Source organism: Vibrio sp. SCSIO 43009, from assembly GCF_023716525.1.
Classification (GTDB): domain Bacteria; phylum Pseudomonadota; class Gammaproteobacteria; order Enterobacterales; family Vibrionaceae; genus Vibrio; species Vibrio alginolyticus.
In genome coordinates, this window is record NZ_CP071842.1 from 922,747 (window position 1) to 980,417 (window position 57,671).

A 57,671-nucleotide genomic window follows, 5' to 3' on the forward strand; every position below is an offset into this window, starting at 1 on the left:
TTTACTTTCCGTATACCTCTTACCGTTTTAACTCTCTATAGTTAACCATTAGTAATCGCATAAGAATCAAAGAAGTAGAGTAATTGAACTACTTGCTTCACGTTTATTTAAACGCACGTTTGATAAATTTAACAAATTCATTACAATGCATCAGGTCAGACCTCTTGTATTTAAGGAGAAACAATGGGCAAGCAGGAAGTAAAAACACGCAATGGTGAGCGTGTCGCTATTGTCGCGGGGCTTCGAACTCCCTTTGCTCGTCAAAGCACGGAATTTAGCCAAGTGCCAGCGGTCGATTTAGGGAAAATGGTAGTAAGCGAAATGCTTGCTCGAACAGATATTGATCCGAAGCTAATCGAACAAGTGGTATTTGGACAAGTAGTACAAATGCCTGAAGCGCCAAACATCGCACGAGAAATCGTGTTAGGCACCGGTATGAACATCCATACTGATGCTTACAGTGTGACTCGAGCGTGTGCAACGAGTTTTCAAGCGGCGGTTAATGTCGCAGAAAGCATCATGGCGGGAACCATCGATATTGGTATTGCTGGCGGTGCAGACTCTTCTTCCGTCCTGCCTATTGGCGTATCAAAGAAATTGGCCGCTAATCTGCTTGCTCTTAGTAAGACAAAAACAATGGGTCAGAAGCTTAGTATCCTCAAAAACTTGAGCTTTAAAGACCTGATGCCAGTGCCACCAGCAGTAGCAGAGTACTCTACGGGTTTATCCATGGGACAAACTGCAGAGCAAATGGCTAAAACACATGGTATTTCTCGCGCAGAACAGGATGCGCTTGCACATCGTTCTCATACGCTGGCTTCTCAAGCTTGGAAAGAAGGAAAAATCCAAGATGAAGTGATGACGGCTTTCCCTGAACCATACAAAAAGTGGATTTCGGAAGACAACAATATCCGTCATGACTCAACGGTTGAGGGATACGCGAAATTGCGACCTGCGTTTGATCGTCAGTATGGCAGTGTTACGGCTGCGAACAGTACGCCATTGACTGATGGTGGTGCGGCAGTGATGTTGATGCGAGAAGGTAAAGCGAAAGAGCTCGGAATGGAGATCCTTGGTTACATCCGAGGTTATGCATTCTCTGCTATCGGTGTGGAAAAGGACATGCTGATGGGGCCGACTTATGCCACAGCGAAAGTGCTTGAAAATACAGGCTTGGAACTGTCAGACCTGACGTTGATCGACATGCACGAAGCCTTTGCTGCTCAAGCATTGGCGAATGTGAAGATGTTTGCTTCCGATAAGTTTGCTCAAGAAAACCTTGGTCGCTCAAAAGCGATTGGTGAAATTGACATGGATAAGTTCAACGTGCTTGGCGGATCAATTGCTTATGGTCACCCATTTGCTGCGACTGGTGCGCGTATGATGACGCAAACCCTACGAGAGCTAAAACGCCGTGGCGGTGGTATTGCATTGAATACCGCATGTGCTGCTGGTGGTCTTGGTGCGGCAATGATTCTGGAGGTTGAGTAATGAGCGAGCAAAAAGCATTTAGTCTAAAGGTTGATGAGCAAAATATTGCTTGGTTAGCCATCGATGTTCCTAATGAAAAAATGAATACGCTGCAGGCGGCTTTTGCTGACGAAATGAAAGAAATTTTTGCTCAGCTAAAAGACTCCAGTGGTATTAAAGGGATGATCATCCACTCCCTAAAACCGGACAATTTTGTTGCGGGCGCAGATGTTAGAATGCTAGAAGCATGCACCACAGCAAGTGAAGCGGAAGCCTTAGCAAGGCAGGGTCAGGAGTTGTTCCAGCAGCTATCGGACTTACCGTATCCTGTCGTTGCGGCTATTCATGGCCCATGTTTGGGCGGTGGTTTAGAACTGGCTCTTGCATGTGATTATCGTGTTTGTACGGATTCTGACAAAACGCGTTTAGGTCTGCCAGAAGTACAACTTGGTTTATTGCCAGGTTCTGGTGGTACTCAGCGTCTGCCACGTTTGATTGGCCTGTTACCATCGTTGGACTTGATCCTGACGGGTAAACAACTTCGTGCGAAGAAAGCTAAAAAACTGGGCGTTGTGGACGCCTGTGTGCCTGACACCATTTTGCTCGACGTAGCAAAACAGTTTATCGACAAAGGTAAAAACAAGGGTACGAAAAAGCTATCGACGAAAGAAAAGGTGATGTCTGGTAGCGGGCTAGGGCGCAAGTTTGTATTTGAGCAAGCTGCGAAGAAAACGAATCAAAAAACCCGTGGTAACTATCCAGCAACGGTTGCAATTCTAGAAGTTATTCAACATGGCTTAGAGAAAGGCTTCGCTAAAGGCCAAGAACTTGAAGCGAAGCGCTTCGGTGAGCTTGTAATGAGCTCAGAGTCAAAAGCGCTCCGTTCGATCTTCTTTGCCACAACAGAAATGAAGAAAGAGAATGGCACGGATGCGAAACCAGCACCAGTTCATAAAGTTGGTGTGCTTGGTGGTGGTCTGATGGGCGCCGGAATCAGCCATGTGTCTGTTGCAAAAGCAAAAGTACCTGTTCGCATCAAAGACGTTAGCAACGATGGCGTTTTAAATGCGCTCAACTACAACTACAAGTTATTTGAGAAACAGCGCAAACGTCGCATTCTATCCAAGGCCGATCTGCAAGCGAAAATGCTGCAACTGTCTGGTGGTGTCGATTTTACCAGTTTTAATCATATTGATGTCGTAATTGAAGCCGTTTTTGAAGACTTAGATCTTAAGCAAAAAATGGTGGCGGACATTGAAGCAAACGCTAAGACAGAAACTATCTTTGCGACCAATACTTCTTCGTTGCCTATCCACAAAATTGCAGAAAAAGCGGAGCGTCCAGAAAACGTAGTGGGTTTGCATTACTTCAGCCCGGTAGAAAAAATGCCGTTGGTGGAAGTGATTCCGCATGAAACGACGTCAGATGAAACCATTTCAACAGTCGTTGCACTTGCTAAAAAGCAAGGTAAAACCCCGATCGTAGTGAAAGACAAAGCGGGCTTTTACGTGAACCGCATTCTTGCGCCATACATGAACGAAGCGGCGCATATTCTGCTGGCTAACGAACCGATCGAAAAGATTGATACGGCGTTGCTTGATTTTGGTTTCCCTGTTGGCCCGATTACCTTGTTGGATGAAGTTGGTGTCGACATTGGCGCGAAAATTATGCCGATTCTGGTTAACGAGTTAGGTGACCGATTCAAAGGGCCGGATGTGTTTGATATCTTGTTAAATGATGGACGTAAAGGACGCAAGAGTGGTAAGGGGTTTTACACTTACAAGGGCAAGAAGAAAGATGTCGACAAATCGGTTTACAAACTGCTTAAGCTCGACCCTGAATCTAAGCTAAGCGATAACGATATTGCGTTGCGCTGTGTGCTGCCAATGTTGAATGAAGCGGTACGTTGTTTGGATGATGGCATCATTCGCTCGCCACGTGACGGTGATATTGGCGCGATATTTGGTATTGGTTTCCCACCGTTCTTGGGTGGTCCGTTCCGTTACATGGACCAATTTGGCATTAAAGAGCTCGTAGAGAAAATGAATGAGTTTGCATCGAAGTATGGCGATCGTTACGCGCCATGTGATGGTTTGCTTACTCGAGCTGGTGAAGGGACAACGTTCTATTAAACGTTGCTTCGGTAGAGAAAAAGGCTTGCCAGTGGCAAGCCTTTTTCATAAAGAAGAAATGGTTACTTCTTCTTGTCTTTCTTATCTTTATTGTGGCCTTTACCTGGGTTGTCGTCCCCGTGAACGCTGCTGTTACCTTTTTTGTCTTTATCATTCCACTGCTTTGAAGAGCAATCATCTGATTTGATGGATACATTGTCTCCGCTAAGGCGCACACAGTCGTCACTTAATTCGAAGCCATCGCCTTTGACTGAGATTTCAGCGTGAGCAGATGCCAATGGCAGTATAAGAGCCACAAGTAAAAGTGCTTTTTTCATGACTACCTCATTAAGTTATTTTTAGTGCGGGGAATTAGAGCATAAGCCGTAATGGCGTAATTTCAATTTTCTGCTAATTATGGTGCCGATTCAATCTATGAGACCGACAATCTCACTGGGCTCTAGGTACATACTTAGTATTCGACAATTTTATTTCTGCGCAACTAGATCACCCCAAGCCGCAATCTTTTGGCCGAAGTTGGAACTCTTCAATTGATCCAATTTCTTGTCCTAGATGGATGCGCGGAGCCTCCGAATGCGCTTGACCTTGAGAGTGCATGATCAAACGATTTGCAGTACGAGGTTTCAATTCGTTCACAACGAAGCGAATCATGTCTGCGCGCGTCAGCTTCTTCAACTCCGCCAGTACCTTGTCACGTTGGTTAAACTCAGTGTCCTTATTTCCTATCGCAACCCAAAGACGTTGAGCCCGTCCTCGAAGTGTGGTGTCCGGCGTTGCTATTTGGTTCCACAAGCCGCGCTTACTGCTGTGCCATTGGTAATCGTTTAACTCTAACAGCACCATATAAAAGGCATTTAAAAACTCATCGATTGAGGTAACCAGCTCGGCCGGTGCTGCATTAGGTGACTGCACATACAGTACAATACCAGGGTGACGATTTAGCGGCATATTGCCAGTGCCTACCATGTAACCTAATTGCTGCTTGGTACGGATTTCATGGAAAAACGTTGCCGACATAAGGTGATTGGCCAATGAGTATAGCGCGATACTACGAGGCTCAATATCCTCGCACTGGTGGTAAATAACGACCGCGGAATCTTGCTGGTTACAATGCACCTCACGTTGAAAACTGCCATTTTTACCTAGCATAATGAGCGGACGAAGTGCCTCTTCATAACGTTGCTCGTTAACTCTTAGAGCATCCTTCAAGGTCGTAGCCATGTCATGGGCTTGCTGGCGTTGCCAGTCTCCGTAAACAAACATTTCAACGTGCAGTTCTGCAAGAATGGATTCTACGAATACCGAGAGTTCATCGACTTCGATTTCTTCTAGCGCTTCGACTAAGGTTGCGAAAGGCGGGTTATTGGGTTGAAGTAACCCAGTAAGTGCGTTAAACAGCTGCGAAATAGGGCGATCTTGTGAAGCATTTCTCCAGTTTCGTAACAGTTGTTGTTTGATGGTTTCAAAGCGAGCAGGGCTGAAATCTCGAGAAGCAAAACGGTGCAGAATCATTTCCAGCAACTGAGGCAGCTTTTGACTGAACCCAGAGAGGGTTAAGGTCACGCCACCTTGGTGAGCGTACATGTTGTAACCCATCCCTGCGATTTCTGCTTGATAGGTTTCTTTTGCTAGCGAATCGAGGAACATCTCTACACATAAGCGCGTTTTGACGATGTTCTTTGGTGATGCAACGGCATGAGAGCTGTCGATAGCGACATAAACGACACCTTTAGGCACGCGAAATTCGTCATCTTGCAAATGCCACAGCCGAAACCCTTCGAGATCCTCAATCAACTCTGGCAGCGAGTCACCATTTTCGAGTGGCATGGGGTCGAGGTCGTAGCAAATATAAGGGTTCTTTTCCGGTAAGACGAATTGCCAGCTTGGGTCGATTTGTTGATAGAAACGACGTTGGTCTTCACTAAAAGGTGTGACGGAGTACGGGGTAAAGTACCATTCGGCAGTACGGTTGTATTCCAGGCCTTTAGCAATCAAAGTGACGCGTACATTATCGATGGTTAAGTATCGCAGCAATGAACGCTGTAACTCCTCATCGTAGCCCGTCATTTTGTAGTCACCATAAACCGTGTCTTCCGGTTGATAGTGCTGCATGTTGATCACCAGATGGCTGACGAGATCCATTGGGCGCGATGGCTCTTGGAAGCGAAAAGCCGATTCTAATACCGCTTGTTTTTCGAGATAGCGCCATTCATCTAACCCGTCTTGTTTGATCATCGAGAGGTATTGAAAAACTGCTTGAACGATATCATCAACATGATCTAAGCCGTTTGGCGTCAGGGTGCAGCTTACGGTAAAGTCTCGGTAGTTACTGCCACTCGCGCCGCCGCCCGCTGAGAGAGAAGTAATCCAGCCTTTTTCTTTGAGTTGAAGCATCAAACTGCCTTCTCCTTCATAACCCAACAGGTGAGCAAAGTAGGAGAGTGGCTTCACGCTATAATGCGCATCCATTCCCGGCATGGGGAATGTGAGAATCAGTTTACGGAACTCTTTGAGCGGCTCGACTTGAACCAAAATGCCCGTGCTTTCCTCAGTGCCTATCGGTACATCAATCGATTTTCCACGAAGGTGGTGATTTGGGATGTCGGCAAACATGGTTTCTACCCAAGCTTGCTGTTCATCGAGCGACTGTGGCCCAAATAGAGTCAGTGTCATCAAATCGGCGGAATACTGAGAGTGGTGAAACTCCACAATTTCGTCGCGGATGGATTTACCATCTCGGTCGCCAAGAGTATCTAAGTTTCCGACAGAGAATTTTGAAAACGGGTGCTCTGGATTGATGACTTCTTTGTTAACTTGATACAGGCGACGAGAATCATCATTAAGTTTGAGCTTGTATTCGGAGTCGACAGCCTGTCGCTCTTTGTCTAATGCTTCTTCGTTAAACAAAGGTGCGGTAAAGAATTGGCTAAACCGATCTAAGGCACTTTCAAAGGCATTTGGAGCAATATTGAAAAAGAAACAAGTGTGCTCTGTACCAGTCCAAGCGTTGTTTGTTCCACCGTGTTGGCTAATATAGCTTTGAAACTCGCCCACTTTAGGGTATTTTTCCGTACCCAAAAAAAGCATGTGTTCTAAATAGTGTGCCAGACCTTGGCGATCGTTTGGGTCGTCGAAGTGTCCAACGTTCACTGCCAGAGCAGCTGCCGACTGTTGAGCTGTATCGGAATGAATCAGCAGTACACGCAGTTCATTGCTCAAGGTAATGTAGCGGTATTGATTTGAATCGTTAGGACTTAGATGCACGATGCGTCTCCAGATTTCGCATTACAGTAATTTAGGCTCCCCTCGCGGGGGGCGCAAAGTTTGCGTTTCGACAAATACTGCTTGCCGTATTTTTGTTATTCGTAGACTTCTGCACAGGCCCATCGCGTTTGCGTATGGGGAAGAACTGTTTGAGTGAATGCTCTGAACTCATTGCACAGTTAAATAGTGTGATGAACTGAGTACATTCTTTTAATAGATTGTTAAGAAAGTCGCTATCTTTAACAAGCGAATTGGTATAATGAACAGATAATTATATCAGTATTTTTGTTTCGTCATTGTTAAAGTTAGCCCCGTCTATCTAATAAAGATAGCAGTCAACCTTTTGGTAGCGTTAGCTATCCCTAGGAAATAACATGAAAATATTCATCATGCGTCACGGTGAAGCCGAGCATTTTGCAGATTCAGACGCAGCACGACAATTGACCCCAAGAGGCAGAGTCGAATCAGAAGCGGTTGCTAGAGCCTGTAAAGAACAGGGTTTTGCGCAATTCGATAAAGTGTTGGTGAGTCCGTACATTAGAGCTCAACAAACTTGGCAAGAGATCAGTGCGTATTTCTCTGCAAAAAGCATTGAAACTTGTGAAGATATTACACCTTATGGCCAGTCCGAGCATGTCTTCGATTTCGCAAGTGCGTTAATCGAAGTCGAACAATTGGACTCGCTTTTGTTCGTATCGCATTTGCCTTTGGTCGGTTATCTGACTTCAGAGTTTGTAAAAGACATGACACCTCCGATGTTTCCTACATCAGGCCTAGTGTGTATTGAATATGATTTACAAACACAAAATGGTGAAGTGCTATGGCATATTACGCCATAAGTGTCTAAACCAAAATAAGCGTTTGCAAATTAGAGACCGAATAAGAAAGGCAGGAGATCCCTGCCTTTTCGTTTCGTCGTGTCTACAGCAAGCTTGTTACTTTTCAGGAATTGAAAGCAACACTAACAACGCACCATCACCACCAAATTCTAGTGGCGCTTGGTGAAAAGCCATAACGTCAGGATGCTGTGCTAACCAAAGTGGGGCTTTCTGTTTCAGGATGTGTTTCCCAATACCATGTTGCACACACGCACAATGAATCTCGTTTTTGATGCAATAGGCTATCATCGCACCAAGCTCGCGTTTTGCTTCTTGCTGTGTCATGCCGTGCATATCGAGGAACACGTCCGGTACATACACGCCACGACGTAGACGTTTGACTTCATAAGTGGAGACGTCGTCACGTGCATAACGAGTTGGACCTTCATCGTTTAATAGAGGGACAAACTCGTCTGAAAAGTAAAATTCAGAGTCACTCGCTTCACGGTTGGAGCGCTTGATTTCTTTTTGCTTAGTATTTTTTTTTGGTTGCTGGATTATGGTATCCTGTCGCAACTTTTTTACGCCCTGTACTGCTTCCTGAAACAAGGCGAAATCGTCATCGTTCTCGGTGTCTTTTTTGCTCATTAGGTAAACAATTTCATTAATAAACTTTATTGGCAGTATTGTAGCGCTTTTCGGAGGCAATTTTGGATAAGATTTTTGTAGAAGAAGCGGTATCGGAGCTGCATACCCTTCAAGATATGATTCGTTGGACGGTAAGCCGCTTTAATGCAGCGAACCTGTTTTACGGTCATGGTACTGATAATGCGTGGGATGAAGCAGTTCAGCTTATCCTGCCAACCTTATACTTGCCGATTGATGTGCCTCCGCATGTATTGAACTCTCGCCTAACGACAAGCGAGCGTCTGCGTATTGTTGAGCGCGTAGTAAAACGCATCAACGAGCGTACGCCAACAGCATACCTAACCAACAAAGCATGGTTCTGCGGTCTTGAGTTCTTCGTTGATGAGCGTGTACTTGTACCACGCTCTCCAATCGGTGAGTTGATTCAAGCGGAATTCCAACCTTGGTTGGTGGAAGAGCCTACGCGCATCATGGACCTATGTACGGGTTCTGGTTGTATCGCGATTGCTTGTGCGCACGCTTTCCCTGAAGCAGAAGTGGATGCGATCGACATCTCTACAGATGCTCTACAAGTGGCTGAGCAAAACGTACAAGATCATGGCATGGAGCAGCAAGTGTTCCCAATTCGCTCTGATTTGTTCCGTGATCTTCCAAAAGAGAAATACAATCTAATCGTGTCCAACCCACCATATGTGGATGAAGAAGACATGAACAGCCTGCCAGATGAGTTCACGCATGAGCCTGAGCTTGGGCTAGCTGCGGGTACGGATGGTCTAAAACTAGTGCGTCGTATTCTTGCTAACGCGCCAGATTATCTAACAGATAACGGCATTCTTATTTGCGAAGTCGGCAACTCAATGATTCATATGATGGAACAGTACCCAGAGATTCCATTTACTTGGATTGAGTTCGAGAACGGCGGTCATGGCGTGTTTATGCTAACGCGTGACCAGCTGGTTGAGTGTGCAGAAGAGTTTAAACTGTACAAAGACTAATAGAGTCTTGCACTAAACATCAAAACACCGAGCTTTATGCTCGGTGTTTTTTTATGCATACCTCGCCGATATTAACTCTTTACATCAAAACGTAATAAAGCCACTATGAATCCACGAAGAATTGGAAAGCAGCTATGCTCTGTTTTGAGAGAGCGTGGCGATAAAAACTTGAGGAAGTAATGGCAGGAAACAGTATCGGACAACATTTCCGAGTGACGACATTCGGGGAAAGTCACGGTATCGCACTGGGATGTATCGTAGACGGATGTCCTCCGGGGTTGGAAATTACAGAAGCAGATCTACAAATCGATCTCGACCGCCGTCGTCCAGGCACATCACGTTACACCACACAACGTCGTGAACCGGATGAAGTTAAAATTCTTTCTGGCGTTTTTGAAGGCAAAACCACGGGCACATCGATCGGTTTGCTAATTGAAAACACCGATCAGCGCTCAAAAGACTACTCTGACATCAAAGATAAGTTCAGACCGGGTCATGCTGATTACACTTACCACCAAAAATATGGCATCCGCGACTATCGCGGTGGCGGCCGTTCTTCAGCTCGTGAAACCGCAATGCGTGTGGCTGCTGGTGCAATCGCGAAGAAATACTTAAAAGATGAGTTTGGTGTTGAGATTCGTGCTTACTTGTCACAAATGGGTGATGTATCTATCGACAAGGTAGATTGGAACGAAATCGAGAACAATGCATTCTTCTGCCCTGATGCTGACAAAGTAGAAGCATTTGACCAACTTATCCGTGACCTGAAAAAAGAAGGCGACTCTATTGGCGCAAAAATCCAGGTTGTGGCAACTAACGTGCCTGTTGGTCTTGGGGAACCCGTATTTGACCGTTTGGATGCAGACATCGCGCACGCACTAATGAGCATCAACGCGGTGAAAGGCGTGGAAATCGGAGACGGTTTCGAGGTGGTAACCCAAAAAGGCAGTCAGCACCGTGATACGCTCGCTCCTGAAGGTTTTGGTAGTAATCATGCGGGTGGCATTCTTGGTGGTATCTCGACTGGTCAAGACATTGTCGCAAACATTGCGCTTAAGCCAACATCAAGTATCACTGTGCCGGGTGAGACCATCACAAAAGAAGGTGAACCAACTCAGTTGATCACCAAAGGTCGTCATGACCCATGTGTGGGTATTCGTGCTGTGCCTATCGCAGAAGCGATGCTGGCTATTGTGGTGATGGATCATTTACTACGCCACCGTGGTCAAAACCATGGCGTAACAACTGAAACACCGAAGATTTAAGAGCTTTGTGTCATTCCAGCGAGCTATAGCGAGACTAGGAATCTAATTTCAGCACGATGAAAAGAGAAAGAAACATCCCTGACAACAGAGTGCTCGGATAATAGATCCTGAATCATGCTCCTTCGTCGCTGTTCAGGATGACTGAATATAAAATTATGCCACTCACTGAATCGCGGGTGGCACAATTTTATCAGGCAACCTTTTTTGTTTAAGTAGTTTTTGCTTAATGAATCGAGCCTTCGGTTTCCAAATGGAAAGAAGGCAGACGCCACTTAAAGCGTACCGCAGCCATACGCAACATGTAACCAGTAACCAGTGTAATAATAGTGGCAGTGACATCGGGAACATTGAATTCTAATAGCGCTAAGTACATTCCTGATGCGATAAGAGCGACAGAAGCGTAAAGCTCTTCATGCAGTACCAATGGTGTTTGGCGACAGATTAAGTCGCGAAGTAGCCCACCGAATACACCAGTTACTAACGCTGAAACCATACAAATACCAGGGTGCAAGCCCATGCCCATCGCAATTTTTGTTCCGATGATACTAAACACGATTAAACCTAATGCATCGAGGCGAATGAACAGACCTTTCAGCTTAATCACCCATTTCGCTAAACCTGTTGTTAGCACACCTGCAACACACGTAATTGCAAGGAACTCTGGGTTTTTTACCCAACCAAGAGGGTAGTGGCCTAATAGAATGTCACGTACGGTGCCACCACCAATGGCCGTTGCGCTGGCCACCAACATAACACCAAACCAGTCCATCTTTCTTCTACCAGCACTTAACGCACCTGTCATGGCTTCAGCCGTGATACCAATGATATACAACACACTTAGCAACATAGGGAAACACTCAACGTAAAAAGTCACTACGTTCTACGAGAATCAGCGTAGGCGAAGTAACAACACTTACAAACGGTTCTATCTCTCTTAAAAAGTGATTAAAACCAGCAACATGCTTGTAATCAAACGGCTTAAAAATAGCGGTTTGAACGGCATCAAAATAAGGCGAGAGTGTAGTGGTAAATAAGTACGCTGACGAATGAGAAATTGTATGGAGAAAGCGATGTTCAGATAAATTCAACTAATAACCAAAAATGTGGGGTTGCCTTTACCTCATAGCTAAAAACAGCGACAATATGCAGCGCATGTCAAACTGAAGTACAAACTCGACGATGACCCACGAATACCAAGACTTAATCACCATTTTTAATGACACCTTTTTAGAACAATTTAATACGAAATTAGAGTTAGGTGGTGATGAGCCTATTTATCTTCCTGCTGATGATGAACACCCTCATCATCGGATTATTTTTGCTCGGGGTTTTTACGCCTCTGCTTTACACGAGATTTCGCATTGGTGTGTGGCTGGTCCAGAGCGTCGTTTGCTGGAAGATTTTGGCTATTGGTATGAACCCGATGGGCGAACAGCAGAAGTTCAAGCGGAGTTTGAGAAAGTTGAAGTGCGACCTCAAGCTTATGAATGGATTCTGGCACAAAGCGCTGGCTTCCCTTTTACGGTGAGTTGTGACAATCTACACGGCGATTTTGAACCAGATAGGCTCGGCTTTATGCAAAAAGTACATAAAGAAGTGCTGGGTATTTTGGACGTAGGCTTGCCTTTGCGAGTGAAAATGCTTTCTGATGCCCTGCGCGCATTTTATCAAACTAAGCCACTGGAAGCGTCGGACTTTTGCGTTAAATAACCATTAATAACCTCAGAGATACACCATGATTATTGAATTTGAAGAAAAACTACTGGAACTGATTGATGCTCGAATTGAAACAGCATCTGACGATGAATTGTTTGCTGGTGGTTATTTACGTGGTCACATCTCTTTATCCGCGGCGTCTTGTGAAGAAGAAGGGATTAGCGATATTACTGAGCTGAAGTCACGCATTGAGAGCAGCTTAGAAAATGCGCGTACCGAGTTAAGCCCGGCCGATCGCGTGATTGTCAGTGATTTGTGGCAAGAGCTCCAGGCTCAGGCTTAGTCCCTAAGCAGCGTTCTCCCTTTATTTAATCCCAGTCATTTACTACTTCGAAAAATTCGAACCTCTTCATAAAATTTTTGTGGTTGTAGCGAAACTGTTCAACTTTTATTCTGATCAGCACAAAACGTGAACAAAGGATTACAACCATGAAAATTGTCGCATTTGGTGCATCTACCAGCTCTACCTCAATCAACAAACTACTTGCTACATACGCAGCAAATCAAGTCGAAGGCGCTCAAGTGAATGTTCTAGACTTAAACGATTATCAAGCGCCAATGTTTAGCGAGGACAAAGAGAAAGAAATAGGTCAAGCTGAAGGGGCTGTCGCGTTTTTACGTGACTTGGCGGAGGCTGACGCTATCGTTGTTTCCTTCGCAGAGCATAACGGTTCGTACCCAGCGGCCTATAAAAACTTGTTCGATTGGGCGACGCGCATTGAGCGTAATGTATTTCAAAACAAACCTGTCGTTTATTTAGCAACTTCCCCAGGTCCCGGTGGTGCACAAAGTGTTCTTGCGGCGGCGACAGGTTCTGCACAATTTTTTGGCGCGGATGTAAAGGCATCGTTATCTGTGCCGAGCTTCTACGAAAATTTTGACGTGGAATCGGGTAAGGTTGTAAACCCAGAAGTGGCAGAGCAAGTGAAACAGGCAGTTGCACTGCTGAAGTAATCTCAGTACGAGCAACTTAGTGAGTTAGCGATTCCCGACACGTATCTGTGTCGGGAATTAAAACGAGAGAATACTCTTACAGCTCGGTAATGGCTTTGCCTTTTCTTAGTTTACGAACCCATATTCGACTTGGGTGAAGTTCGGTCAATACATCAACCGGTAATGGCAGCGGGTCCCCACAGATCTGGGAGGCCAACACTTCAGCTAATAATGGTGCAGAGCTCAGTCCACGAGATCCTAAACCTAAGAAGCAGAATAGGTTAGGGTACTGATGAATGGTTTCTACCTCTTCTGCTTTTTGATTTTGTAAGTTGGCGTATTGCGTTTTGATCGTCTCAAAGTCACCCACATTCCCGACAAATGGTAAGTGATCTCGGCTAACACAACGAATACCTTGGCGAGATTGATTACCAGTGATATCTACCTCTTTTGCCCATGTTTGATTCGGTACACATTTCACTAGCTTTTCCGCATTATCTTTTTGGGCGTTTTCATCAAATTCGTAGTCAAGGTGACTGCGGTCGTAGCTTGCACCGATACACAAGTGTTGATTACTTGGGTTAACAGGTGTCATGTAACCGTCGTAACACAACACCGTTTTCAGCTGACTCAGCATTTCGGTTGCTGGCGCATGACTGACTTGTCCTTTCACCTGCCCCATTGGTAGGGAAGCGGTTTGACTCAATGTCTGGAACTCATGGCCGTTCGCAATCACAACCGTTGAGTGCTCAAATGTTTGACCACTCGCCGTTAGTAGCCAGAGCTGGCGCTTTTCATCCCAATCTAATGCCTCAACAAGATGTTCAAACTTCGTTGAGAGTAACGACGTCTGCTCCAATTGTTTAATTAACCCACGCGTTAACTCGACAGGGCACAGCCACCCTCCCATTGGGTAGTGCACAGATGCCATATCAATAGGTAACCCGATAGTGTTCGCAGTTTCCTCAGCGGACAGCTTTTGAATGAGCTCTGGAGTGAAGTTACCCGCAAGCATTTTCTCCAGTTTGTCTGTGGATTTGTCATCCCACATCAACTGAGTTACGCCACACCAGTCATGATCAAAATCGATCTCTTGTGCTGCTTGTTCAACAAACTGACGTGCGAACAAAAATGCAGGAGCAAACACACGCGAAACGCCAGTATGGGGACCGTTCAACAATGGATACACGGCCCCTTGACGATTACCCGACGCTCCTTCGGCTGGTTGAGTGTCTTTGCAGTAAAGCGTGACGTTTTGGCCACGACGAACCAACGTTTTCGCTAACGCCGCGCTGGCTATACCACCACCAATGATGGCAATCGAATCAAGATTGCTAGATGCTGTGCGATTGAACCAAGGGAGATGGTTCGACTGCTTTTCACGTTGCTCCATAGAGCCGGCGATCATTTCTCGCTTAGTGCCGAAACCTTTCACCTTTTTCATTGTAAAGCCAGCTTCGTTCAAACCACGACGTACAAAGCCTGCTGCGGTAAACGTGGCAACTGTACAATCTTGCTTGGCTAGCTTTGCCATGTTGTTGAACAGGCCTTGGTTCCACATCTCTGGGTTTTTGCTTGGCGCGAATCCATCTAAGAACCAAGCATCAATCAAACCTTGTTCGTTGTATGGGACTTGCGGCATGCAGTCTTTAATGTCACCAAACCAAAGGTCGAGTGTGATTGCGCCGTCTTCTAAAACAATGCGATGACACTCCGGCACAGCGGCAGGGTAGTGCTTTTGTAACTTTTCCGCGTATTCAGCTAGCTCAGGCCAAGCTTCATGCGCCTTCTTTAAATCGGCTTTGCTTAATGGGTATTTTTCAAAGCTAATAAAATGCAGCTCTTTCAATGTTGCGTCTGGATGCTGACGACGAAACTCACGAAACCACTGGCATACTGCTAAGAAGTTTAATCCCGTGCCAAATCCTGTTTCACCAATGACAAAACGTCTTTGGTCAAATTCCTGCCATCTTTCTGGGAGATGATTTTGTTTTAAGAAAACGTAGCGTGTCTCTTCAAGACCGTTTACGTTAGAGAAGTAAACATCATCAAATTGGTCTGAAACCGGAGTACCAGCTTCGTTCCAACCAAGTTCTGCGTTTTTTATTGAAGTCATAATGGTGCAAATTTGTGATTTGGCGCGGTAAGAATGGGGCGATTGTACGAATTTATGGGAAAGCTGACCACTTTTGTTGACTATCTTAGTTATCATCTAGCGGATTTTTGAATTATAGGAATGTCATAATGAAACGAGTCGTAATCACCGGTATGGGTATTGTTTCAAGTATCGGTAACAACGTCGAAGAAGTTCTAGCGTCTCTTAAAGCGGGCAAATCTGGCATCACTGCATCTGAGCAGTTCAAAGAACACGGTCTTCGTTCGCAAGTATGGGGTGACCTAAAAATCAACCCGGCGGAACACATCGACCGTAAGCAGATGCGCTTTATGGGTGATGCGGCTGCTTATGCATACCTATCAATGGAGCAGGCAATCGCAGACGCTGGTCTTACAGAAGAGCAGGTTTCAAACGATCGTACCGGTATCGTTGCAGGTTCTGGCGGTGCTTCTGCATACAATCAAACGGTAGCGACAGACACGATGCGCGCCAAAGGCGTAAAGCGAGTTGGTCCTTACATGGTTCCTCGTACTATGTCTTCTACTGTTTCTGCTTGTCTTGCTACGCCATTTAAGATTCGTGGCGTGAACTACTCAATGAGCTCTGCATGTGCAACATCTGCACACTGTATCGGCCATGCTATGGAGCTTATTCAACTAGGCAAACAAGATATTGTTTTTGCTGGTGGCGGCGAAGAGCTAGATTGGTCTCAAACTATGATGTTTGATGCGATGGGCGCACTGTCAACCAAATACAATGACACGCCAGACAAAGCATCTCGTACATACGATGCAGACCGTGACGGTTTTGTTATCTCGGGCGGCGGCGGCATGCTGGTTATTGAAGAACTAGAGCACGCACTGGCACGTGGTGCGAAAATCTACGGTGAAATCGTAGGTTACGGTGCGACATCAGATGGCTACGACATGGTAGCGCCATCAGGTGAAGGCGCAATTCGTTGTATGAAGATGGCGATGCAAGACGTTGATGGTGTGGATTACATCAACACGCACGGCACATCGACACCAGTTGGTGACGTGAAAGAGCTTGGTGCTATCCAACAATTGTTTGGTGAGAACAGCCCTGCAATCTCTGCAACAAAAGCAATGACTGGCCACGCACTCGGCGCAGCGGGCGTGCACGAAGCAATTTACTCAACACTTATGCTAGACAAAAACTTCATTGCTCCAAGCATCAATATTTCAAACTTGGACGAAGCAGCACAAGGTCTGGACATCGTGACAGAAGCACGTGATGCAGAGCTAACGACCGTAATGTCAAACAGCTTTGGCTTTGGCGGCACAAACGCAACTTTGGTTATTAAAAAGTACCAAGGTTAACTGAATTTGTTGGCGCCTTGCGAGAGTACTGTAAACGCCAACAATCCAGTTTCCAGAGCTTGATCAGTCACACTGATCGAACAGACGCAGACTCTATCCCATGGAGAGCGGGATAGGATCCTTTTGTTCTGGAACTTTGCCCGGCTATTTAGCCGGGCTTTTTCTTTTCTCTGTTTCTGCTTTTCTCTAGGCTTCCCGTCAATTGATTCTATAGGAGTTACCTCCTTGAGGTTTATTGGTGTTATATCTTGAGATTTTTCGGGAAAAGGGCACAATCGCTTTAGTTTCGCATCTTGCGAATAAACGAACTCTTACAAATGGATGTTAGAACGCTGGCGCTATGAAAATTATTGTTGATGAAAATATGCCGTATGCTGAAGAACTATTCAGCCAACTCGGTAACGTAATTCTAAAACCAGGTCGTACACTGACCGCCGAAGATTTAGTGGATGTTGATGCCCTAATGATTCGCTCAGTCACCAAAGTGAATGCTGACCTGATCAGCAAAGCAAACAAGCTGAAGTTTGTTGGTACGGCCACGGCAGGCATGGATCATGTTGACCAAGCACTCTTAAAAGAGAAAGGCATTTTCTTCACTGCGGCGCCAGGGTGTAACAAAGTGGGTGTGGCGGAATACGCGTTCAGCGTGATGATGGTGCTCGCTCAGCAACAAGGTTTCTCGGTATTTGACAAGACGGTAGGTATTATTGGTGCAGGCCAAGTAGGTAGCTACCTAGAGAAATGTTTGAAAGGCATGGGTATTAAAGTTCTCATCAATGACCCATTCAAACAAGAGGCTGGTGATCCTCGTAGCTTTACTCCGTTGACAGAACTGATTGAAAGCTCAGACATCATTACACTACATACGCCAATCACCAAAGGTGGCCCATACCCAACGCATCATTTGATTGATGAGAAGGTATTAAATGGTCTCCGCAGCGATCAAATTTTGATTAACGCGGCTCGAGGTCCCATCGTTGACAACGCTGCTTTGAAACAACGTCTTTTGAAAAATGATGGCTTTACAGCGGCACTCGACGTATTTGAATTTGAACCAGAGGTTGATATGGAGCTTCTGCCTCTGCTAGCATTCGCAACCCCTCACGTTGCAGGCTACGGCTTGGAAGGGAAAGCTCGCGGTACGACGATGATTTTCAACAGCTATTGTGAGTTCTTAAATAACGAATTACGTGCGCATGCCAGCGATTTACTGCCAACCGCGCCTGTTCCTACTATGGTATTGGACAGAGCTTGGGACGAAGCAACACTGCATAACATCACGCAGTTAATCTATGATGTGCGTAGAGATGACGCTCTTTTCCGCCGTGAAATCAGTAAGCCAGGCGCTTTTGACCTGATGCGTAAAAACTACTGGGATCGCCGTGAATACAGTGCTGTCACGCTAGTGGGTAACAAAACATGTAACCTTGCTCCATTAGCAGAACTAGGTTTTCAGATTGAGGTAAGTCAATGAGCCAGCAATATAATGTTGCCATTTTAGGTGCGACCGGTGCGGTCGGTGAAACAATTTTGGATGTGCTTCAAGAGCGCAAATTCCCAGTAGGCGAAATCTTCCTACTCGCGAGTGAGCGCAGCGAAGGCAAGACTTACCGCTTCAATGGTAAAACGGTACGCGTTCAAAACGTAGAAGAGTTCGATTGGTCTCAAGCGCATATCGCACTGTTTTCTGCTGGTGGTGAGCTATCAGCCAAGTGGGCTCCAATTGCCGCTGATGAAGGCGTGATTGTTATCGACAATACATCACACTTCCGTTACGAGTACGACATTCCTCTTGTTGTGCCAGAAGTAAACCCAGAAGCGATTGCAGAGTTTCGTAACCGTAACATCATCGCGAACCCGAACTGTTCAACCATCCAAATGCTGGTGGCACTAAAACCAATTCACGATGCGGTGGGCATTGAGCGTATTAACGTATCAACTTACCAATCGGTATCTGGTGCAGGAAAAGCGGGTATTGATGAGCTAGCAGGTCAAACGGCGAAGCTGCTAAACGGTCTGCCTGCAGACAAGAAGCAATTCTCTCAACAGATCGCGTTTAACTGTATTCCACAAATCGATCAGATGATGGAAAACGGCTACACCAAAGAAGAAATGAAAATGGTGTGGGAAACACAGAAGATCTTTAACGATCCATCAATCACAGTCAATCCAACGTGTGTACGTGTTCCTGTATTCTACGGTCACGCAGAAGCACTTCACATTGAGACTCGTTCACCTATCGATGCACAAGAAGTCGTTAACTTGCTTGAGCAAACTGACGGTATCGAAGTGTTCCACGGTGAAGACTTCCCTACACAAGTTCGCGATGCGGGCGGTAAAGACCATGTAATGGTTGGCCGTATCCGTAACGATATCAGCCATCATAGCGGCGTAAACCTGTGGGTTGTTGCTGATAACGTGCGTAAAGGCGCGGCAACTAACGCGGTGCAAATCGCAGAAGTTCTGATCCGCGATTACTACTAAGTCGCTTACAGTTCATTTCAAAGCCTCGCACAGTGCGAGGCTTTTTTGTACGAACGAAACAAAATAGTGTGAGATTAGTACGAATATGGCGAGAGCCACACATTTTTTATTCTCAACGCTATAGTTTTGCATGCGATATCCGATATATTTAACCGATCACCATTTCAAATTGTATTTAGCACAAAACTGAGCCTTCTATGCGTCAAAATTATAAGCGTTTGTTAGCAGCCCTTGTGTTGATGAGCGCGACTCAGACATCATCAGTGGTTCAAGCCGAAGGAATTCGTCTTGTTGGACCGTCTGGTGAAGTGCAATCATCTCCAAGCTATGCTGAAGATATTGAGCGAGCATTACCTGCTCCTCCTGCGAATACTCAACCGTCACGTTTCTTTGGTCCGACTGGTGAAAATCAAACACTATGGTCGATCGCTTCAGAATTACGACCTTCACGCGGTGTTACCGTTCAACAAACGCTTCTTGCCATTTACCGAATTAACCCTCAAGCGTTTGAGAACCAAAACATTCATGAATTGATCCCAGGGAGTCGGCTACGAGTACCTTCTCTAGAGCAAGTGCAAAGCGCGACCACAGCGCAAGCTGTTGCGATTATGAAGGCGCATGAAGCTAAGTTAAAACAGCCGAAGCCGACAAATAGAGCGACGCCAGCACAACGAGTCACCGAGCAACCAAAGCCACAAATTAAAGTAGAACCCAAGCCTGCGACTAAGCCAGAGACAGTGGCAGCAAAGGAGCCAAAACCAACTCCGAAAACAATACCCGTCATCCCTGCGCCACCAGTAACCACCTCTCCGCAGGGTGAAAAGCAGGTCAGTGCGCTGAAGGACAAACTTCAAGGCTCACAAAGTGAATTAGAGTCATTAGAAGAGAAGAACCATCGTCTTCGATTGATGCTGTCAGAAGTGCAAAGCGAAGTCGAAACTTTGAAAAGCGAGCTGAATGACGAAGAACGCATTCGCTCAGAAGTCGAGAAACTGCTTGCAGAAGAGCGCCAGCGCCTTGCTGAACAACAACGCATGCAACCAAGCACCATGGACAAAATTTTGTCTAATGGTTGGCTTGTTGGTCTTGCGGCATTAATTCCTGGTGCTTTGATTGCGTTGCTAGTTGTTATGCTTCTTGGTCGACGCTCTAAAGCGAAAGAGGAAGAAGCGGCTGCACAGGAACAGCAAAACGTTGATCCTCTTGCGGCGCCAATCGGTTTAGCGGCGGCGGATGAGCTGGATGAAGAGCTCACGCTTGATGATGAATTGTTTGCAGATGAAGATATCAACACACAGTCTTTACAAGAAGAGAAGTCAGATTTAGAAGAAGACGTCTTTGCTAACCTCGACGATGAAGAACTTGATTTCAATCTGGAAGGGGACGATGACCCATTTGCAGATATTGGCGATGACGGTGACCTAGATGTTGGTCTGGATGAGTTTGAGTCATCGAACAATGGTATCCAAGTCAACGGCGAAGAAAAGGCGCTTGGTTTAGAAGAAATGGAGCGAGCCTTAGATGAGGTTGCTCCAGAACTAGAAGTGCTCGATGACGATGAGTCTGGCTTCGATCTTTCGGATGATACGAATGAGAAATCAGACTCGCTTTCAGACGATGCATTTGCCGAGTTACTTGCAGCCGATGAGCCGTCAGAAGAGTTACCAAGTGACACTGTCGACCAGGATATGCTTGATGACTTGTTTGCTGAACTTGGCAACGATGACTTCGATTTAGATACTGATAAGCCTGAGTTAAAACAGCCCGTTTCGGATGATGACTTTAGTGTAGGAGAGGCATCTGACGACGATATCGATAAGCTATTGGCCCAGTATGAACAACCGGCTAGTGAATCGGAAGTTCGAGAAGCTGACGCCAATGAAGGCCCTGTTCTAGATGAAAACAGTACAGAGCTACTCGATGAACTCATTGATTTTGATGAAGATGACACAGACGAGTTTGATCCACTAAACGAGCTAGAAGCAATCTCTGGTTTTGAAGGTGATGACTCGATCGAAGAGTTAGACGCAGATAGCACAGACTTACTGGATGAACTCATTGATGATGTTACCTCTGAACTTGATGAAGAGACTGAAGCTGATTTAGATCCGTTTGATGATCTGATTCGAGAGGACGAGAGCCCAGAGCAGAATAAATCGGAAGAGGAAGAGTTACTGAAATCACTTGGTTTTGGTGAATCAGACGCCGACGAAAAGCCATCTTCCGTAGTTGAGTCAGAACAAACTCATGAAGATCAGGACATTGAGTCTGGATTGGACATCGACGCTTTATTAAGTGAAAGCCAACCAGACGCTGCAAAAGATCAACCATTAACCGAGCCAGAGGCTGCTTCAGAGCCATTTAGCAGCGATGAATTTCTTGGTGATTTAGAGGACCTCTCACCAGAGAATGATCCTTTAATGAGCGAGCTAGACGACCTATTTGAGTCAGACAGTGAAGAACTTCTGCCAACAGAACAAGAAAAAGCGGATTTTTCTGCTGAACTTGACGCTCTATTTGATAGTGAAGACGATTTACCGCAGCAAGTTGAAAAAACACAAACGGAGATAGAGGAAGCTTCATCACTACAACAAGAGGCTACCGATACTGATTCAACACAAGAACCATCCGTGGAGTCCGATGCTGAGGTACAGCCTCACGTTGAGCAAGAGGAAGACATTCCAGCCTTCACACCGACACCAAATACAATAGAAAATGAATTCGGTGTTCCACAAGAAGAAGATTGGCTACTGGATGAACCTGAATTGGAGCCGGAAACTGAGTCGACCAACGATTCAGAAGAAGAATTCAATTTTGATGAGCTAGATCTTCCAGAATTCAGCGAAGAAGATGCTCTAGCATCTATGGCTGGCGAACCTGCGTTAGAAACGTCCGAGTCCGTTGAACCAGAACAAATTGAAGCCGACTTGCCAGCTGAGTCCGAAGAAGAGTTCAATTTTGACGAGCTGGATCTTCCTGAGTTTAGTGAAGAAGACGCATTGGCGTCTATGTCGGATGAGCCGGAGTTAGAAACGTCCGAGTCTGTTAAACCAGAGCAAGTCGAAGCTGACTTACCAGCTGAGTCCGAAGAAGAGTTCAATTTTGATGAGCTGGATCTTCCAGAATTCAGTGAAGAAGACGCATTGGCGTCTATGACGGATGAGCCGGAGTTAGAAACGTCCGAGTCCGTTGAGCCAGAACAGGTTGAAGCCGACTTGCCAACTGAGTCCGAAGAAGAGTTCAATTTTGATGAGCTCGATTTGCCAGAGTTCAGTGAAGAAGATGCACTGGCGTCTATGGCTGGCGAGCCTACGTTAGAAACGTCCGAGTCCGTTGAACCAGAACAAGTTGAAGCCGACTTGCCAGCTGAATCAGAAGATGAATTCAATTTTGATGAGCTGGATCTTCCTGAGTTTAGTGAAGAAGACGCATTGGCGTCTATGGTGGATGAGCCGGAGCTAGAAACGTCCGAGTCCATTGAACTAGAACAAGTTGAAGCCGACTTGCCAACTGAGTCCGAAGAAGAGTTCAATTTTGATGAGCTCGATTTGCCAGAGTTCAGCGAAGAAGATGCCTTGGCGTCGATGGAAGAAGAGCCAGAATTACCGAGCTCTGAGACTGCAGATATAGAACCAATCTCCGGTGAGGATGAAGAGTTAAGTTTTGACGACCAAGATCTTCCAGAGTTCAATGAGGAAGATGTTCTCGCATCAATGAACGAGGGTGCGCCAGAGAGCCCTAAGGTTGAAGCAGAGACATCGAGACCAGCTATTCAAGCCGATAACGATCATGATGCTTTGTTTGAAGTATTTGCGCAGCAAAACGGCTTTGATACTGACCCAGAAGTGCAGCCAACAGCGACAGAGGGTGAGCCGCTCAGTAATTTGGATGATGAATCATCAATGGCTAACCTTCTTGCGGAAGACGCAAACTCAGAAGTATTTGAAGGTAAACTAGACAGTGACACCATCGCAAGTGCAGGTATGGATTTTGAAACCATGCTTGATGTTGGAGATGATTGGGATGGCTTTAAACCCGCTGCTGATAACGTAAGTTCTACTGAAGAAGTGCCTGAGGACCAGCGTGATGTTTGGAATTCGAGTGATGCACTAAGTCAGCCAGAGATCGCGCAAGAAAACTGGGCAGAGCAAAGCGACTTGGATGACTTCGACCCGAAGAAAAATCAATTTATGACGATTGATGAATTGATGGCTCAGGTCGACAGAGAAGGTGGTGAGTTCGAAGAAGAAGACCTTAAGCTCGATGTCGGATTGAACGAGTTTCCAGATGTTATCGGCGAGATCGGCGATATTGACGTAGATAACAATGCTGAAGCGGCTGGGAAACTGGATTTGGCTAAAATCTATCTCGAGATGAACGATTCTCAAGGGGCGATTAAACTACTAGAAGAGGCGATTGTTTACGGTGAGGATGATATTCGCCGCGAAGCAAAAAGCCTGATTGACGCCATTAATGGCCGATAAACCGAAACAAAAGGGTAGCGTTTGCTACCCTTTTTGTGTCCCGTTAGTAGGATGCTACCTTTATGTCACCCTTGGTGAAACTGGCAACTTGAGGTGACTTGAGTATATACTTCCCGCCCCATTTTAGAGTTCGAAGGTTAAGATGAGAATCGCATTAGGTATCGAGTACAACGGTACAAACTACTTTGGTTGGCAGCGCCAAAGAGAAGTGAAAAGTGTCCAAGAAGAGCTAGAGAAAGCATTGTCCGTTGTCGCTAATCACCCAGTTGAAGTTCAGTGTGCTGGTCGGACAGACGCAGGCGTGCATGGCACGGGACAAGTTGTGCACTTTGATACCAACGTTACTCGAAAAATGGTAGCTTGGACCATGGGCGCAAACGCGAACATGCCAAGCGATATAGCGGTTCGTTGGGCTAAGGAAGTTTCAGATGATTTCCATGCAAGATTCTCAGCGACAGCGCGCCGTTATCGTTACATTATTTTCAATCATGCTTTACGTCCAGGCATCTTAAACTCGGGGGTTAGTCACTATCATGGTGAGCTCGACGAGAAAAAAATGCATGAAGCAGGGCAGTTCCTACTTGGCGAAAATGATTTTACGTCGTTTCGCGCGGCGCATTGTCAGTCTCGCAGCCCATTTCGAAACTTGATGCATCTGAACGTTACGCGCCATGGGAACTATGTGGTTATTGATATTAAAGCTAATGCGTTCGTGCATCATATGGTTCGTAATATCACGGGTAGCTTGATAAAAGTTGGACGTGGCGAAGAGAGTCCTGAATGGATCAAGTGGTTATTAGAAGCCAAAGATCGCAAACTAGCGGGTGCGACAGCGAAAGCGGAAGGTCTGTACCTGGTAGATGTAGACTACCCAGAAGAGTTTGGGTTACCTGAAGTGCCGATCGGTCCACTGTTTTTACCAGATAATTTGAACTAATTTTACAAACTTATTTCAAAATATCGGTAGTGTTTACATTGAATGTGAACGGAAAACATACGCTATTTACGATATCAAAAATAGGTACAACCAGTTTTTTATCTACAGTAGCTGCAAGATATGGTTTAATCCGTCGGTATTATGTCGAATTTATATCTTTCGCAATGAAGCGGAAGAGTTGAGAGAAAAGGTCTTCCATGAGTTGGCTTGAAAAGATTTTAGAGAAAAGCAATCTAGTAAGTTCACGCAAAGCTTCTATCCCAGAAGGTGTGTGGACTAAATGTACCTCTTGTGAACAGGTTTTATACCATGCTGAACTAGAGCGTAACTTAGAAGTTTGTCCAAAGTGTAACCATCACATGCGTATGAAAGCGCGTCGTCGTTTGGAAACATTTTTAGATGAAGGTAATCGAGTTGAATTAGGTTCTGAACTTGAGCCACAGGATAAACTGAAATTTAAAGATTCTAAGCGATACAAAGAGCGTATCTCTGCTGCACAAAAAAATAGCGGTGAGAAAGATGCGCTAGTTGTGATGCAGGGTGAATTGCTTGGTCTGCCGCTTGTGGCGTGTGCGTTTGAATTCTCCTTTATGGGTGGTTCAATGGGTTCAGTCGTTGGTGCTCGCTTTGTGAAAGCAGTGGATGCAGCCATTGAAAATAACTGTGCGCTTGTTTGTTTCTCAGCAAGTGGTGGTGCTCGTATGCAAGAGGCTTTAATGTCTCTTATGCAAATGGCAAAAACCAGTGCTGCGCTTGAGCGTTTATCAGAAAAAGGTCTGCCGTTTATTTCTGTTCTAACTGACCCTACAATGGGTGGTGTATCAGCAAGTTTGGCTATGTTGGGTGATATCAACATCGGTGAACCTAAGGCCCTCATTGGCTTTGCTGGTCGTCGTGTAATCGAGCAAACTGTACGTGAAGATCTTCCTGAAGGTTTCCAGCGTAGTGAGTTCCTGCTTGATCACGGTGCTATTGATATGATCGTTGACCGTCGTGAAATGCGTCAGCGTGTGGGTGGTCTTATCGCTAAGATGACTAACCACAAGTCTCCTTTGGTGGTTTCGGTTAACGAATCTCCAAATGAAGAGCCATATTCTGTACCAGAAGCGGACGAAAAAGGGTAAAGTATCAACTAACATAAAAACCAAAGAATTTAATGGTTAAAGTTAGATGACCCAAAACCCAATTCCTCAAGCCACATCTTCATTAGAGATGTGGCTTGATTATTTAGCAAATATTCATTCCTCAGCAATTGATCTAGGCTTAGACCGTGTCCAAGCGGTAGCAAACAAAGCCAATCTTACCAAACCAGCTCCAACCGTAATCACCGTTGCCGGAACCAATGGCAAAGGCTCAACGTGTGCGTTAATGGAAGCCATTTTACTTGATGCTGGCTATTCAGTCGGTGTTTATAGTTCTCCGCACCTGATTCGTTACAACGAGCGTGTACGCATTAATGGCGTTGACGTTGTAGATGCCAAGCACTGTGAAGCATTCGATTATGTAGAAAAGCAGCGTGGTGATGTTAGCCTTAGCCTCTTTGAATTCGGTACGCTTGCTGCGCTCCGTATTTTCCAAGTAGAGAAAGTTGACGTTGTCTTACTTGAAGTAGGACTTGGCGGCCGTCTAGACGCCACTAACGTTGTTGACCATGATGTTTCTGTTATTACGAGCTTAGCGATCGATCATGTGGATTGGCTTGGTGATGACATCAATGTTATTGGTTTTGAAAAAGCGGGCATTTACCGTTCAGGGAAGCCAGCAATTTGTGGTCAACCGACGCCACCAGCGACCGTGGCGGCTCATGCTGACGATATTGGTTCTGAGTTCTTCCAAGTAGGTATTCAGTACGATTACCAACTAACTGATAATGGTTGGAAATGGAGCAGTGGGGCATTTGAGTTAGAGGATTTACCAATCCCATCGCTACCATTACAAAATGCAGCCACTGCACTGATGGCACTAGGGGCTTCGGAATTGCAAATCACTGACATAAATATTGTCAATGGCTTGAATAATGCGCGTTTGGCGGGGCGTATGCAAGTACTGCATCACGAACCTGAAATAGTCCTTGATGTCGCTCATAACCCGCACTCTGCTGAGTATTTGGTAGAAAGAGTGAAGCAACAATATCTGGGTAAGAATATCCATATTGTGGTTGCAATGCTGCATGACAAGGACATTAAAGCAACCATTGAAGCTCTAACTCCAGTTGCAACACAATGGTATCCAGCGTCGCTTACTGGACCGAGAGCGGCGACCGCTGATGAATTGTGCCAATACTTACCTGATGGGCAAGTTCATTTTGAAAACCCTGTTGACGCCTTCGAGAGTGCGAGAAGCCACGCAAAGACAGGAGACGTTATTCTGGTGGTTGGCTCATTCCATACCGTCGGAGAGGTATTGGAACATTGGCAATCAAATAATAAATAAGTAAAGGTATTTTGATGGCAAGTAAATTCCAAAGTCGTTTAGTCGGCACCATCATTCTAGTCGCAGTCGGAGTCATTGTTCTTCCCGATGTGCTAGATGGTAAGAAACTGCACTACAAAGAAGAATTTGCCAGTATTCCTATCAAACCAGAACTTGATAGTGATGTGGAAAACTTCGAAATATTAGAGCCAGTGGAAGACGACATTACGTTACCGGATTCTCCGGTTGAAGCTGTAGTGCAAGAACGTGAGGATGCTCAAGTAGCCGTTTCTGAGCCCGAGCCAGCGCCAACATCTAAACCTGAGGTCATCAAACAACCAGAGCAAGTTGAGGTCGTCACTCGTCCTGTTCAAGAGAAAAATCAATATGAAGATTCAGCTTGGATCATTCAGTTGATGGCACTTAAGAATCACGAAAATGCTGTCGCGCTTGTCGCGGATTTGCAAAAGCGTGGTTATCAAGCTCACACAAAGAAAGAAAACGAGTTTACGAGAGTGATTGTTGGCCCTGATGTGTCAAAAAGTAAACTTGAACGACAAGTTCAAGAATTACAAAAAATTACAGGTTCAAAAGGTCAATTGCTTAAATTTAAGCCATTAAATCCATAAGAAAACGTTTGCGTCAGCATTTTTTCTGTTAAAATGCGCGCCAACTTAAGATGAAGAAAAGATGAATTGGATAGATTTTATCATTTTAGGTGTGATCGGATTTTCAGCTCTGATCAGTTTAGTTCGCGGTTTTGCTAAAGAAGCTTTGTCTTTGGTGATTTGGTTTGGAGCGTTTTTTATCTCCAGTAATTACTATGCCAAATTGGCGGTGTACTTCACCAACATCGAAGATGATATGTTTCGTAACGGAGCGGCGATTGCGGCGTTATTTGTCGCAACCTTGGTAGTTGGTGCAGTGGTGAATTACGTCATTGGTCAACTGGTACAAAAAACAGGGCTATCAGGTACGGACCGAATTCTCGGGATTGTATTTGGTGGTCTACGCGGAGTCTTAATTGTTTCTGCGGTGCTGTTTTTTATGGATGCGTTTACTGCATTCCCAAGCTCGGATTGGTGGAAAGATTCACAGTTGATCCCTGAGTTCAGCCGTATCATCGCCCCATTCTTCGAGCATTTACAAGCAACATCAAGTTTTCTGTCTGGCGCTATCTAGTAGTGCCAGCTACTGTCGCAAATCGAGGATTAGGACATGTGTGGTATTGTTGGAATCGTGGGCACAACGCCTGTAAACCAGTCTATTTATGACGCGTTAACGGTGTTACAGCATCGTGGCCAAGATGCCGCTGGTATTTGTACCATAGAAAGCAATCGTTTTCGTCTGCGTAAGGCGAACGGTTTAGTCAAGGATGTATTTGAAGCAAGACACATGCAACGCCTGCAAGGCGAGGTCGGAATTGGTCATGTTCGTTACCCTACAGCAGGCAGTTCAAGCGCTTCAGAAGCTCAACCTTTCTACGTAAACTCTCCTTTCGGTATTACACTTGCCCACAACGGTAACTTGACCAACGCTAACGAAGTTCGTCAGAAGCTGTTTGAAAAAGATCGCCGTCATATCAATACCACTTCAGACTCCGAAGTGTTACTAAATGTACTGGCGCACGAAATTGACTCAGTAAAAGGAAATGTCACGACCGAAGACGTATTCCGCGCAGTCACCAATGTTCATCGCACAATTCGCGGTGCTTATGCTGTGACCGCCATGATCATTGGTCATGGTATGATTGCATTTCGTGACCCACACGGTATTCGCCCGCTGTGTTTAGGTAAGCGTGAAGTTAACGGCAGAGCAGAGTACATGGTTGCGTCTGAATCGGTGGCATTGGATGCGGTCGGTTTTGATTTCGTCCGTGATGTTGCACCTGGTGAAGCGATTTACGCAACGTTTGACGGTGAGCTTTACACGAAGCAGTGTGCAGATAATCCTAAGCTTAACCCTTGTATTTTCGAGTTCGTGTACTTTGCTCGTCCGGATTCGTTCATCGATAAAATTTCGGTATACAGCGCTCGCGTTGAAATGGGTAAAAAGCTGGGCGAACGTATTCGTGAAGATTACGCAAACCTTGATATCGATGTTGTCATTCCTATCCCTGAAACGTCTTGCGACATTGCACTGCAAATCGCTCAAGCGCTCGATATCCCTTATCGCCAGGGTTTCGTGAAAAACCGTTATGTTGGACGTACCTTTATCATGCCTGGCCAGCAACAACGTAAGAAATCAGTACGTCGCAAGTTGAATGCTATTCGTTCGGAATTCAAAGGTAAGAACGTGTTGCTGGTGGATGATTCTATTGTTCGTGGTACAACGTCAGAGCAGATTATTGAGATGGCTCGTGATTCTGGTGCCAAGAAAGTGTACATGGTCTCAGCGGCTCCTGAAGTTCGTTTCCCGAACGTATACGGCATTGATATGCCAAGTGCTACAGAGCTTATTGCCCACGGCCGTGACAACGATACAATTTGTAAGCAGATTGGTGCCGATGCGCTTATTTATCAACGTCTAGAAGATTTGGTAGAAGCTGTAGGTCTTGGAAATCAAGACATTACTCAGTTCGATACTTCCGTGTTTAACGGTGAATACGTAACGGGTGATATCGACCAACAATACCTAGATTTTTTAGATGGTCTTCGTAACGATGATGCGAAAACACAACTTGAAATCCAACAGGACTTAGCAAACCTAGAGCTTCATAACGAAGGCGCATAGGATGCGCTTTCTTAAGTCGTAAAAAAACCAGAGCTTCGGCTCTGGTTTTTGTTTTCGCTATCTAATTAGTGAATGTTATAAGCGATCACAAAGTCAATAAAGAGGCGAACTTTCTCTGGCAGGTGATCTTTGTGGTTGTAAAGCATATAAATGTCGCGCGGGTTTGCACTCCAATCTGGCAGTACGCGTACCAAATCGCCGCTCTCGATGTACTCTTTGATCATGACATCTGGCATTAGTGTGATGCCTAAACCTTCGGAACAAGCGCTGCGCACCACATTGAGCGCGTTTGCTTGAAAACGACCACGATCAACATTCACCACAGACTCGCCTTTGCTATTAATCAAGGTCCACTTAATAAGCGGGTACCCTTTTAGCAATGAATGGTTAGATAGCTCTTCTGCATGATGTGGCGCAGGATTCGAGGTTAGATAGTCAGGGCTTGCAACGAGAATATCCTTCACTTCGCCAATCTTACGCGCGATGAGGCTAGAGTCGCGTTGCGGTCCCACTCGAAAAATTACATCCCATTCAGTAGGGTCAAGCTTGTCCGCATTATTCTCTGTCGTTAGCTCAATGTTGATGTCCGGGTACTGCTTCATAAAGCTGTTGAACATCGGCATCATCATTCGTTTAGTTAAGTTGTAAGGCGCGGATATCTTAATCTTGCCGGATGCTCCTCGGCAGTCGTCAGTGATTTCCTCTGCCGCAGTTGTTAGCCTTTGTAGTAAAGGAGAGCACTCATGGTAAAAACGTTCCCCTGCTTCAGTGAGCGAGAGTTTGCGAGCATGACGGTTCAATAGTCGAAGATTGACAGAGTCTTCTAGCGCTTGAATGCGTCGGGTGATGGTCGCAACCGGGATCATGGTTTTTCGCGAAGTTGCGGTGTAGCTCCCATTTTCGACAACCAGTCGAAACAGGTTTAAGTCATCTAATTTCATATTTCCAGACACATTAAATTACCGATTACGGTTAATTTATAATTAACTTTGTGATCAAAGCTTGCTTTAAGTCAACATGTTGCATCATTTGAACACAGCAACCCTGTTTGAGTAAACACTGTTATACGCCGTAATATTTGTATTAATGCAGTTTCCGAGCTAAGTTTTATAACAAGGCGAAGCGGCCTCAGGTCTTGCTGTGACACGTTTTGCTGGAAGTAAACACAACAAAAATAATGACTTAATAATAAATCTGTTTTTTTGACTGAGCTTTGTGAGGGATAAAGGTATGTTTAAGACTCACAGTCAAACGGCAATGGTCTCGGCACAGGAAGTGATTAATCAAAAACTAATAATGTTGGTGGACGATGATCCAATATTTCGTAAAGTAACCAATGCCTATTTAGAAAGTCAGGGTTTTAAAGTAGTAGAAGCAGAAAACGGCCTAGAAGCGCTTCAACAACTCAGGGAATGCCAACCCGATCTTATCTTATGTGATTTATCGATGCCGGTCTTAGATGGTATCGAGTTCGTCGAAGAAGTTAGTCTCGAATACCCATATATGCCGCTTATCGTGGTATCAGGCACGGATGAAATGTCCGATGTCGCGAAAGCGTTGCGATTTGGTATTAAAGATTTTCTTCCTAAACCGATAGGTAATTATGAGCACCTATCTCAGGCGATAGAGAATACGCTAGAAGATACCGATAGCCACTTCTCAGAACAACGTGACTTTTCAAGTCAGTGGTTCAGGGTTGATGATGGTGGTGAAATCCCGGATGAACAAGAGCTGTATTGGCATCTGGAGTATTTGCAACAGAATCCGAGTGCGGCAAGAGATTTACTGCAAGCGCTATTGCCAGAGAAGGATGCTGCTCAGGGAGATTGGCGCTGCTCGTACCGTTTATTGCAATCGACGGATGTGATGCCCTTGGTTTTCGATTATCGTTGGTTAATGAATGGTCAATTTGCGTTTTATCTCGTTGATTCTGCTTCCCAAGCTAATGATGGAGTTGCGACGACATTGCTCGTTAGGGCATTGTTTGACGACTATCTCCGTAACTTGAAAAGTTTCAGTGCTGATCTCAAGGACATGGTAGGGATCATTGAAAAAGGCATTGAGTGTTCGGAGTGTGCGGGTGCAGTCAATGCTGTGTTTGGTGTCGCCGACCTCGCTTCATCCTCGGTCTCTATATTACCTGCGGGTTTAGATAGCCATTGGTCTGACGGAAATACGAATCAACACATCGCTGCAGGTAACCGTTTAGGGGGAGGAAGTATGAAAAACTTCATCACCCGCGATTTACCGCTTAGTGTTGCAGGACAGTTATCTATAGGGTGTTTAGGTTCTTCAAGTTTTAGTTTAAGTATTACCCGGAAATCCCGACTAGTATAATTATGACTTGCAAACCAATAAGCAGCGTCCTGACGCTGCTTATTATCTTTTTAGAACCACCAAAACAACATACGTTTAGTTTAATAACCTTACTTTTTACTGGTGTTTAGATTTGGCTGTTTAATGTATAGTCAGCGCTTAAAACAATAATGACCCATTTGTGCAACGATAATTTAACGCTGTGCCTTGGGAGAAGCAAAGTCAACTAGTGAGAAGACACATCATGGCAGACAAAGATTTTAAAGAGCCTTATAATATTTTTTACTTTTTAGGTTTTATTGCAGTTCTTTTGATCCCAACACTTCCTGCAACGCTAACCTGGCTTCGTGTAATGAATGGTTACGCAGGCTTTTAATCTAGCTATTTTGTACCGGAGTTCACCATTCGTATTAAGCGTTACTTTTTCAATACTGTTGGTGGACTCTGTATTGTGCTCGGCATAGCCGGCATAGCCCTTCCACTGTTACCCACCACACCTTTTATTTTGCTTGCTAGCGCATGTTTTATGCGTGGTAGCCCCGCATTTCATCAATGGTTACATAACCACAAAACGTTTGGACCCATTCTCGACAATTGGCATAAGCATCGGGCTGTTACTTCAAAAGTAAAAAAGCGTGGTGCGATTTTTATTGCGCTTAGTTTCATGGTTTCAATCGTTGTTGTCCCCCTCGTTTGGGTAAAAATTGGTCTTTTAGTGATGCTAATCGTTTTACTCAGCTGGTTTATGCGTCTGCCTGTGATTGAGTTGGTTGCTGACCGAGAAGAAAATCACTAAGATTGTAGAGAATAGTGTGCCCGCTCTTCGAGTGGGCGTTTGTATTTTCAGCGCCTGTGACTTTTACGAAAATAAGCACATAGTGGTGAAAACCTATTGTTCGTTGCCCTCGTGATACTGCGATTAGAGAGGGCGATGAGCCAATCTAAGTAAATCGGTATTATGACTACAGAAACAATTTCACTGATCAAATCTAGCATCAAAAGCATCCAAGACTACCCAAAGCCAGGCATTCTATTTCGTGATGTGACGAGCCTTCTTGAAGACGCAAAAGCATACCAAGCGACGATCAACTTACTTGTTGAACGTTACAAAGATATGGGCTTTACCAAGGTTGTGGGTACGGAAGCTCGTGGCTTTTTATTTGGTGCGCCTTTAGCGCTTGAGCTAGGTGTTGGTTTTGTACCAGTGCGTAAACCAGGCAAGCTACCACGCCCTACTGTTGCTCAATCTTATGAGCTTGAATACGGCGTTGATACACTAGAAATCCATACAGATGCCATCGTTGAAGGTGACAAAGTACTGGTTGTCGACGATTTATTGGCAACGGGCGGTACTATTGAAGCGACGACTAAACTGATTCGCCAACTGGGCGGTGAAGTTGAGCACGCTGCGTTCGTTATCAACCTACCAGAAATCGGTGGTGATAAACGTTTAGAAGCACTAGGTCTAAACGTGTACAGCATTTGCGATTTTGAAGGACATTAATACATTCAATGAGTTATTTAGCTTTAGCGCGAAAATGGCGTCCTAATCAGTTTGACCAAGTTGTCGGACAAAAACATGTCCTGACGGCGTTGGAAAACGCACTGGCGCAAAACCGTTTACACCATGCTTATCTGTTCAGCGGGACTCGTGGTGTGGGTAAAACGAGTATCGGTAGGCTGTTTGCCAAAGGCTTGAACTGCGAAACCGGCATTACCGCGACACCTTGTGGTAAGTGTGATACTTGTCGTGAAATTGATGAAGGTCGCTTTGTCGATCTTCTTGAAATCGACGCAGCATCACGTACTAAAGTTGAAGACACTCGTGAACTGTTAGACAACGTTCAATACAAACCTGCTCGTGGACGTTTTAAAGTGTACCTCATCGATGAGGTGCACATGCTATCGCGTCACTCTTTCAATGCGTTGTTGAAAACCCTGGAAGAGCCGCCAGAGTATGTGAAGTTCTTACTCGCAACAACTGATCCACAAAAGCTGCCTGTCACTATATTGTCGCGTTGTCTTCAGTTTCATCTGAAACCAATCAGCGTTGATGATATTCACCAGCAACTTGATTACATCCTAGGTCAAGAGCAAGTTTCAGCAGAGCCAAAAGCGTTGGGTATGATTTCACATGCTGCAGATGGCAGTATGCGTGATGCTCTTAGCTTGACTGATCAAGCAATTGCATTAGGTAACGGTGCGGTGCAAGCCGATATTGTCAGCCACATGTTGGGGACGATTGATACCGACCAAGCGATTCACTTACTAGAGTCAATCAGCAGCAAGAAACCTCAACAAGCTATGGATAAAATCCAACAATTAGCGGCAAATGGTGTTGAGTGGGATGGTTTGTTGCAGCAAGTCGCAACACAGTTACACCGAATTGCGATGTATCAAGCGTTGCCCGCGTCGTTAGACCGAGCACAACCAGATGCAGAGAAAATTGAGCTGTTGAGTAAAGCTCTAAGCCCGCAAGACGTTCAGCTTTACTATCAAATTGCATTGAAAGGTCGTGAAGATTTGACCCTCTCGCCAAATGGGCGAGTCGGTCTGGAAATGATTGTGCTGCGTATGATGGCGTTCCGCCCATCAAGTAACAATGGGGCAAATGTTGTTTCCAGTAACTGCGAATCAGCTTCAGCCCCAGTTCAAAGTGCCAGTCAATCAAAGACTGCACCAGCTCAGACAGTAGCAGCTCCTCGAGCTCAGCAGCCGAGTCCAGCACAAAGCTCACCACAAGTGGCGCCTCAACCTTCATCCAATTCACAACCTGAATATCACGCGAGTGGATATGAGAGGGTTCCGCCACAGTATGATATGGCGCCGCCGATGAGCGAAAACCCTGCACCGCAGCATGAAACGCCACCTCAACAAGTGCAAGAGAGCGTTTCAACACCGGCGCGCGGTGGTCTAAGCGGTTTACGTCACCAATTACGTTCTCAGCGTCAAGGCCTACAACAGAACACTCCTCAAAATGGTGGCTCAAAAAAGCCTAAAGCGGCATCTGCACAACCAGAATCGGTTATCGACCGAGTAGCGCAATTGCATGGCAATTCCGCGCAGGTGTCGCCAAACTCAGCTCCGAAGTCGACGGAGCCACAAGTTGAGGAAGCGTATCGCTGGCGTCCAAGCAAGCCTGTTGAGACAAAAGTAAATACAAAACTGACACCTACGCAGCTCAAGCAGGCACTTGAGCATGAGAAAACGCCTGAAATGGCACAAAAGCTCATCGATGAGTCATTAGAACATAATGAATGGGCGAAGCTCATCAGCTTAATGGAGATCCCTAAGCTGGTAGAGCAACTTGCGCTAAACTCTCATTATAGTAAGCAAGGAACAACCGTTTCGTTACTATTGAGAAGCAGCCAAGCTCATTTGAATACTGATAGAGCTCAAGCCGAATTGCTCAAAGCACTTAATACCGTGTTAGGTGAAGAGTGCCACATGAGCATCGAAATAGGGGAGAGTGGAGAAACACCACTTGAACTGAGAGATAGGCTCTACCAAGAGAAATTACAGCAAGCGCTGAACAGTTTAGAAAACGATCCAAATGTTCAATTTATTGAACGTCGTTTTGCTGCAGAGCTTGATAAAGATAGTGTGCGCCCTATCTAATAATCGAATGGAATGGGGTTGAAAACCCAAAGGTATAACCCCATTAATTGATGCAACACCTCATTAAACCAGAGAGATAAACATGTTTGGTAAAGGCGGTATGGGCAACCTAATGAAGCAAGCCCAGCAAATGCAAGATCGCATGCAAAAGCTTCAAGAAGAAATCGCGAATATGGAAGTAACTGGCGAGTCTGGTGCTGGCCTAGTTAAAGTTACTATCACTGGTAGTCACAGCGTACGTCGTGTTGACATCGATGAAAGTTTGATGGAAGACGACAAAGAAATGCTTGAAGATCTGATCGCTGCGGCGTTCAATGATGCAGCCCGTCGTGTTGAAGAAACTCAAAAAGAGAAAATGGCTTCTGTAACTGGCGGTATGCAACTACCACCAGGTATGAAAATGCCATTCTAATCTGCTGATATTTAATTAAGCGGACTTTTAATGCGTACCAGTCATATGCTGGAACAATTGATGGAGGCCTTACGTTGTCTACCTGGGGTTGGCCCCAAGTCAGCGCAGCGTATGGCCTTTCATTTGTTACAGCGCGATAGAAAAGGCGGTTTGCAGCTTGCAGATGCGCTTAGTCAGGCAATGACAGAAATAGGTCATTGTACTGAGTGTCGAACCTTCACCGAAGAAGAAGTCTGTCACATTTGTACCAACCCAAAACGCCAAGAAAATGGTCAAATTTGTGTGGTAGAAAGCCCGGCAGACATCGCAGCCGTTGAAGCAACAGGCCAATATTCTGGTCGGTATTTTGTTCTTATGGGGCATTTGTCGCCATTAGATGGTATTGGTCCAAGTGATATTGGATTGGATGTCCTTGATTACCGCTTACGTCGCGGTGATATTACCGAAGTGATTTTGGCGACAAACCCAACAGTTGAAGGTGAAGCCACTGCCCATTACATCGCAGAGCTATGTAAAGAGCACCAAGTTGATGCCAGCCGCATCGCGCATGGTGTGCCTGTCGGTGGGGAGCTAGAGCTTGTTGATGGCACGACGTTGTCACATTCGCTATTAGGTCGACACAGAATTTAATAAAAAGCCGCTGAACTCAGCGGCTTTTTTGATCTTGGGAGTTGGGAACGATTAATCGTTCGATTCTTCACTAAGAAGGTTTTTGTAGATAACCGCACCAAGCACGCCACCCACAATAGGCGCAACCCAGAACAGCCATAGCTGAGAAACCGCCCAGTCACCCACATATACTGCGACTGCCGTGCTACGAGCAGGGTTTACTGACGTATTGGTGACAGGAATGCTGATCAGGTGAATGAGAGTCAAACACAGGCCAATTGCGATAGGTGCAAAGCCTTGTGGCGCACGTTTGTCTGTTGCACCCATAATGACAATCAGGAACATCATCGTCATGACAACTTCAGTCACAAGTGCAGCGATCATCGAGTATTGGCCTGGAGAGTGTTCACCATAACCATTGGCGGCAAAGCCAGAACCCACAACATCGAATCCTGCTTGTCCAGATGCAATAACGTAAAGCACGCCACCTGCGATAAGCCCGCCGATCACCTGTGAGATGATGTAGGGAGCAACGTCTTTTGTCTCAAAACGACCGCCAGCCCAAAGGCCAACTGTCACTGCAGGGTTCAAGTGACAACCTGAAATATGACCGATAGCAAATGCCATCGTCAGAACGGTTAAACCGAATGCCAAAGAAACGCCCAACAGACCAATACCCACTTCAGGGAAACCCGCAGCCAACACCGCGCTACCACAGCCGCCTAACACTAGCCAGAACGTGCCAAAAGCCTCAGCCAAATACTTATTCATGTTCTTTCCTGATCTTTAATTAAATGACCCGCTGAACATAGTCGAGAATTGTCAATAAATTGTGAGGGAGATCGCGCAAAAACCGCAAATGGAACGCTATGTGGCAAGAGTTCTCAAGGGTGAGATAAAAGGCTGAGGGGGGGAGTGCTAAATCTTGAGTTTGCTTTGATTACTGCCTCGGAGAGAAACAACCGAGGTACTAACTTTAAACGTGTGGTCTAGAGTCGCATTACGTCAATTGTTCTAATTCAGTGATGTTGTCGAGTGCTTCTTGATTGGTGTTGCCGCATACAATCGGACACGGTTTAAAATCGTGACAGACTTTTGGGCGTTCAGGCTTACCAAATAGCTTGCACAAATTGTCGTCGTTGAGTTGTACACAACGAACACCTGCAGGTTTGCCCTTGGGCATTCCAGGTATTGGTGAAGAGATACTTGGCGCAATACAGCACGCTCCACATCCTAATCGACAATCCATAATGTAAACCTCTTAAAAATTAAGGGGGCAATTATGGTCATTTTGACGTGGATTGGAAGAGTGAAGAAAGAAAAAAATAAAAGGGCGCGCTTAACATTACGCTCCCTTTTTGGTTTTTTGCTTTTAAATCATCGTGATTATTTTAAGAAACGGTTATAAACAAACAACAGAATAAATGCGCCTAGTGTTGCGGTAATGATACTACCAATGTTGACGCCAGTTGCTCCGCCGAAACCGAGAATGCCGCCAAGGAAGCCACCTACAAATGCCCCTGCAATACCAAGTAACATTGTTGCAATCCAACCGCCCCCATCTTTTCCTGGCATGAGCCATTTAGCAAGTGCGCCGGCGATTAAGCCCAAAATAATCCAAGAAATAATACCCATGAAAACTCCTTAATGCCTTCTTGATCAATTGAGTAATGGAAACTTGTTTAAGGATAGAACAGTAAAACGAAAGTAGTTGAATATCTCCACCGTTATGTGGGAAGGATGCAAGATCTTCTCAAAACTTGAACTTTTGCGTTGAGAAGAGTATAAATCGCCCCCTAAATTCCCTTGGTGAGACCTGAAGTATGAGCACTCCATTTTGGCAAAGTAAATCGTTAGAGCAGATGACAGAAGAGGAATGGGAATCTCTCTGTGATGGTTGTGGCAAATGTTGTTTGCATAAGCTGATGGATGAAGATACCGATGAAATCTACTATACCAATGTGGCTTGTAGCTGGCTGAACAGTAAAACGTGTTCATGTAAGGATTACCCAAACCGTTTCACTTCGGGTGAAGAGTGCACCAAGCTGACCCGAGAAGACATCGACGATTTTACTTGGCTGCCACACACGTGCGCTTACCGTCTGTTGGCTGAAAAGCAGCCTTTACCAGAATGGCATCCGTTGATTACAGGCTCTAAGTCCGCAATGCATGCGGCAGGGGAAAGTGTCCGTAACAAAGTTGTTTACGAGATTGATGTGGTGGATTGGGAAGACCATATTCAAAACTTACCTGATAGACTAAAACCTCACAATTAACTTTAAGAGTTGAGAATGCTGTATATATTGGTTGTATGTACAGCATGAGGTTTAGTATGTCAGATAACGATGAAATTCAGAAAAATGTCATACGAAAAGAGGTAGAGATTTCACCTATCCCTCACTTCGTTTACGAGAAACCATTGGTATCCATTGATGAGAATGGCGAACCCCAGGTTACCTACCGTGCCAATGGCAATCAGATCCCCATCAAGAAACTTCCCTTACTCTATGTCGCTGGTTATGACGACAAAGACAACCTGATTAGCTACCAACCATTAGATATGGTCAATGAGTTCCTATTGTCGAAAGCAATCGATGATGGTGTGCTTGAGCTTGGTACTGATGCACAGGGGCTTGCCCATTACTTCAGCTTCGTATTGGACAAACAGGCAGAGTGGGACGCTGAATACGATGAAGAGGACTTTGACCCTCTCTATAATGACCCCCGCCCAGAATGGAGTGCTTTTCCCCGTAACAAACAAGAGCGTTTAACCTACAAATATCGAGATGGAATAAAGCAACTCGCTATTGATGATGTATTGGCTAAAACAACGGCTAGGCAATATATGAGCAGTGTGGTTGGCTTCTATAAACACTGTCTTCGTCAAGGCATCCGCTTCAATAATCCTCCCTTCCAGTTTGAGACAGTGAACATCCATTTCGAGGCGTCTGCATCCAGCATGAAAACTTACCAACGTAAGCAGGTACACACGACCGATATGCGGATAAAGTTTTCTAAGTCGTCACGCAGTGGCGGCACAAATCTCAGTAACCTACGCCGTGACCTAAAACCATTCACCAATAGTGAATGGAACATCCTACAAACCATATTAATGAAATCTCGCAGGGTGGTTCGTCATGGTGACAATAATAAACTGCACTCACTGCCGATTGAGTTTTGTCTGCATCCAATGATTTGCCGTAATACGGGGTTACGCCGAGAGGAAGCTGCGAGCCTTCATCTGGGACAGATTGTTAACCCTGAAACTATGATTCAGGATGGCAAAGAGGTGTTTAAAAAGCCTGTGATGGATTTTGGTGTCGGTGATAAGTACCAATCACTCACAAAGACGGCTGAGGGCTTCGCAGAGAAGAATAAAAGCCGCGTTACCATTATCCCTGCCGCATTGATGAAGATGCTTTACGATTACTCGCAGTCGGACAGGTATCAAAAGCGCCTTAAGAAATTCAAAGAATGGTGTAATGAGCAGGTTGAGGCAGGTAATATGCATTTCTTTGAGGGTGACGATGCCATTAACCCCGAACTGGAATACCTATTTATTACCCAATCTGGGAAACCCATGTTTACACGGCTACAAGACTTTACTGGGCGCTGGGGGGAAATTCGTAACACTGCAAATTTAACTCAAGGTCTTGACCATCCTATTGTCGGTTCCATACATAATTTACGCTCAACGTTTGCCGTGAATATCTTCCGCCACCTTTTAAATAAAAAAAATGATTATGGCAACCAGTCAATCACACCTGATGAGGCATTGGATAGGGTATCGGCGTTGCTAGGTCATGAAGGTAGGGCGACGACGATAGAATACCTGAAAATTGCACAGGATATGCCCTCTGCCGATGAAATCTACGAAGACGTACTTGATTATATAGGTGCTTTTGATGATTTGGAGGTTGCATTATGATTCAAGGACGGAAACGCACCAAAATTACAATAGAAAAGAGAAGCGCACCTATCATACCACTTCGTTTTGAAGACATGGTCTTATCTTATGGCAATAGAAGAGTCGCATATACCTATCGCTTACGCTATCGTAATGTTCCGACATTAAAAAAAATTAAACAAGGCAATGAGGTGTTAGCGAATAGGGATGATATAGTTAGGGAAATTCACCAAATACTGAGTAACTTCCCAAATAGTAATACAAGAAAGACTGTTTTTTCTGGCTTTATTGATTATTTCCAATATCTCGACAGTATTAATTATCATGGCGATTTTTTTAGTAATGCAATCATGGGAGATTGCATTAAGCACTTCAATAAGTTGTCTGATAAAGGTGAACTGGTCTCAAAATCGACAAGTATTAAAACTTGCTTATCTTTTTTCTTAAGGCAAAGGAATAGAGAACCTGACCTTAAGAAATTACCGCGAGTCGCTGGTAGACCTCTTGCTGAGAATAAAGCGTTTCATGTGGAAACGGAGCTGAAACCATTATCCAATTTATTGGTTAAAGGAGCCCTTTCTTTTCAAAAAGCCATAGAGAACGATGAGTTGTTAGATATTCATCCATTCTATGATGAAGAGCTTTTTTCTAAAAGGGTAAAAAAGCTGGGGTGGACAAATCAAAGAGTTGGTGCAAGTAGGTACGGATTTAAAAAGTGTATGCAGCCCACCAGTTTAACAATAAACTCGAGCCCTCTATCTCTTGAACAACTGAAAAGGCATAATTTTTATAATCAAGCTTCACGTAATTGGTTTTTTGTATTCTCAATGCTGACAGGTATGAATACGTCGGTACTTGCTAATATAAAACATAAAGATGTGTCATTTAAAGGTATTGGTAGTGGCCGGTTTGTTTTTGATGGTGAAAAGTCCAGGGCAGGTTATAAAAATTTGGATAATAGCGCTGGCTTTAGCCTACGAACTAAAGAGGTGGTTACTAGATGGCTAAAAACATCTAAAGTGATGTACCAATTACTAGGAATTCCGTTTTCAAATAACTTACCGTTATGCCCTTTCTTTAATACTAGTGGTGAGATTTTGACTTTCAATAGTCATGGTTCAAGTGTTGAAACGATAAATATACAACTGGAAAAAATAACAGGGTTGAAAGTTTCTACAAGTCGATTCAGAGCGACTAAATCTGATGTATTGATGCGAGTAACTGAAGATATCTTCTTAGTGTCACAGGGGCTGAATAATACCATGAATGTTATCGCCAAACGCTACTCTAGCGGCGTTCAGGCTGACCATGATAATAACCTAAATGCCACGTTTGGTGCGTTAAGTGCTATTGCCAAGGGTGAGGAGGTTGGTAAAGCCATTGAAGGCTCCAAGGTAATGCACAGCGATATTTTGTCTGATTATGATTATAAGAAATTGCGCTACCATGAAAGCCAAGAGCAGCCATTAATGACCACGCCCAGTGGGATCAAGTGCGCAGGACCAACACCAGAGAGACTTATTGCAGAAGCAAGGCGCATGAAGCAGTTGGGGATTGATTTTTCCCAAGATACAGGGCGTTGCACAGATTTTCTTGCCTGCTTTGATTGTGGGAGCCATAAATTGGTGGCTTCAGAAAATGATATCTGGTTGATGCTATCGTTTTTAGAACAAATCGAAGACCTCAAAGAGATGGTGGCAAGTAATTCCACACCGAAGGATGAGTATTTTGTGGTGGAGGGGATGTTGAAAAAAGTCCTTATCAGGCTAAAACAAAAAGCACCCCAAAATTACGCTCTAGCAAAACAAAAGGTGGATGACAGCGATTACCACCCGCTTTACCAAGATCGAGCCAGCGCAAGCCAATTCTTTAAGGGGTAGCCTATGTCTGAAAAGCTTATACAGCTTCATCAAGAACTCGCTGAAAATCCATACGTGACATTTAACTCTAAAGGTAATGGAGAATCTCGTGTTTTCGATAATGAATGGTATTTTCACGCTCTTAATCAGAACCAAAAAACAATCGCATTTGACCATATCAATGAAAATTACCGAAAGGATATTCAGTCTTATCTATACGCAGTCATGAAATCTCAAAAGGAAATATCTGGCACACATGCATCTGTTAGTTCTTTGATAAGATATAGGAATGTTTTAAAAAACCTAGCACACCGATGGGGAAATAGCGATTTCAGCTTACTTTCAAGTGAGCGTGAATGGAAAAGGTGCAAAAAAAAAACTATATGGGATTGGCTCTGAAGAATCATGCAGAACTTTTGCCTCTGTTATCAACACACTTAATAAATTTGGCTTGTTAACGCGGTATGTTCACAAGCGAGAGTATATTCAGTGGGTTGTTCCTGGTGCTGGTAACGGCCAAGCCATAGCACTTCCTGAGGATATTCATGCCAAGATTTTATTAACGGTTGTTCAGTTTGTGGAAACTTACCACCCCTATCGTCATCAGATTTCAGAAGCTATGGAAAAGTTTTATACCTATCAGGACGAGATGTTTAGTGCTGAGCTTAAAGCATTAGGTGTAAATTCCCTAAGCGGAAAACAAATGAAGTCATTTAATGCACGGATCAATCGCACTATAGCTAGAATGCCAGAGCGACATGCCATACCTAATTTCACATATAGTAGACGAGGTGATTGGTTAGGGGTATTGCTCAGAATGTGCTTTATCTGCATCGCGTTATTTTCTGCTGCACGTAAGGAAGAACTACTCTCGATGAATAAAGAAAGCTACGATGACTCAGTTCTTTCTGTTCCCAAGGTCTCAGGTTTTTCTACCAAGGGAAATAAGGGCGAAAGAATTTATACAACATGGAATACTGCACCTATCTCAAAACTGGCTCTGGAGTTGGCGTTTGATGCCACTCAAGCTGCGAGAAAGTATTCGCTAGAACGATTGGATGACGGTTATCGAAATGGCCTGATGTCCGAAGATCGATATAATTCAATGCTACAAGATCTCGAGAGTGCTTTTGTTTCATCTGATATCCCTTATGATCGTCAGGTACTCATAAATAGGTCATCGCTAAAATACAAGGTTGATGGTCGTAATGATGGACTGAATATGAAAGCATTCAGCATTATTGCGACCATAGAAGATGTTGAAGAATTCGACCTGCTAAATCCAGGCCGCGCAGGAAGCTTAAAGGTTGGAGGTGGTTTACCAAGGTTTAGCCCTCATGATTTGAGGCGAAGTTTTGTGGTATTTATGGTGAAGAACCGATTAGGTAATGCGCTTACAGTCAAATACCAGCTTAAGCACCGCAATGTAAACATGTCCAATTGGTATGCGAATTATTCCGAACTGGCGCGTACTAACCAATTGTTGATGGATACTCAATTAATGAGTGAATTTGATGAAGCCATTGAAAGTTCAGCGGTTGATGCATGGGATGAGATTTACAATGTATCCAATATTTTAAGTGGTGCAGAAGGTGAACGCATAGCCCGGAATAAAGCCGAGCGGCTAGCGCAGGGAGAGGAAATTGTCATGTCCCGAAGTGAATTGCTAGCCTTGGTAAGGTCTGGTGACAAATCCATTGTGTTGCTTCCTACAGGGGGGTACTGCACTAACCGTAATTGTGAGCGCCTTTGCTCTTTGATGGATATTGTTGAAGCCCCCTGTGAGCATAAGGTTATTACGGATAAGGCAGCCAAAAGGTTATCGAGGGAGCGGGATAACCTCATTGCTTCGTTCCGGGCAATCAATGATATGGGCGATTATGCCAATGAGTTGATTCTGGATGCCAGAAAAAAGAAGATTCAGTCTATTGAACCAACATTGGCCAAACACAGCCTTCCATTTGATAGTTTCAAGGATGATATTAAGGCGGTGTGGTCATGAAAGTAGAGTATAAGGCAACCTGCAAGGCAGAAGGGTTACTGGTTAATGCATTTCAGCGACTATTAGATGGCAAGCCGCTTCATGTTAAGGCAACGGGTAAACTCACGTTAAACCGAATCAATAATGAAGCCCAGCTTGGCAATAGCTATGTCCATAAGTTCAAAGAGTTCGTGGCCTACGCCAAACCTGTTATCGATGAATATAACCTAAACCGCGATAAGGCGATGACTACAGGTTTAGATATTGAGCTAGATGCCCCTTTGCCTGAGCTTGATAGGCTAAAACAGCAACTGAAAAAAGCTAATGAGTTGAAAGATAAGTATAGGATTCAACGAGACAATGCCATTGAAGCCCGAAAACAGTTAGAGGCTGAAAACGCTAGGCTACGTTTCAGGGTGTTTGATCTACAGCAAGAGCTATTGAGTGAAATTTCAGTTGTGACGCCGTTCAAGTAACGCGCTTTCACACTCAAAGTGTAACGGGGCTAGGATCGTAACTCGTTTCTGTCCAGAGATGTGCCAGAACTATCACTGCTGGCACACTTATGCCCCATTGCGTGTTAACAGCTGCATTCTGTACGATTAGTTATTCTAAGGTAATATACTTGCATTTCAGCCAGCCCTAACCTCTTGCCTTTATCCTCGAACTCCCACCACTCGCATCTTCTTGCGACCTACATCACGTCCTGACTTATGCATTCAATGTTATATTTTTGCCAATGGAATTAGACATCTAATGGCCTGTTTTGTGCCAAAAAGGAGTTATCAGGGAAGAACTATGAAACTAAAACTAGATCTAATCAACTGTTATGGTATCAACCAGTTGTCGAAAGAGTTTGATTTTACAAAGTCGGATAGCAATGATGGATTAAACTCACTGTACGCTCCCAATGGAACACTCAAGACCTCGCTAGCCAAAACGTTTAAAGACATCGAGAATGAAAAAGAGACCAAGGATTTAATATTTCCAGAGCGAACCACTACAAGAGATATACAGATCGATGATGTGGGTATTGAAGCTGAGCAAGTTATGGTTATTGAGTCCTACAATGAAAGTTACAGCTCTCAGCAGTTATCGACTTTACTGGTTGATGAGAACTTAAAGCAACAGTATGACCTGGCATTAAAAGAAGTTGATGATAAACGGAGTGCGTTAATCAAAGCCTTGGTAAAATTTTCTGGCAAGCAGGCTAAGGCTATCCCAGAGCTTATTTGTGAAGCTTTCAGTAGACCAGAAAAACACCTACTAGAGTTGCTCACCGAGTTGTGCCAACAAGAACATCCGGATTATAGCCATTATAAAGCGTTTAAGTATGGTAGCTTATTTAACCCGAAAGTGATTGAACTAATCTCGTCAGGTGATTTCAATCAAGAGCTCGCAGAATACGTTGATACTTATGACAAGCTCATTCAAGAATCTACCGTTTTATCGAAAACCTTTAATCACCAGAAAGCAGGTAATGTATCAAAAAACCTGAGTGACTCGGGTTTCTTTACAGCTTCGCACAGCGTGAACTTGTCTATTAAAGGTGAAAAGCAGGAAGTTACGTCAAAGGATCAATTAAACCAACTACTTTTAGATGAGCAGGATAAAGTTCTGAAAAGCCCTGAACTAAAAGAAAAATTTAGTAAAGTAGACGGAAAGCTGAAAAATAAAGATACTCAAGATTTTCGTGATTTCATCGCAGAACACCAAGAGTTGTTGCCAGAATATCAAAATCTGTCTTTACTTAAGCAGAAAGTGATTTTGGGCTACTTACAGTCACAACAAACCCTTTGGGAAGATTTGGTTGGTACCTACAAGCAAAATCAAGAGTTGGTTGGAAACATTATTCATCAGGCTCAACAGCAAAAAACAACGTGGGAAACTGTTGTAGATACCTTTAACAAGCGTTTCAGTGTGCCATTTAAGTTAAGCGTCGATAATCAGGACGAAGTGATCCTCAATAATGTAGCTCCTACGATCAAGTTTGAGTTTGACGATGGTCGTGGAGACACTGAACAAGTGAACCAAGAAAGCCTGATCGCAGCGTTAAGCCAAGGCGAAAAGCGGGCACTCTACATTCTTAATGTACTGTTTGAAATTGAAGTACGGAAGCAGAATACTCGGCCTACACTCGTCATTATCGACGATATAGCTGACTCGTTCGACTACAAAAATAAGTATGCCATTGTTGAGTACCTGCGCGACATTGCCAAGAATGCCCACTTCCACTTGCTGTTGCTTACTCACAACTTTGACTTTCACCGAATCATCAGTAGTCGTTTAGGTGTAAAACGTCAGAATCGACTAATGGCGATAAAGTCACCAAACAGCATAAGTATCAAGCAAGAGATGTATCAAAATGATGTATTTAAAGCTTGGAAACAAAGGTTACATAACAACGAAAGTTACATGCTAGCAAGTATTCCATTTGCCAGGAACATTGCCGAGTATTGCGGTCACGAAGAGCACTTTCTTAAGCTTACTTCATTACTACATTCAAAACCTGATAGCAGAGACATCAAAGTAAGCGATGTGCAAGCGATCTTCCGAGAGGTGTTTATTGATCAGTCTGAATTAACGCTGCCAGATGGAGATGAACTTGTCATCAACAAAATTGTTCAGCAAAGTGATACGCTAGTAACTGCTGACAATGAGTCCCCCGAGCTTGAATGTAAAGTTATTTTGGCAATGGCTATTAGGCTTAAAGCTGAAGAGTTTATGATTGCCCAAATTGCTGATCAAGCCTTTGTTAATTCTATCTCTTCAAACCAAACCCGCGAACTCTTTGATAAGTATGCTGACTTGTTCCCAGATGAAGGTGAGACCATAAATTTGTTGGATCAAGTTAACTTAATGACACCAGAAAATATTCACCTGAACTCGTTTATGTATGAACCAATTTTAGATATGTCAGCTCATCGTTTATACATGTTGTATTCAGGTATTTCAGAGTTATTGGAATCATAATATTGGTGTATAGAAGCTCTGTTTTTTCGAATTTAGTCAATTTAGGCAGCAAGAAAAGAAGATGTTATTCATACAACGGTTCAAGAGGGGCTTACAGCGCGAGACATTTTTTAGTTTACAGTGGGTAAAGTGTTTATAGCTTTGTGCGCCTCACAACTGGACGTTAATCCCCAACAAGGGGACAAGGGATTGCTGAGCCCTTTAGTTTCTTAGCCTTGATTTGGATTAATATGTACGACTTACACCTTCTTGGATGGAATAGTTTCCAACAGCTTTGCCTTACAATCACTCGAGAAGTGCTTGGGCAAACGGTACAGTCCTTTCTAGACTCAAACGATGCTGGGCGGGATGGTGCTTTTGCTGGTAGTTGGACACCCTCCTCAGGAGAGCATCTTAGTGGAAAATTTGTGATTCAGTGCAAGTTTACAAATAGACCCTCTTTTTATCTCACGAAGTCCAGCATGTCGGATGAAATACCTAAAGTTCGCAAGCTAGTCGCTGATGATTTTTGCGATGTTTATATTTTGATGACTAACGCAGGGGTGTCTGCCAATCAAGAATCGTTAATAAAATCAGAGCTGCTTGATGCCGGGGTAAAGCACATTCTGATTTTTGGTTCTACATGGATCGAGGATCAAATCAAAGAAAACACACGGCTTCGGATGCTCGTCCCTCGCATATATGGTTTGGGAGATCTCAGTCAAATTCTGGATGAACGAGCTTACGCTCAAGCTCGTTCAGTTCTGGAATCGTTACGAGAAGATTTGGCTAAGGTTGTCGTTACGGGTTCATACCGAAAAGCAGTTGATGCTCTTGATGAGCATGGATTTGTATTACTCATAGGTGAACCAGCTGCGGGTAAAACGACTATTGCATCGATGTTAGCAATGGCGGCCGCAGATAAATGGGGCTCATCCGTTCTCAAACTAGACGATCCAGGAAAGGTCGTTGAGCATTGGAATGTAGAAGAGCCCACTCAATTCTTTTGGATTGATGATGCTTTTGGTGTTACTCAGTATGAGTCGTCTTTGGTCCACGGATGGAATCATTCCCTTGCGCAGATTAAGGCAATGTTACGCCAAGGAGTCAAGGTCGTTATGACTTCAAGGGATTATATCTACAATCGTGCTCGCCAAGACCTAAAGGAAAGTACTTTTCCACTAATCAGTGAGAGTCAAGTTGTAATCGATGTTCATGAACTATCAGATCTTGAAAGGCAGCAGATCCTTTACAACCATTTGAAGCTCGGAAAACAACCCGCTGCCTTTCGCAATTCAATAAAGCCGTATCTTGAGTACATTGCAGCGCATTCACGCTTCATTCCAGAAACAGCACGCCGAATCGCTGAGCCTTTATTTACTAAGGACCTCTATATGAGTGAATATCACTTGGGGGAATTTGTAGATAAGCGCGAGCAGCTTCTTCTTGAAGTGCTCCAAGGGCTGGATGTTAATGACAAGGCCGCACTCGGCTTAATCTATATGAGAAAAGGCCATCTAGAAAGCCCTATCATGCTACAGAAATTTGAGACTTTGGCATTGGAGCGCCTCGGCAGTACATTAGGGGAATGTATCAAGGCATTGACTGCACTAAATGGTAGTCTTGTAACGCAAGTGCAGACTGATGACCAACCAGAATGGCGCTTCAAGCATCCGACGATTGGAGATGCTTACGCGATAACGCTATCTTTCAGCGCTGACTTGCTCGGAATTTTCTTAAGTGGAAGCTCAACTGAAAACCTACTATCACAGGTCACATGTGGCAATGTCGGTATTGAAAAGGCAGTAATTGTTCCCAAGTCATTGTTCACAATGATGATAGATAGGTTAAATGAGTTCACCAAAAGTGCCAAATACAAGGTGCAATGGCTATCGTCGTGGGGTGCTAGGTGGGCGCTCTACCGCTTCCTTGCTAATCGCTGCTCGAAAGAATTCTTGGAGATGCATATAGCGCAAGCTCCAGATATCCTAGAGCATATATCTGAACCAGGATTAAGTCTCAGTGTGGTCCCCGAAGTTGACCTTGTTATACGCCTGCATGAGTTTGATCTTCTGCCCGAAGGTAATCGGAAGAAATTTGTCGAGACGGTCAGTAATTATGCCATCGAGGGTGAAGACTTATACGCTTTGGACAACTCTGGTTTAAGAAGCGTTTTTACTGAGAGTGAATTCGATGAACTTATGGAGACCGTTCGCTGCAACTTGTTACCCAATTTGACGAGTGTGCGGATGAATGTTCAGAACAATTATGATTCTTCTGAGGAACCGGACGAGCACATGCAAACTATGCTCGAGACGCTTGACATACTGAAGAATAAATTTAGCGAAAATGAAGATATAGTCAAAGTCATTGAGCGCGAGTTAGAGCTCGTTAATGAGTGGATTGCCGAGTCTGAACCTCCTGAACCGAAAGTAAGCCCTCGATCCTTTGGTACGGTGACCCCTCCTGAGGAAAAATACGGCACAAGAAGCATCTTTGATGATATTGACGATGACTAACAACGAAGCTAATTAGGCTACCAGAGATAGCCTAATTAGTTTACTAGAGTTGCGTATAAAAATGAATCTAAGAAGTCGTAGGGAGAAAGTTTCCGTAGTCCAGTAATTTTGTCCTTGCTATGAGTGTTATCCATATTTTTATTAATCCGAGCTTAGCAAGTTAGATCAAAAGCACTAACAAGCTTCTGTCCATCTTCGAGCCAGCTAGATCTGTGCTGGCTCATTTATGCCCCAAGACGTGTTTAGAGCGCATGAAACCAACATGAGATTTATTTGTGCAGCAAGCTGCTGCACAATTAGGAAATCGCTTGCTTCATCGAATGTCCAACAGGCTGTTGGACAAACTCCAACCCCAATTTTGCAACAGCCTGCTGCAAAAATCACTATGAAGCACTTCTGCCCCAAAATGATTTTGCGTAACAGTTTTATTAACTGTCGCTTTCAAAATTTGGATTACTTTAGTTTATGCTGAGAACCAAATGCAACTTTGAGCGTAATCGCTATAGGTAACAGGGCTGTGGATTCTATACATCAAGTTAGTGTTATCCTTCGCGCAAAGAATATTTGGTGAGATAGGTGTGGTTATTTTCGACTCTCATAGCGATTCATATCATGACCTTATCAAAATCAGCGATGTTGAACTAGACAATCTTGGGTGATGCGAGGATATTATTCGGTAACCCCTTTCATTTCAGGAACATCGAAGAGTATGACTGATACACATGTGGCTACTACACGCCGATTTTCCCCTCCTTCCGAAAAACACCTTGCGGATTCCGACTTTCTATCTTTTTGGGGAGAGCGTGAAACAGGAATACGGTGGGAAGATATCGATAGCAGTCAATGCGTCGTTGTATTGGGTGAGGGAAAGTGCGGTAAAACACATGAGTTTAAGCGACAACACCAGTTATTAAAGGCTAATAATCAGTTTTCATTCTTTGTGCCTTTAGAGTTGCTTCAGGATCATGATCTTCTTGACGTAATAACCGTTGAGGAAGAGCAGGATTTTGAACGTTGGCAAGATGCTTCCATGGATAATGCGGTCTTCTTTTTGGATGCTGTAGACGAACTTAAATTACGCCAAGGTACACTTCGTAAAGCTTTTAGGAAAATTAAACAAACCATAGGGAGTGCTCTTTCTCGTTCTAGGTTTTATATATCCTGTCGACCAAATGACTGGAATGAGGAGCTAGATTATGGAGCGCTTTCTTCATTAGTGGTTCAAGAGAGTCATCACGAGAATGAGACAGAAATTCTAGATGGTGAGAAGGTATTCACCACCATTATTTCTCGCAAAAGATCCAATGAGCGCAAGCAGACACATGATGATAAGTTGTCAAATGAACCTATCCAAGTGCTAACGCTGCTTCCCTTCACCAAACATGAAACTTTGGAGTTTGCTAGGTCGTATGCACCCAATCAAGCAGAAGCGTTCGAACATTATTTGGAAGAAAAGGAACTGTGGCACCTTTATCGTTTACCTTACGAAATTATTTCGGCTCTGAATCAGCTTATTGCTGAAGGGAAGTTAGGGAACCTTGAAGAGCAACTTCAATTTGGAATTAAGCAGAAAGTTCGAGAAGCCTCCGATAAAAAAAGAAACTCGTTGACTGAAGAAAAAGCGATCGAAGGCTCGGAGCGTCTAGCCTTGGCTCTTTTCATGATGAATCGGAGATCCATTCATTCAGAATTCTCCGCTAGTAAAATTGATGTTATTAATATTGGTGAGATACTCACCGATTGGACTTATGAAGAACGATTAGAGCTACTTGGAAAGCCTCTTTTCGATCCGACGGGTGTAAATGCGTTTCGATTCCATCATAGAGCTACTCAGGAATACTTAGCTGCCCAGCGCTTGAAGAAACTGAGAGAGCAAGGACTCAAGACAAGAGAATTATTTGGACTGCTATTTTCAGATATAAAAGATGAGAAAGTTCTCATACCCAGTATGGAGCCTATTACGGCTTGGATGGCTCTGTGGTATCCCGACATTTATTCTGAAGTTAAAGTTCGAGCACCATCGTTAATGTTCCGTCAGGGTATCCCTGCATTGTTGCCGATTGAGTATCGCGAAGAGCTTGTTTGTAAATATGTTGAAAAATTCGCGAACAGTAGTACGTGGTGTGGCGCAGGTGTTGGTCATCCCGAACTAAAGCGTGTATCAACGCCTGAATTAGCCCCTGTTGTACGCGAACTATGGCAACAAGCTTATTTTGGATACGATACACGAGAGCTTCTTTTAGAGCTTATCTACTTGACGCCGATGCATGATTGTACTGATTTGGCATTGGAAGCTGTATTTGATGACGAATTGCCTTATCAACATAGATCATATGCGGCATGGAGTGTGCTTGAATTCGGAAGCATAGAACAGAAGCAAAAAATTGGAGAGGCAGTGATTCTGGGTGGGTGGCCCGAACGGTTGGTTCGCAACATCATATCTCACCTTATTCCAGAAGCTATTACGGAAGTCGATTTCTTAACTCTTGCCCAGACCCTAAAAGAAGTCCCCAACAATGTACATGGGTTAGGCTATGAGCTTTTTGAGGCCGTGAAATCAGGGTTACTAACAGTTGAGCAACGAATCAAGCTTAGGGATAGTTTTGCTCAATCCATATGGAGTAACCGTGAAGAAGACTGCCGAGTCTATCAAGCACACTCAAAGTACGATCACTTTGCTGACGCCGTAATTTATTCTTGTTTTGCAACAGTACCTTCAGATCCAGAGGATTATCAACAATGGGCATGGTGTCTCGCTATTGCTTTTCATTTTGGAGAGCGTCGAACCAGCATTATCGCAAGCTCTGAAACCAAGAATTTGCAGCATTTGTTGTCTAAAGAGACTGTACTAAGAGAGTCTTACTACTGGGCTTGTTTGAGTATTGTCGAAGAATTGGAAGATAACAAAAACTTCATTCACAGTGATTACTTAATTGATTACGACAACGTGCTATCTCCTTTTAGTAACAGTGATTTAGATTGGTTAATGAGTGCCTTTGTTAGCAATGGTTCTAAAAATAAAAAAGATGCAGCTTTTCAGAAGCTTATCCAGTTTGTAAAAGGTGGAGAAAATCCGAAATTGACGGAGGCTATGCTAGAGCAGGTATCTGATAATGATGAATACCTCAACGTACTTGACAGAGTGCTTAATCCGCCCCCAATGCAGCCAAGTGAATATGAAATTGAGAATCAAAAGCGGAAGTTAAAATATGAAGAGGATGAAGCTAAAAGAATTAATGATTGGCAGTCATGGAGAGAAGAAGTTTTAAGTAGTGAGAGCTTTCATTTAAATGATGATGATCTTGAAAATACTCTCTACAACCTGTTTAAGATGTTGCGGCAAGCAGAGGAAATTAGAACGTGGGGGGCATGGGATTCTAGCCTTGTTGAGAAAGTATTCTCAACTGACTTTCTTGAGGCTTTGCGACCAAAATTGTCAGCTTTTTGGCGAAAAGCTGACGTTCCCTTATATACCGAACGAAGCGAGGAATCTAAGAACACTTTTTCTTATGATAGTTTGATGGCTCTTGCTGCCGTTAAATGTTGCTCAGAAAAGCCAAATTGGGCAGAGAGCTTATCTCACAACGAGGCGGTAAAAGCGGTCAAAATCGCTACAATTGAGCTAAATGGTTTTGCTGATTTTCTATTTAAATTAGAAATAGTTCACACTGCTGCTGTTGAAGAAGTCTTTATTTATGAAACACAAGCTCAAATTGACAGCTTCAGAGAGTCAGGAAAGTGTCCCATCTTTCATGATGCTCTTTATTTTGGTTCTCTACTTATTAAGAACAGTACCATAAATGCCATCATGAACAAGCTTGATGCAATTGGTAGAGTCATGGAGAAAGGCCCCCATAGCGACTTGAAGTATGCCTTTGAACTCGTTGCTGCACATGGTTCAGAAGAATCTAAAGTGGCTCTTGTGAGTTTGATAGATAATCATTTCGATACCGCCCTAATCACAACTGATGAGAGAAATTCATGGGTAGCCCTCTTAGCCCCCCTTGACTTGAATAAGGCTTGCGAAAGGGTCATGCAGTTCACAAGTGATATCTCTAGTGTAGAGAAAAGTAAAAGTGCTGTTGCGTTATTTTCGGCGGTATTTGGTGATCGCCATCGAAGTAAACAACCAACATTTGAAGACATTGAGCCTATTGGTAGGCTGGCGATTTTGCGAGACTTAGTGATTCGCTCCTACCAAGTTGTGAAACCAAGCGAAGATAATGTTCGTGAAGGAGGGACATATACGCCCAATGCACGAGATTATGCTGAACAAGCACGTAGCTATTTACTCGAAAGTCTCTCAAGAACTCATGTGGTTGGCGCAATATCAGTCCTGTATGAGTTATCCTCTCTTAATGAATTCAGCCATCTGTCGAGCCGATTGAAACAAATGGCTGTAGAACTTGCTGCTAGAATTTCAGAACCTCACGCCATGAGTGTAGCTGCTTTCAATAAGTTCGATAAAGAATTGAGCTACTTCCCCTATGATGACGCTTCATTATTTGCAGTATTAAATAATCGCTTAGATGATTTTGAACACCACCTACTCAATGATGAGCAGAGTATTGTTGACACTCTTAGAAAGGTGAATGGAGAGACAGAGCTTCGCCGCTTTATTTCGTATTGGCTGAATCAGAATAGTAAAGGTGCCTATACTGCAACACAGGAAGCGGTTGTAGCCTCTGAAAAGAGAACTGATATTAGGCTACATCCTAGCGGCATCGATAAGTATGCCTCACTTGAGCTAAAGCTCGATGACAATCGACATAAATGGAGCGGCTCAGATTTAAAAGTCGCACTAGTAGATCAGTTAGTTGGTCGCTATCTGAATCATGAACGATGTTATGTTGGCTGCCTTCTTATTGCCATGAGAGAGGCTCGCCAATGGGAAAATCCAGAGACAAAAGAACGGATGAACCTTGATGAAACTGTGGCTTGGCTACAAAGCGTCGCAAACAAGATAATGGACGATCGTCCTGAACTATACATTTCTGTTAAAGGAATAGATTATTCAAAGATTGCTAATGAGTAATGTGATTGGCGCTCCTTGAATAGCCATCGGTTTGCTAGACACTTTGTAACTAGGCTATTGAATACGTGACATAGCAATTTGCCATACTTGAATTAATTCATACGTTGCTAAGTTAGCAAAGTCATTGACTTGTTTTTGTCCAAGAGTGTGCTGTGCATTAATGGCAAACCTTTCTTGATTCCTTCTCCGAGCTAAAAAGCTCATCACGCAGGTTGCGTGACGCAACTTGCGCGATGAGTTTGCTCTTATTTGTGGAAAAGACCAAGTAATAACTAAGTAAAGATATCGTTCCAATCAATCAGGTTTATATTGTCTTTTTATCTATGGGGCACGTCCTCTAGACTAAAGCGCCTTCAACGCTTTAGGTGCTAACAGGTTCCTGCACAAACAAAATAGATACAAATTGGTTGAAGGGAGATTGCATCCTGCATTTTCTACATGCGATACCAAAATTTATGCATATTTTTGGTATATATACTAAATTCAACGTTACTTTTGGTATTTGAGCTCAAATACACGACCAGAAAAGTGTGAAATACCAAAACTAGAGTTAAATTTTGGTATTGGTTTTAAACAGTAATACTTTGGGGAACACCTCAATTAAGATGTATGTCCGCTAGACGTGTTGCCCCTTGGCGCTGATAATTAACATCATAAAAATTAATTCAAATATGTATTTTGACGTTAGACCACAAGGAGCACATCAATGCGCGACCCTAAAAGAATAGAAACTACGCTTTCACTTTTGAAGGAACTTTGGAGCAACAATACTGACCTTCGGTTCAATCAGTTGATATATAACCTTCAACGAGAGTTTTCACTCGAGAACGATGGTAAAGGGCAAATCACGGAAATCTCGCAAGAGGGTATTCAGCATGTTGGTTATGATCTGTTTTACATAGAAGATGACATTTTCATTCAATTTCTAGAGAGGAAGCTAACGCAACAATAGCGCTAGTTTTTGGCTAGATAACAAAACACCTTTGAAGGCTGTGAAAGAATTACTAGTGATTGCTATTCAGCGTGAACTGCCTTAGTAAATGCAACGCACATCTGTTGTATAACATTACGGCGGACTTTCTTGATCTTGGGGGCACGATGCTCACTGACAATAACTCGACTCATCAAGCGAGTAACTGCTTCACGACGCTGTTGATCGGAAAGGTGAATTTTTTTAGTTTCTTGTTTCATGTCATATATCTTAGATGGCGAGCCGCGGATTTCATCCGATGACGATGATAAGTAAATATAGCTTTGACATTGTTACGTGTCTACACTCATCTAAACAGGTTCAATAGGAAGCGTCTCCATTAGTTTAAAGTCCGTGATATACCATTTTTTGTCAAAGCTCATCTACATCACTTAAGTTTAGGTTCGGCAATTGGATTTTTTGCTAATTCAGCGTGAAAGTTATTGATGCAGTAGTACATGCATCGTCTTTCGTAAATCTTCTTTGCCCCATTACGTTTTACACTCGATCATATGAACAGGTGCTTAGGGGTAATATGAGTTAGATTTTCTAATCTAGCTATACTCTGGCATCAATCACATTGATGCACAGATTTTATGTATTGGCTGCTATCACTCACCTGTAACTCTAACTCCACTTCAGTGTTTTCGAGTAACTCATCATCAGTGGCTACAGCAACGTTGTTAAATTGATGGCGAATAAAATACTCTGGGATATCTTGATTGAATAATTGCTTTAAACTTCCCGGCGTGTACATACGGATGCATGTATCAGTAGCACCTATAGGGCTCTCATCAACACAAAAACCTTCATTAAGTACCACTTTGAACTTTGGGTTGGACTTAATCTGATCACCATTAGTTATAACTGGGCTACCAATTAAATCACTGATTTCGTCTAATGCTTTTAGTTCTTCTTCCGGAACATCGAAATACTGATAGGTAAGATCTGAGTTCAGAAAATTGTTAACAATACGAGCTTTATGTACGTACTTCAGCAAAGATATAACTTGCCAAATAAATGCCTTGCCCTCATCCAATTCATTAATACGTGCAACGACAATCTCACCAAGCTCAGGGTGATCGTGCACAACTCTCAATTCCCCTGACTTGCTCAATATATCTACAGCCTTAATCAGCTTAGGGAAAAATGGAAGCTTATCTAGCTTCTTACCTAACCACGAACTAGTTCGGATAGTAAATGTTGATTGATGTATATCTGACATCTCGGTCGAAAATGACAGAAATTTATTTAGCACTAAACCCTCGATTATAGTTTTCTTGGTGCCTCCATACATATCCGCCTTACAACTTGCCAAGAATAAAGTTTCATCACTATTCGTTGCGTATAATTCACATTGGATTTTTTGTTTTACAGAGCCTGCGTGCAACACTCCCCCCGGTGTTGCAAAAATCTGCTCAAAGAGCGGAGAACCATTTATATTTATTTTGCTAGTATCGATAGAGAACTCTCTGCCTTCCTCTTCAAGCTTTAAAAGAGACTCGTACAATGTATCATCATTTTTGTCAGTAGCAGTTACTTTAAATTCGACACCTGTAGACTTTGGCTCAATCAGAGAACTAACCTTACCGTCTATAATGTTAGTAGTAACATTAAAGCGTGGATCCAAATTAGATAACTCGTTTTCGCTGATCTTTATAGCTTCAAACGCTAAATCTGATGATGACGAAACGCTCCGGCCAGTGATGTACTCTACTGTGCCTTTTACGACCTCTTGTCTGACAG

The 57,671-nt window shown here is 44.0% G+C and carries 44 protein-coding genes and 1 pseudogene (1 of these 45 running past the window's edge); 34 read left to right on the plus strand and 11 right to left on the minus strand.

Annotated elements, in window-relative coordinates:
• Positions 1 to 183: 183 nt before the first annotated feature.
• Both fadI and fadJ read left to right on the plus strand, forming a co-directional pair.
• The gene (gene fadI, locus J4N43_RS04380; protein ID WP_005384447.1) at positions 184 to 1,491 is read left to right on the plus strand and encodes an acetyl-CoA C-acyltransferase FadI; all 1,308 of its coding nucleotides are present in this window, start codon (positions 184 to 186) and stop codon (positions 1,489 to 1,491) included.
• Entirely contained in the window at positions 1,491 to 3,602 is a 2,112-nt protein-coding gene (fadJ, locus tag J4N43_RS04385; protein WP_062730490.1) for a fatty acid oxidation complex subunit alpha FadJ, read from the plus strand. Before fadI ends, fadJ begins: the two co-directional genes overlap by 1 nt.
• Before the next feature lie 62 nt (positions 3,603 to 3,664).
• Here the strand turns inward: fadJ and J4N43_RS04390 are convergent, their stop codons facing one another.
• Together J4N43_RS04390 and J4N43_RS04395 are read right to left on the minus strand one after the other, a co-directional pair.
• Positions 3,665 to 3,919, minus strand: a complete 255-nt coding sequence (locus tag J4N43_RS04390; RefSeq protein WP_005384444.1) for a hypothetical protein — start codon at positions 3,917 to 3,919, stop codon at positions 3,665 to 3,667.
• Positions 3,920 to 4,088: 169 nt separating this feature from the next.
• Complete coding sequence (locus J4N43_RS04395) at positions 4,089 to 6,866, minus strand: insulinase family protein (RefSeq protein WP_053349554.1); 2,778 nt, start codon at positions 6,864 to 6,866, stop codon at positions 4,089 to 4,091.
• 374 nt (positions 6,867 to 7,240) lie between these two features.
• Here J4N43_RS04395 and sixA point away from each other — a divergent pair, with 374 nt between their 5' ends.
• Entirely contained in the window at positions 7,241 to 7,705 is a 465-nt protein-coding gene (gene sixA / locus J4N43_RS04400; RefSeq protein ID WP_005380537.1) for a phosphohistidine phosphatase SixA, read from the plus strand.
• A 96-nt stretch (positions 7,706 to 7,801) separates the two neighbouring features.
• Here the strand turns inward: sixA and smrB are convergent, their stop codons facing one another.
• Complete coding sequence (gene smrB, locus J4N43_RS04405; RefSeq protein WP_005380539.1) at positions 7,802 to 8,332, minus strand: endonuclease SmrB; 531 nt, start codon at positions 8,330 to 8,332, stop codon at positions 7,802 to 7,804.
• A gap of 62 nt (positions 8,333 to 8,394) precedes the next feature.
• On the opposite strand from smrB, the gene prmB reads away from it, so the two are divergent.
• Both prmB and aroC read left to right on the plus strand, forming a co-directional pair.
• Complete coding sequence (prmB, locus tag J4N43_RS04410; protein ID WP_005380541.1) at positions 8,395 to 9,327, plus strand: 50S ribosomal protein L3 N(5)-glutamine methyltransferase; 933 nt, start codon at positions 8,395 to 8,397, stop codon at positions 9,325 to 9,327.
• Positions 9,328 to 9,506: 179 nt separating this feature from the next.
• Positions 9,507 to 10,592, plus strand: coding sequence for a chorismate synthase (aroC, locus tag J4N43_RS04415; protein ID WP_053349555.1), 1,086 nt, complete (start codon positions 9,507 to 9,509; stop codon positions 10,590 to 10,592).
• A gap of 223 nt (positions 10,593 to 10,815) precedes the next feature.
• On the opposite strand, the gene J4N43_RS04420 is transcribed toward aroC, so the two are convergent.
• A complete protein-coding gene (locus J4N43_RS04420; protein WP_005380544.1) occupies positions 10,816 to 11,439 on the minus strand; it encodes a trimeric intracellular cation channel family protein in 624 nt (207 codons plus the stop codon).
• 332 nt (positions 11,440 to 11,771) lie between these two features.
• On the opposite strand from J4N43_RS04420, the gene J4N43_RS04425 reads away from it, so the two are divergent.
• The 3 genes from J4N43_RS04425 (at position 11,772) to J4N43_RS04435 (ending at position 13,262) form a co-directional block, all read left to right on the plus strand.
• Entirely contained in the window at positions 11,772 to 12,302 is a 531-nt protein-coding gene (locus tag J4N43_RS04425) for an elongation factor P hydroxylase (RefSeq protein WP_053349556.1), read from the plus strand.
• Between the two features lie 25 nt (positions 12,303 to 12,327).
• Positions 12,328 to 12,591: a YfcL family protein gene (locus tag J4N43_RS04430; protein WP_017635933.1), complete on the plus strand. Its 264-nt coding sequence runs from the start codon at positions 12,328 to 12,330 to the stop codon at positions 12,589 to 12,591.
• Between the two features lie 146 nt (positions 12,592 to 12,737).
• Complete coding sequence (locus J4N43_RS04435) at positions 12,738 to 13,262, plus strand: NADPH-dependent FMN reductase (RefSeq protein WP_053349557.1); 525 nt, start codon at positions 12,738 to 12,740, stop codon at positions 13,260 to 13,262.
• A gap of 76 nt (positions 13,263 to 13,338) precedes the next feature.
• Here the strand turns inward: J4N43_RS04435 and mnmC are convergent, their stop codons facing one another.
• Complete coding sequence (mnmC, locus tag J4N43_RS04440; protein WP_053349558.1) at positions 13,339 to 15,357, minus strand: bifunctional tRNA (5-methylaminomethyl-2-thiouridine)(34)-methyltransferase MnmC2/FAD-dependent 5-carboxymethylaminomethyl-2-thiouridine(34) oxidoreductase MnmC1; 2,019 nt, start codon at positions 15,355 to 15,357, stop codon at positions 13,339 to 13,341.
• 128 nt (positions 15,358 to 15,485) lie between these two features.
• Between mnmC and fabB the strand changes: the two genes are divergently transcribed.
• From fabB to purF, 10 genes are all read left to right on the plus strand, one after another.
• On the plus strand, positions 15,486 to 16,697 hold the full coding sequence (fabB, locus tag J4N43_RS04445; protein ID WP_005380557.1) for a beta-ketoacyl-ACP synthase I: 1,212 nt from the start codon (positions 15,486 to 15,488) through the stop codon (positions 16,695 to 16,697).
• Between the two features lie 340 nt (positions 16,698 to 17,037).
• Complete coding sequence (locus J4N43_RS04450; protein WP_062730491.1) at positions 17,038 to 18,171, plus strand: 4-phosphoerythronate dehydrogenase; 1,134 nt, start codon at positions 17,038 to 17,040, stop codon at positions 18,169 to 18,171.
• Positions 18,168 to 19,181, plus strand: a complete 1,014-nt coding sequence (locus tag J4N43_RS04455) for an aspartate-semialdehyde dehydrogenase (RefSeq protein ID WP_005380562.1) — start codon at positions 18,168 to 18,170, stop codon at positions 19,179 to 19,181. Before J4N43_RS04450 ends, J4N43_RS04455 begins: the two co-directional genes overlap by 4 nt.
• 197 nt (positions 19,182 to 19,378) lie before the next feature.
• Positions 19,379 to 23,665, plus strand: a complete 4,287-nt coding sequence (locus tag J4N43_RS04460) for a FimV/HubP family polar landmark protein (protein WP_062730492.1) — start codon at positions 19,379 to 19,381, stop codon at positions 23,663 to 23,665.
• A gap of 142 nt (positions 23,666 to 23,807) precedes the next feature.
• Positions 23,808 to 24,602, plus strand: a complete 795-nt coding sequence (truA, locus tag J4N43_RS04465) for a tRNA pseudouridine(38-40) synthase TruA (protein ID WP_005380566.1) — start codon at positions 23,808 to 23,810, stop codon at positions 24,600 to 24,602.
• A gap of 197 nt (positions 24,603 to 24,799) precedes the next feature.
• The gene (gene accD, locus J4N43_RS04470) at positions 24,800 to 25,726 is read left to right on the plus strand and encodes an acetyl-CoA carboxylase, carboxyltransferase subunit beta (RefSeq protein ID WP_005380583.1); all 927 of its coding nucleotides are present in this window, start codon (positions 24,800 to 24,802) and stop codon (positions 25,724 to 25,726) included.
• Positions 25,727 to 25,772: 46 nt separating this feature from the next.
• Entirely contained in the window at positions 25,773 to 27,035 is a 1,263-nt protein-coding gene (gene folC, locus J4N43_RS04475) for a bifunctional tetrahydrofolate synthase/dihydrofolate synthase (RefSeq protein WP_017820798.1), read from the plus strand.
• A 14-nt stretch (positions 27,036 to 27,049) separates the two neighbouring features.
• Positions 27,050 to 27,643 (plus strand): SPOR domain-containing protein, encoded by a 594-nt coding sequence (locus J4N43_RS04480; RefSeq protein WP_017820797.1) that lies wholly within the window; start codon positions 27,050 to 27,052, stop codon positions 27,641 to 27,643.
• Between the two features lie 61 nt (positions 27,644 to 27,704).
• A complete protein-coding gene (locus J4N43_RS04485) occupies positions 27,705 to 28,196 on the plus strand; it encodes a CvpA family protein (protein WP_053349562.1) in 492 nt (163 codons plus the stop codon).
• 36 nt (positions 28,197 to 28,232) lie between these two features.
• A complete protein-coding gene (purF, locus tag J4N43_RS04490) occupies positions 28,233 to 29,747 on the plus strand; it encodes an amidophosphoribosyltransferase (protein ID WP_158159739.1) in 1,515 nt (504 codons plus the stop codon).
• A 65-nt stretch (positions 29,748 to 29,812) separates the two neighbouring features.
• On the opposite strand, the gene J4N43_RS04495 is transcribed toward purF, so the two are convergent.
• Positions 29,813 to 30,688, minus strand: coding sequence for a LysR family transcriptional regulator (locus J4N43_RS04495; RefSeq protein ID WP_005384959.1), 876 nt, complete (start codon positions 30,686 to 30,688; stop codon positions 29,813 to 29,815).
• 289 nt (positions 30,689 to 30,977) lie between these two features.
• Here J4N43_RS04495 and J4N43_RS04500 point away from each other — a divergent pair, with 289 nt between their 5' ends.
• From J4N43_RS04500 to recR, 7 genes are all read left to right on the plus strand, one after another.
• Positions 30,978 to 32,084 carry a response regulator gene (locus tag J4N43_RS04500; RefSeq protein WP_005380606.1) on the plus strand — a complete coding sequence of 369 codons (1,107 nt, stop codon included), beginning with the start codon at positions 30,978 to 30,980 and terminating at the stop codon, positions 32,082 to 32,084.
• A 223-nt stretch (positions 32,085 to 32,307) separates the two neighbouring features.
• Complete coding sequence (locus J4N43_RS24555) at positions 32,308 to 32,439, plus strand: hypothetical protein (protein ID WP_005380608.1); 132 nt, start codon at positions 32,308 to 32,310, stop codon at positions 32,437 to 32,439.
• Positions 32,440 to 32,472: 33 nt separating this feature from the next.
• Positions 32,473 to 32,859, plus strand: a complete 387-nt coding sequence (locus J4N43_RS04505) for a YbaN family protein (protein ID WP_080276930.1) — start codon at positions 32,473 to 32,475, stop codon at positions 32,857 to 32,859.
• A gap of 162 nt (positions 32,860 to 33,021) precedes the next feature.
• On the plus strand, positions 33,022 to 33,567 hold the full coding sequence (apt, locus tag J4N43_RS04510) for an adenine phosphoribosyltransferase (RefSeq protein WP_005380615.1): 546 nt from the start codon (positions 33,022 to 33,024) through the stop codon (positions 33,565 to 33,567).
• Between the two features lie 8 nt (positions 33,568 to 33,575).
• Positions 33,576 to 35,681 (plus strand): DNA polymerase III subunit gamma/tau, encoded by a 2,106-nt coding sequence (gene dnaX, locus J4N43_RS04515; protein WP_053349563.1) that lies wholly within the window; start codon positions 33,576 to 33,578, stop codon positions 35,679 to 35,681.
• 82 nt (positions 35,682 to 35,763) lie between these two features.
• The gene (locus J4N43_RS04520) at positions 35,764 to 36,093 is read left to right on the plus strand and encodes a YbaB/EbfC family nucleoid-associated protein (RefSeq protein ID WP_005380618.1); all 330 of its coding nucleotides are present in this window, start codon (positions 35,764 to 35,766) and stop codon (positions 36,091 to 36,093) included.
• A gap of 30 nt (positions 36,094 to 36,123) precedes the next feature.
• Positions 36,124 to 36,723, plus strand: coding sequence for a recombination mediator RecR (gene recR, locus J4N43_RS04525; protein WP_005380619.1), 600 nt, complete (start codon positions 36,124 to 36,126; stop codon positions 36,721 to 36,723).
• A 51-nt stretch (positions 36,724 to 36,774) separates the two neighbouring features.
• Here recR and aqpZ read toward each other — a convergent pair whose 3' ends face one another.
• The 3 genes from aqpZ to J4N43_RS04540 form a co-directional block, all read right to left on the minus strand.
• A complete protein-coding gene (gene aqpZ, locus J4N43_RS04530) occupies positions 36,775 to 37,473 on the minus strand; it encodes an aquaporin Z (protein ID WP_053349564.1) in 699 nt (232 codons plus the stop codon).
• 229 nt (positions 37,474 to 37,702) lie between these two features.
• Positions 37,703 to 37,951: a YkgJ family cysteine cluster protein gene (locus tag J4N43_RS04535; protein ID WP_017820793.1), complete on the minus strand. Its 249-nt coding sequence runs from the start codon at positions 37,949 to 37,951 to the stop codon at positions 37,703 to 37,705.
• A gap of 137 nt (positions 37,952 to 38,088) precedes the next feature.
• Positions 38,089 to 38,337, minus strand: coding sequence for a GlsB/YeaQ/YmgE family stress response membrane protein (locus tag J4N43_RS04540; RefSeq protein ID WP_005380625.1), 249 nt, complete (start codon positions 38,335 to 38,337; stop codon positions 38,089 to 38,091).
• A gap of 188 nt (positions 38,338 to 38,525) precedes the next feature.
• On the opposite strand from J4N43_RS04540, the gene J4N43_RS04545 reads away from it, so the two are divergent.
• The 9 genes and pseudogenes from J4N43_RS04545 to J4N43_RS04585 all read left to right on the plus strand — a co-directional run bounded on the left by J4N43_RS04545 (position 38,526) and on the right by J4N43_RS04585 (position 55,907).
• Entirely contained in the window at positions 38,526 to 38,978 is a 453-nt protein-coding gene (locus tag J4N43_RS04545; protein WP_017635991.1) for a YcgN family cysteine cluster protein, read from the plus strand.
• A gap of 56 nt (positions 38,979 to 39,034) precedes the next feature.
• Positions 39,035 to 40,630 carry a site-specific integrase gene (locus J4N43_RS04550; protein ID WP_031812060.1) on the plus strand — a complete coding sequence of 532 codons (1,596 nt, stop codon included), beginning with the start codon at positions 39,035 to 39,037 and terminating at the stop codon, positions 40,628 to 40,630.
• Positions 40,627 to 42,489, plus strand: coding sequence for a hypothetical protein (locus tag J4N43_RS04555; protein ID WP_158159738.1), 1,863 nt, complete (start codon positions 40,627 to 40,629; stop codon positions 42,487 to 42,489). Before J4N43_RS04550 ends, J4N43_RS04555 begins: the two co-directional genes overlap by 4 nt.
• Before the next feature lie 3 nt (positions 42,490 to 42,492).
• Positions 42,493 to 44,470, plus strand: a pseudogene (locus tag J4N43_RS04560) (hypothetical protein).
• Entirely contained in the window at positions 44,467 to 44,925 is a 459-nt protein-coding gene (locus tag J4N43_RS04565; RefSeq protein ID WP_031812063.1) for a hypothetical protein, read from the plus strand. Before J4N43_RS04560 ends, J4N43_RS04565 begins: the two are co-directional and overlap by 4 nt.
• Before the next feature lie 322 nt (positions 44,926 to 45,247).
• Positions 45,248 to 47,422 carry an AAA family ATPase gene (locus J4N43_RS04570; protein WP_029865560.1) on the plus strand — a complete coding sequence of 725 codons (2,175 nt, stop codon included), beginning with the start codon at positions 45,248 to 45,250 and terminating at the stop codon, positions 47,420 to 47,422.
• 461 nt (positions 47,423 to 47,883) lie between these two features.
• Complete coding sequence (locus tag J4N43_RS04575) at positions 47,884 to 49,920, plus strand: nSTAND3 domain-containing NTPase (RefSeq protein ID WP_242013654.1); 2,037 nt, start codon at positions 47,884 to 47,886, stop codon at positions 49,918 to 49,920.
• A 709-nt stretch (positions 49,921 to 50,629) separates the two neighbouring features.
• Positions 50,630 to 54,955 carry an NACHT domain-containing protein gene (locus J4N43_RS04580; protein ID WP_031812066.1) on the plus strand — a complete coding sequence of 1,442 codons (4,326 nt, stop codon included), beginning with the start codon at positions 50,630 to 50,632 and terminating at the stop codon, positions 54,953 to 54,955.
• A gap of 706 nt (positions 54,956 to 55,661) precedes the next feature.
• Positions 55,662 to 55,907: a DUF1040 family protein gene (locus tag J4N43_RS04585; RefSeq protein ID WP_025767079.1), complete on the plus strand. Its 246-nt coding sequence runs from the start codon at positions 55,662 to 55,664 to the stop codon at positions 55,905 to 55,907.
• 62 nt (positions 55,908 to 55,969) lie between these two features.
• Here J4N43_RS04585 and J4N43_RS04590 read toward each other — a convergent pair whose 3' ends face one another.
• Complete coding sequence (locus J4N43_RS04590; RefSeq protein WP_153904563.1) at positions 55,970 to 56,146, minus strand: hypothetical protein; 177 nt, start codon at positions 56,144 to 56,146, stop codon at positions 55,970 to 55,972.
• A 350-nt stretch (positions 56,147 to 56,496) separates the two neighbouring features.
• Positions 56,497 to 57,671: the 3' portion of a hypothetical protein gene (locus J4N43_RS04595; RefSeq protein WP_050450713.1), read on the minus strand. It continues 376 nt past the right edge of the window; only the last 1,175 of its 1,551 coding nucleotides appear in the window; its start codon lies beyond the right edge, outside the window — the gene reads right to left on this strand; its stop codon occupies positions 56,497 to 56,499.

Excerpts from the sequence above, each read along its gene's own strand:
- fadI (WP_005384447.1), top strand. The coding sequence starts at position 184 with ATGGGCAAGCAGGAAGTAAAAACACGCAATGGTGAGCGTGTCGCTATT.
- fadJ (WP_062730490.1), top strand. The coding sequence starts at position 1,491 with ATGAGCGAGCAAAAAGCATTTAGTCTAAAGGTTGATGAGCAAAATATT.
- J4N43_RS04390 (WP_005384444.1), bottom strand. The coding sequence starts at position 3,919 with ATGAAAAAAGCACTTTTACTTGTGGCTCTTATACTGCCATTGGCATCT.
- sixA (WP_005380537.1), top strand. The coding sequence starts at position 7,241 with ATGAAAATATTCATCATGCGTCACGGTGAAGCCGAGCATTTTGCAGAT.
- smrB (WP_005380539.1), bottom strand. The coding sequence starts at position 8,332 with ATGAGCAAAAAAGACACCGAGAACGATGACGATTTCGCCTTGTTTCAG.
- aroC (WP_053349555.1), top strand. The coding sequence starts at position 9,507 with ATGGCAGGAAACAGTATCGGACAACATTTCCGAGTGACGACATTCGGG.
- J4N43_RS04420 (WP_005380544.1), bottom strand. The coding sequence starts at position 11,439 with ATGTTGCTAAGTGTGTTGTATATCATTGGTATCACGGCTGAAGCCATG.
- J4N43_RS04425 (WP_053349556.1), top strand. The coding sequence starts at position 11,772 with ATGACCCACGAATACCAAGACTTAATCACCATTTTTAATGACACCTTT.
- J4N43_RS04430 (WP_017635933.1), top strand. The coding sequence starts at position 12,328 with ATGATTATTGAATTTGAAGAAAAACTACTGGAACTGATTGATGCTCGA.
- J4N43_RS04435 (WP_053349557.1), top strand. The coding sequence starts at position 12,738 with ATGAAAATTGTCGCATTTGGTGCATCTACCAGCTCTACCTCAATCAAC.
- mnmC (WP_053349558.1), bottom strand. The coding sequence starts at position 15,357 with ATGACTTCAATAAAAAACGCAGAACTTGGTTGGAACGAAGCTGGTACT.
- fabB (WP_005380557.1), top strand. The coding sequence starts at position 15,486 with ATGAAACGAGTCGTAATCACCGGTATGGGTATTGTTTCAAGTATCGGT.
- J4N43_RS04450 (WP_062730491.1), top strand. The coding sequence starts at position 17,038 with ATGAAAATTATTGTTGATGAAAATATGCCGTATGCTGAAGAACTATTC.
- J4N43_RS04455 (WP_005380562.1), top strand. The coding sequence starts at position 18,168 with ATGAGCCAGCAATATAATGTTGCCATTTTAGGTGCGACCGGTGCGGTC.
- J4N43_RS04460 (WP_062730492.1), top strand. The coding sequence starts at position 19,379 with ATGCGTCAAAATTATAAGCGTTTGTTAGCAGCCCTTGTGTTGATGAGC.
- truA (WP_005380566.1), top strand. The coding sequence starts at position 23,808 with ATGAGAATCGCATTAGGTATCGAGTACAACGGTACAAACTACTTTGGT.
- accD (WP_005380583.1), top strand. The coding sequence starts at position 24,800 with ATGAGTTGGCTTGAAAAGATTTTAGAGAAAAGCAATCTAGTAAGTTCA.
- folC (WP_017820798.1), top strand. The coding sequence starts at position 25,773 with ATGACCCAAAACCCAATTCCTCAAGCCACATCTTCATTAGAGATGTGG.
- J4N43_RS04480 (WP_017820797.1), top strand. The coding sequence starts at position 27,050 with ATGGCAAGTAAATTCCAAAGTCGTTTAGTCGGCACCATCATTCTAGTC.
- J4N43_RS04485 (WP_053349562.1), top strand. The coding sequence starts at position 27,705 with ATGAATTGGATAGATTTTATCATTTTAGGTGTGATCGGATTTTCAGCT.
- purF (WP_158159739.1), top strand. The coding sequence starts at position 28,233 with ATGTGTGGTATTGTTGGAATCGTGGGCACAACGCCTGTAAACCAGTCT.
- J4N43_RS04495 (WP_005384959.1), bottom strand. The coding sequence starts at position 30,688 with ATGAAATTAGATGACTTAAACCTGTTTCGACTGGTTGTCGAAAATGGG.
- J4N43_RS04500 (WP_005380606.1), top strand. The coding sequence starts at position 30,978 with ATGTTTAAGACTCACAGTCAAACGGCAATGGTCTCGGCACAGGAAGTG.
- J4N43_RS24555 (WP_005380608.1), top strand. The coding sequence starts at position 32,308 with ATGGCAGACAAAGATTTTAAAGAGCCTTATAATATTTTTTACTTTTTA.
- apt (WP_005380615.1), top strand. The coding sequence starts at position 33,022 with ATGACTACAGAAACAATTTCACTGATCAAATCTAGCATCAAAAGCATC.
- dnaX (WP_053349563.1), top strand. The coding sequence starts at position 33,576 with ATGAGTTATTTAGCTTTAGCGCGAAAATGGCGTCCTAATCAGTTTGAC.
- J4N43_RS04520 (WP_005380618.1), top strand. The coding sequence starts at position 35,764 with ATGTTTGGTAAAGGCGGTATGGGCAACCTAATGAAGCAAGCCCAGCAA.
- recR (WP_005380619.1), top strand. The coding sequence starts at position 36,124 with ATGCGTACCAGTCATATGCTGGAACAATTGATGGAGGCCTTACGTTGT.
- aqpZ (WP_053349564.1), bottom strand. The coding sequence starts at position 37,473 with ATGAATAAGTATTTGGCTGAGGCTTTTGGCACGTTCTGGCTAGTGTTA.
- J4N43_RS04535 (WP_017820793.1), bottom strand. The coding sequence starts at position 37,951 with ATGGATTGTCGATTAGGATGTGGAGCGTGCTGTATTGCGCCAAGTATC.
- J4N43_RS04540 (WP_005380625.1), bottom strand. The coding sequence starts at position 38,337 with ATGGGTATTATTTCTTGGATTATTTTGGGCTTAATCGCCGGCGCACTT.
- J4N43_RS04545 (WP_017635991.1), top strand. The coding sequence starts at position 38,526 with ATGAGCACTCCATTTTGGCAAAGTAAATCGTTAGAGCAGATGACAGAA.
- J4N43_RS04550 (WP_031812060.1), top strand. The coding sequence starts at position 39,035 with ATGTCAGATAACGATGAAATTCAGAAAAATGTCATACGAAAAGAGGTA.
- J4N43_RS04555 (WP_158159738.1), top strand. The coding sequence starts at position 40,627 with ATGATTCAAGGACGGAAACGCACCAAAATTACAATAGAAAAGAGAAGC.
- J4N43_RS04565 (WP_031812063.1), top strand. The coding sequence starts at position 44,467 with ATGAAAGTAGAGTATAAGGCAACCTGCAAGGCAGAAGGGTTACTGGTT.
- J4N43_RS04570 (WP_029865560.1), top strand. The coding sequence starts at position 45,248 with ATGAAACTAAAACTAGATCTAATCAACTGTTATGGTATCAACCAGTTG.
- J4N43_RS04575 (WP_242013654.1), top strand. The coding sequence starts at position 47,884 with ATGTCGGATGAAATACCTAAAGTTCGCAAGCTAGTCGCTGATGATTTT.
- J4N43_RS04580 (WP_031812066.1), top strand. The coding sequence starts at position 50,630 with ATGACTGATACACATGTGGCTACTACACGCCGATTTTCCCCTCCTTCC.
- J4N43_RS04585 (WP_025767079.1), top strand. The coding sequence starts at position 55,662 with ATGCGCGACCCTAAAAGAATAGAAACTACGCTTTCACTTTTGAAGGAA.
- J4N43_RS04590 (WP_153904563.1), bottom strand. The coding sequence starts at position 56,146 with ATGAAACAAGAAACTAAAAAAATTCACCTTTCCGATCAACAGCGTCGT.